Source organism: Micromonospora sp. NPDC005298, assembly GCF_040607375.1.
GTDB lineage: Bacteria > Actinomycetota > Actinomycetes > Mycobacteriales > Micromonosporaceae > Micromonospora.
The window spans coordinates 57672-115342 of the sequence record NZ_JBEXGP010000010.1 but is presented as its reverse complement, the minus strand read 5'-3'; the positions used below and the strand labels follow the sequence as shown (position 1 = coordinate 115342).

Genomic DNA, 57671 nt, shown 5'->3' with positions numbered 1-57671 from the left:
GTCGTCGTCCACGCTGTGCCCGCCGGCCAGGTGGCAGCCGGCCTCCCGGGCCACGTCCTGACCGCCGCGCAGCACCTCGCGGGCCAGCTCCAGCGGAAGGACGTCACGCGGCCAGCAGAGCAGGTTGAGCGCCACCAGCGGGATGCCGCCCATCGCGTACACGTCGGAGAGGGCGTTGGCCGCGGCGATCCGACCCCAGTCGTACGCGTCGTCGACCACCGGGGTGAAGAAGTCGGCGGTGCTGACGATGCCGGTCCGCTCGTCCAGGCGCACCACCGCCGCGTCGTCACCGTGCTCCAGTCCGACCAGCAGCTCGGCGGTCCCGGTCGCCGGGCCGAGACCCGCCACCATGATCTCCAACTCGCCCGGTGGGATCTTGCAGGCGCACCCACCACCACGGGCGTACGCGGTCAGCCGTACCGGTTCGGTCATCCCCCCATGATCTCGGCAACAGGGACGTCCCGCCACCGTCGCGCGTCGCACTGTGTGCGGAATCGGACGACCGACAACGATCGTGACCGGTGTTACCGCTCCGTGACCCGCTGGGTTGCGTTCTGCCACATCACGCCGCCTACAGTGGCCGCACCGGGGGTCGACCGACCCCGCTGGGGGAGACGACAGGGACGGTGAACGACGTGACGACGGGCGAACCGCTCATCGTGCTGGACGCGGTCAACAAGTGGTTCGGGCCGCTGCACGTGCTGGACGACGTCTCACTGTCGGTGGGCCGGGGCGAGGTGGTCGTGGTGATCGGCCCGTCCGGCTCCGGCAAGTCGACGCTGTGCCGCGCCATCAACCGACTGGAACCGATCAACTCCGGCACCATCACCTTCGACGGGCAGCCCCTGCCGGCCGAGGGCAAGCCGCTCGCGAAGCTGCGCAGCGAGGTGGGCATGGTCTTCCAGTCCTTCAACCTCTTCGCGCACAAGACCATCCTGGAGAACGTCACCCTCGGTCCCGTGAAGGTCCGCAAGGAGAAGCCGGCCGCCGCCCGCGAACGCGGCCTGGCCCTGCTCGACCGGGTCGGCATCGCCAACCAGGCGGACAAGTTCCCCGCCCAGCTCTCCGGCGGCCAGCAGCAACGGGCGGCCATCGCCCGGGCCCTGGCCATGCAGCCCAAGGCCATGCTCTTCGACGAGCCCACCAGCGCCCTGGACCCGGAGATGGTCGGCGAGGTGCTTGACGTGATGACCTCCCTGGCCCGCGACGGCATGACGATGGTCGTGGTCACCCACGAGATGGGCTTCGCCCGGCACGCCGCCAACCGGGTCATCTTCATGGCCGACGGCAAGCTCGTCGAGGACGCCTCCCCGGCGGAGTTCTTCGAGAACCCGCGCAGCGACCGGGCGAAGGACTTCCTCTCCAAGATCCTCACGCACTAGGCGTCCGTAGTGGAGCGCGCCGGCCACCGGCGGGCTCCGTTGAAGAAGGAGAAATGTATGCGTATGAAGCGCGTGGCGGCGGTCGCCATGATGGCCTCCCTCGCCCTGTCGGCCGCGGCCTGCGGCAAGGACGGCGAGCCGACCCCGAGCGCGGGCGGCAGCGCCCCCGGCGCCGCCCAGTCCGACACCTGCAAGAGCTCCGGCGCGACCTTCACCCCGAAGACGGACGCGGCCATCGCCGGCAGCCCGACCTTCGAGAAGATCAAGTCGGCCGGCAAGGTCTCCGTCGGGGTCAAGTTCGACCAGCCGAACCTCGGCTACAAGGACGCCCAGGGCAAGCGGTGCGGCTTCGACATCGAGATCGCCCAGTACGTCGCCAGCACGCTCGGCATCGACCCGGCGAAGATCGAGTACAAGGAGATCGCGTCGGCCAACCGGGAGACCGCGATCAAGGGTGGTGAGGTCGACTACTACGTCGGCACCTACTCGATCACCGACAAGCGCAAGAACGACATCTCCTTCGCCGGCCCGTACTTCGTCGCCGGCCAAGACCTGCTGGTCCGCAAGGACGAGACGTCGATCACCGGCAAGGACACCCTCAAGGGCAAGAAGGTCTGCTCGGCCACCGGCTCGACGCCGATCCAGAAGATCCGCGACGAGGGCCTGACCGAGGCGAACAACATCGTCGAGTTCAAGACCTACTCCGAGTGCGTCTCGCAGCTGCTCGACAAGAAGGTCGACGCCGTCACCACCGACGACGCCATCCTCAAGGGCTACGCGGCGCAGAGCCCGACCGAGCTCAAGGTGGTCGGCCAGCCGTTCAGCACCGAGAAGTACGGCATCGGCCTGCCCAAGGACGACAAGGCGCTGCGCGACTACGTCAACAACCAGATCGAGGCGTCCTTCGGCGACGGCACCTGGCAGAAGATCTACGACGGCACGCTCGGCCTGTCCGGCTCGGCGGGCACCCCGCCCACCCTCGAGCGGTACTGACTGACCGGCTCGACACGAGTTGCTGCGCCGGGCGGGGCATGTCCCCGTCCGGCGCCGTGCAGAGGACTGAGAGCGAGGCATGGGCGAGTTCTTCCGCGTACTGACGGACAACGGGCAACTGTTCGTCGACGGGTTCACCAACACCGTCAAACTTTTCCTGATCGCCGCGGTCGGCAGCCTCGTCCTCGGCACGCTGCTCGGCGCGATGCGGGTCTCCCCCGTGCCGGCGCTGCGGGCGTTCGGCGCCACGTACGTCAACCTGGTGCGCAACACCCCCCTGACGTTGGTCTTCGCGTTCCTCGTGTTCGCGGTGCCGAAGCTCGACGTCAACATCGACTACTTCGCCAGCGCCGCCATCGCACTGACGGTCTACACCTCGGCCTTCGTGTGCGAGGTGATCCGCTCCGGCGTCAACACGGTCGCCGCGGGTCAGGCCGAGGCGGCCCGCGCGCTGGGCATGACCTTCGGTCAGGTGCTCACGCTCATCGTGCTGCCGCAGGCGCTGCGGGCGATGGTCCCGCCGATGATGAGCGTGTTCATCGCGATGCTGAAGAACACCACGATCGCCGCCGGTTTCTCGGTGCTGGAGGCCGGCGCGATCCCCGCGTACATGGCCGAGCGGGGCGAGCCGCAGTTCGCCGTCCTGCTCTGGATCACCATCGGCTTCCTGATCCTCATCCTGCCGCTGGTGGCGTTGCAGCGGTTCCTGGAGCGCAAGTGGAGAGTGGCCCGATGAGCGAGCTGGCGAGCCGCACCGCCGCGAACGAAGGGTGGCTGAGTTGAGTCAGGCGTCCATCCTCTACGACCTGCCCGGTCCCCGCGCCAAACGGCGCAACGCGATCCTGGGTGTCGTCTCCACCGCCGGCATCATCGCCCTGCTCGCCTACATCGGCTACAAGTTCGCCGACACCGGGCAGTTCGAGGCCCGCAAGTGGGAACAGTTCCAGTACTCCTCCGTGCAACGCGAACTGCTCGGCGGCCTCTGGGCGACGCTGAAGGCCGCCGGCATCGCCGCGGTCCTGGCGCTGCTGTTCGGCGCCGTGTTCGCCAGCGCCCGGCTGAGCGACAAGTGGATCCTGCGGACCCCGGCGACGTTCGTGGTCGAACTGTTCCGGGCCATCCCCCTGCTGATCCTGATCTTCTTCGGCTACTACGTGCCGTTGCAGTACGGCTGGTCGATCGACAAGCTGTGGGCGCTCGTCATCGGGCTGACGCTCTACAACGGCTCGGTGCTCGCGGAGATCTTCCGGGCCGGCATCAACGCGGTGCCGTACGGGCAGACCGAGGGCGGGTACGCGATCGGCCTGCGCAAGAACCAGGTGCTGCGGCTGATCCTGCTGCCGCAGGCGGTGCGCTCGATGCTCCCGGCGATCGTCAGCCAGCTCGTCGTGCTGCTCAAGGACACCGCGCTGGGCTTCATCATCACGTACCCCGAGCTGCTGTTCGTCGGGAAGCAGATCGGCGGCCGGTTGCCGTTCGGGCTGCCGTACGTGCCGACGTACCTGATCGTGGCGGCGATCTACATCGCCATCTGCGGGGCGCTGTCGGCGCTGGCCTGGTGGTTGCAGAAGCGGATGGGCCGCACCCCGCGCACCGCCGCGAAGGTGCTTCCCGCCCAGGACGCCGGCGAGGACGCCGCGCGGATGATCTGACCGGAACGAGCGACGGGCGGGTGGCCATGCCACCCGCCCGTCTTCTGTTCGTGGGTCAGCGGGCGATCTCGGTGACCCGGGACTCGCGGACCACCGTCACGCGGATCTGACCCGGGTACGTCAGCTCCTCCTCGATCTGCTTGGCCACGTCGCGGGCCAGCACAGCCGCCCCGATGTCGTCCACGTCGTCCGGCTTGACCATCACCCGGATCTCCCGGCCGGCCTGCATGGCGAAGACCTTGTCCACGCCGAGCTTGCCGGCCGCGATCTCCTCGATCCGCTCCAGCCGCTTGACGTACGCCTCCAGGCTCTCGCGCCGCGCGCCCGGCCGACCGCCGGAGCAGGCGTCCGAGGCCTGGGTGAGCACGGCCTCGATGGTCTGCGGCGGCACCTCGTTGTGGTGCGCCTCGATGGCGTGCACCACGTCCTCGTGCTCGCCGTACTTGCGGGCCAGGTCGGCGCCGATGATGGCGTGGCTGCCCTCCACCTCGTGGGTGAGCGCCTTGCCGATGTCGTGCAGGAACGCCGACCGCTTGATGATCGGCACGTCCAGCCGCAGCTCGGCGGCCATGATGCCGGCGATGTGCGCGGTCTCCACGAGGTGTTTGAGCACGTTCTGCCCGTACGACGTGCGGTAGCGCAGCCGGCCCAGCAGGGTGATCAGCTCCGGGTGGATCTCGGTGATGCCGACCTCGACCAGGGCGTCCTCGGCGGCCCGCAGGCAGAGCTGCTCGACCTCCTGGCGGGCCAGGTCGTAGACCTCCTCGATGCGGTGCGGGTGGATCCGACCGTCCAGCACCAGCTTCTCCAGCGTGAGCCGACCCACCTCGCGGCGGACCGGGTCGAAGCAGGAGAGCAGCACCGCCTCCGGGGTGTCGTCAATGATCAGGTTGACGCCGGTCACCGACTCGAAGGCGCGGATGTTGCGGCCCTCCCGGCCGATGATCCGCCCCTTCATCTCGTCACCGGGCAGGTGCAGGACGCTGACCACGCTCTCCGCGGTCTGCTCACTGGCCACCCGCTGGATGGCGTCCACCACGATGTGCCGGGCCCTCTGCTCGGCGGTGCCCCGCGCGTCGGCCTCGATGTCGCGCACCAGCAGCGCGGCCTCCCGCTTGGCCTGCGTCTCGATCGCCTCGACCAGCTCCAGCCGGGCCGCGTCGGCGGTGAGGCCGGCGACCCGCTCCAGCTCCCGCCGGCGCAGCTCCTCCACCTCGGCCAGCTCGGCCTCCCGCTGGGCGAGCGCGGACTCCCGTGCGGCGAGCGCAGCCCTTGCCTCGGTGAGCTGCCGCTCCCGCTCGGCGAAACGCTCCACCTCCTCGGTGTGCAGCCGCTCCCGCTCATCCATCCGGGCGGCGCGACGCTCCACCTCGGCCGCCTGCTCCCGGGTGGTGGCGGCGAGCACCGCGACCTCCCGCTCGCCGCTACGCCGCGCCGTGGCGCGCAGCTGCTCGGCGTCGGCCTCAGCCTGCTTGTGGGCGCGTTCGAGAACCGTGTCCGCCTCGGCGCGGGCATCGTCGAGCACCCGCCGGGCCTCGGCCCGCGCCGCCTTCGCCTCGGCCTTCGCCGCAGCCGCCTCGGCACGCGCCGCGGCCGCCGCGGACTTCGCCACGTCGATGGTGCTGTTCGCCTGGTCGGCCGCGTTCCGCAGGGCGGCCAGGGACTGCTCCTGACGGTCCTTCTCGGCGATGAACGCCGGGTCCTCCGGAGCCGGCGCGGAACCCATCCGGCGCAGCGTCCGGACGCCCACCAGCACGGCCCCGATCACCACCGCCGCGAGGATGAGGACGGCCGCGAGGAGCGCGACGTCGAAGGCGTTCATGCCGGGACCCCGTGGGATCTACCGGTGAACCTGTGCCGCCGCCCCGCCATGGCCGCCTCCCCTGAACGTTCGCCGCCGCAGCGACCGTGCCCGGCGGGCACACTCCTGCGGCTGTGGACGCCCGACCGGAGCGGCTGGCCGTGGGTAGCTCTCTCCGCCGGCGGTGCCCTCGGGCATCGTCGGCGACCGGGTGCAGTTGTCGCGGAGTACCGGACCGGCCTGTCCGGACTGCCGCCAAAGGCCGTGGAGTCGGCCAAAGTGATGCTGTTCTGTTACGCGATCTATGTTGTGCGCTTAGCCTGCGCTGGTCGGGCAATGTGAGCCTGTATGGCGAGGCTAGGTCGCCGGGGGTGCTCAGGTCAAGGACTCATGATCAAACCCCCCGGACGGAGCGAAGTTGCGACGTCACTCCGCGGTGATGCCGGGTCGGACACGGATGGACAAACACGGCGAGGCGACGGCCTCGACCAGGATGTCGTGCCTGTTCAGCGCCGAAGCGAGCCTCGCGGAGAACGGACGGTGTGACACCAACGACCCCTTCGCGCCTTTCCGACCCCCTCGTCGGCCTGCGCTCTCGGGCCGCGCCCCCGGGCGGCGCTCGGCCGCACCGCGCTCGGCCGCGCTTGGCCCGCGCCCGATCCGCGCTCACCGGCGGTTGGCCCGCGCTCGATCCGCGACTGGCCCGCACTCGATCCGCCAAGATCGTGCTCGTTCCTGGAAGTAGTGGCCTCGCGGCTCGGGGACACCACTCGATCCTGGATCGAGCACGATCTTGGCGCCGGGCCGTTCAGCGCGGGCCGGTCGCCCAGCGCGACGCCGACCGCGCCGGACGCTCAGCTGCGCCGGGCGCTCAGCGGGCTCCCGCCGCCAGCGCCGCGGCGACAAGTGCGGCATTGTGCGGCGCGGGTGTGCCGTCGGGCAGCAGGAGCGTGTCCTCCAGGCCGATCCGGGTGTGCAGGCCGCGGCTGACCGCCTCGGCGAGTACCGCCCAGGTGGCCGGCCCTTCGGCGTGCAGGAGCACCGGTGGAAGCCCCGGCGACGGCAGGGCGGCGAGGATCCGCGCCGCGTCGGCCAACGCGACGGGCACCTCCTCGGCCATGCACTCGACGAGGATCCGTCCGACCGGCACCCGCCAGCGCCGGTACGCCTCGACGGCGTCGAGCGTCCAGAGCCCCACCTCGACGAGCACACCACGGGCGTGCAGGGCCACGGCGACCGCCTCGGCACCTGGCTCGTGGGCGTTGACGGAGGCGAAGTCGGGCAGCACCGTCCAGGCCTGGACGGCGGTCACCCGGGCGGCGGCGTCTGGTTCGATCCAGGCGCCGGTGCTCACCCCGACCGGCAGGCCCGGTCGGGCGGTGCGGACCGCGGTGAGCGCGTCGGCGATCACCGTCGGGTGCAGCGACTCGGCGCCCGACGCGTCCCGGGGATGGACGTGCACGGCTGCGACGCCGAGTTCCGCGCAGCGGGCCGCGTCAGCGGCCAACTCCGCCGGAGTGACCGGCACCGCCGGGTGGGCGTCACGGCCGCGCCCACCGTTCAGACACGCCTTCACCATCGGAGCACCCCACAGCACCCAGCGCGACTCTCAGTCGACCGGACGGTTGTCGCGGTCCAGGTCGCCCTCGGCGTCGGCGAGCGCGTCGGCGTCGATCTGCTCGGCGAACTCGGCCGCCTCCGCGCTCTGCGCCGCCAGGGCGTCCTTCACCGCCCGGATCGCCACGCCGGGTGGGTAGCCCTTGCGGGCCAGCATGCCCACCAGCCGGCGGAAGACCGCGTCCGGCTCACCTCGGGCGGTACGCAGTTTGCGCTCGATGAGGGCACGGGCGGTCTCCGCCTCGGTCTCCTCGTCCAGTTCGCCGAGCGCCTCGGTGGCCACCTCGCCGTCGACGCCCTTACGGCGCAGCTCGTTGGCGAGCGCCCGGCGGGCCAGGCCACGCCCGGAGTGCCGGCTGGACACCCAGGCGCGGGCGAACGCGGCGTCGTCGATGATGCCGACCTCGTCGTACCGGTCGAGCACCTCGGCCGACACCTGCTCGGAGATGCCCCGCTTGGCCAGCGCGCCGGCCAGCTCGGCACGGGTACGCGGACGGACGGCGAGCTGACGCAGGCAGATCTCGCGGGCCACCTCCGACTCGTCGCGCGGGGTGGGCGCCGGTTCGTCAGTCTGCTGCTCGGCCCGACGACCCCGGCGGGGGCGCGGCGGATCGGTGGCGTCGCCCGTACGGGGTGGACTGGCATCCCAGCCCCGCCCCGTACGGGCGCGTCGTCCTGCCATCGGTCAGCGACCGGTCAGAAGTCGACCGGCGGCAACTCGGGGCCACCGGCGGCGTCACCCGCGCCGACACCGACGCCGAGCTTCTCCAGGATCTTCTTCTCGATCTCGGCGGCCACGTCCGGGTTCTCCTTCAGGAACTCCCGGGCCTTCTCCTTGCCCTGGCCGAGCTGGTCGCCGTCGTACGTGTACCACGCTCCGGACTTGCGGATGATCGCCTGCTCCACGCCGACGTCGATCAGCGAGCCCTCACGCGAGATGCCCTTGCCGTACATGATGTCGAACTCGGCCTGCTTGAACGGCGCGGCCACCTTGTTCTTCACGACCTTGACCCGGGTGCGGTTACCGACGACGTCGGTGCCGTCCTTGAGGCTCTCGATGCGTCGCACGTCGAGCCGGACCGAGGCGTAGAACTTCAACGCCCGACCACCGGTGGTGGTCTCCGGGCTGCCGAACATCACGCCGATCTTTTCCCGCAGCTGGTTGATGAAGATCGCCGTGGTGCCGGTATTGCTGAGCACACCGGTGATCTTCCGCAGCGCCTGGCTCATCAGCCGGGCCTGGAGACCCACGTGGCTGTCGCCCATCTCGCCCTCGATCTCGGCGCGCGGCACCAGGGCCGCCACCGAGTCGATCACGATGATGTCCAGGGCACCGGAGCGGATCAGCATGTCCGCGATCTCCAGTGCCTGCTCGCCGGTGTCCGGCTGGGAGACCAGCATCGCGTCGGTGTCGACGCCGAGAGCCTTCGCGTACTCCGGGTCGAGCGCGTGCTCGGCGTCGATGAAGGCGGCGATGCCGCCGTTGCGCTGGGCGTTGGCCACCGCGTGCAGAGCCACAGTGGTCTTACCGCTGGACTCGGGACCGTAGATCTCGACCACCCGGCCGCGGGGCAGGCCGCCGATGCCGAGGGCAACGTCGAGCGCGATGGAGCCGGTCGGAATGATCGCGGTCTGGACGACCGGCCGGTCGCCCAGCCGCATCACCGAGCCCTTGCCGAATTGCTTGTCAATCTGAGCGAGAGCAAGGTCGAGTGCCTTCTCCCGGTCAGGCCCTGCTGCCATGGTTGCCACCCCTGCCTTCGCCGGCGTCTTTGCTGAGCTTCGCGTCACGCGGACACGCTAGGCGCTTGGTCCGACAGAAAACCAGCCGACGGGCCGCGAGCTGTGGACGAGCACCCAGCTGTGGACAATAGCCGAACAGGTGTACGACTCGACAAGCGACACGCGGAAGCGCCGAAAAGGCTGCTCAGCGTAGTCGCGCGGGCACCCGGTCGGGGTACGCGGCACAGACCGCCCGCCACACCACGTGCGTCTGCTCACCCGACGCCAGCGCCTGCTCGACGGTCCGCCCACCGAGCTGGGACAGCACCTGGTCGCGGGCGATGCTGGCCGCGTAGCCCGGCCCGAACGCCTCCTCCAACCGCGCCCAGAAGTCGGTCAACCGCACGTGATCAGCCCTCCTCACCCGGTGCCCCGGTCGACACCGGGCGCAACGCTAGCGCCACCAGGGGCGCGGTCGCGACCGCCGCGAGCAGAGCGAGCACCGGATAACCGGCGATCTGCATGACAAACCCGCCGAGCACCGCGGCAACGGCCCCCGCCAACCCCATGACCAGGTCCGAGAATCCCTGGACGCTCGGCCGCACACCGGCCGGCACCGACTCGGAGAGCAGCGTCGAGCCGGCCACCATGGTCCCCGACCAGCCCAGCCCGAGCAGGACCAGGCCGACCGAGAGCCGGGGCGTGTGGTGCCCGGCGGTACCGGCGACCGCGCAGGCGGCCAGCAGCATCCCGACCCCACCGAGGATCACCGCCCGCCGGCCGAGCCGGTCGGTGAGCCAGCCCACCACCGGAGAGAACGCGTACATGCCGGCGATGTGCAGACTCAGCACGATGCCGACCAGCCGCAGCACGTCGGCGTCGGCGTGCGACTCACCGAGCCGGACCGGCGTCATCGACATCACCGCCACCATCACCAGGTGCCCGACCGCCACCGCGGCGATGCCGAGCCGGGCGGCGGGCTGCCCGCGTACCACCGACCAGGCCAGCCGCATCCCGGCGGCGCGCGGCCGGCGCACGCCGACCGGCGCGGCGGCCGGCGCCTCCGCCGCCACAGCTGTCGACAGCGGGTCACCGGCCGGCTGCGCGGGCGCGTCGGCCGCCGCGAGCCGGCGCGCGGTGAGCAGCGGGTCGGGCCGGAGCAACCCGAGGAGTACGACGGCAGCCAGCACGAAGGCGGCCGCGCTGAACGCGAACGGGCCGGCCAGCGGCGGCAGCCCCCAGCCGGTGGTGATCCGGTCGGCCAGCGCGGCGAAGTTCGGCGCGGCCACCGCACCGATGGTGGTGGCCCAGACGATCAGGGAGAGTTGCCGGCCACGGCGGGCCGGCTCGGCGAGGTCCACCGCCGTGTAGCGGGCCTGGAGGTTCGCGGCGGAGCCCCCACCGAACAGCAGCATGCCGAGGAAGAGCAGTGGCACCGATCGGACGGCCGCCGCCAGCACCACCAGGACGCCACCGACGGCACCGACGGTGTACGCCAGCACCAGACCGGGCCGGCGACCGTGCCGCGCCATGATCCGGGTGACCGGGACGGCGAGCAGCGCCGCGCCGACCACCCCGGCGCTCTGCACGACGCCTGCCACCGCGGTGCCGGCGACCCGGGCGGCGAGCAACGCGCCGACGGAGATGCCGATGGTGACACCGATGCCGCCGATGATCTGGGTGCTGAAGAGCAGCCGCATGGTGTGCCGCTGGATCGACGCCACGTCGGGCCGGGGCGGCGCCGACACGGTCAGGTCAGTCGCCATGCGCACTCCTCGCGGGTAAGTGGTGCCGAGGGCTCCCATCCTTGCGCACATGGCCCGACCGGCGGGGGCCCCGTCGCCCGCGGCGCGCTCCCGGCGAGGACGGGGACCGTGCCGCTCCGCTATCCGGCGAGCGCGCGGGCGGCGACGGTGAGGTCGGCGACCAGCCCCTGGTACGCCTTGTCCTGGTCGTCGGCGCGCAGCACCGCCGAGGGATGGATGGTGGCCAGCAGCCGGGTCGCGGGAGCGTCCGCCACGTCTCCGGCGTTGTCCACGGGCACCCGCTGGAAGTCCTGCGGGTGCTGGGCCGACGCGGGCCAGGGCAGCAGTTCGCCGCGCTGACGGGTGACCCGAAAGGACGGGCCGAGCAGCGCCTTGGCGGCGGTCGCGCCGAGCACCACCACGACATCCGGGCGCAGCCGGGCGAACTCGGCCACCAGCCAGGGCCGGCACGCGGTGATGTGCACCTGGTCCGGGGTCTGGTGGATCCGCCGCCTGCCACGCAGCTCGAAGCGGAAGTGCTTCACGGCGTTGGTGAGGTAGAGCTGCTGCGGGTCCAGCGCGGCGTCGTCGACCGCCCGGCGCAGCAGCCGACCGGCGGGGCCGACGAAGGGCAGGCCCTTCTGGTCCTCCATGTCGCCGGGCTGCTCGCCGACGAGCACCACGCGGGCGCTCTCGTCGCCCCGGCCGAAGACCGTCTGCGAGGCGTCCCGGTACAGCTCGCACCCCCGGCAGCCGCCGGCCGCGGTGCGCAGCTCGTCGATGGTGTCCGCGTCCGGAGGGATGAACCGCTGGGCGCCCGGCGCGGTCTGTTCGGCCATGCCGACTGTTATATACCCGTTTCGGGCCTGCTGCCGGATCCGGGGTCAGTACCCGTTGCCGCCTCCGTCCCCACCGGACGCCACCGCGATCAGCACGATGACGATGATGACGATCGCCGCCGCCACCCCGATCCAGATCCCCTTACGAGTGCCACCATTGGCCATGTCCCCACACCTCCGGGCGCCGGCATACCCGTCCCGACCCGTCCGAATCGCGGCAACGAACCGCACGATCGCGTGGGCCGGGCCGGGCTCAGACGGCGAAGCCCGGTGGCGGGGTCGGCCGGGTCGCGTCGGCCAGCGCGGCGGCCAGGGCGGGTAGATCGGCGCTGGTCAGGGAGCTGACGGTGATGCGGACGGCGGACGGGGCGGCGATCCGGTAGAGCGCGCCGGGTGCCACCGCCCAGCCGCCGTCGCGCAGCGCGGTCACGACGCTCGTCTCGTCCGCCACCGGCAGCCAGACGTTGATGCCGCTGCTGCCGTGGGCGGTCAGACCGTGCTCCGCAAGCGCCGCCAGCAGCCCCTCGCGTCGCTGTTCGTAGCTCTCCCCCGCCCGTCGCACCAGCTCGGCGACCGCCGGGTCGCGCCAGAGGGCGAGGACCAGCCGTTGCAGCACGGTGGACACCCAGCCGGCGCCGACTCGCGTCCGGCCGGCCACCCGGGCCACGGTGGTCTCGTCACCGACCAGGACGGCCAGCCGCAGATCCGGGCCGAACGGCTTGCTCACCGAGCGCAGGAAGGCCCAGCTCCGCGTCGCACCGGCGAGGGGATGCAGGGGTACGCGGGCCAGTTCGGCGGCGTGGTCGTCCTCGATCAGCAGCAGGTCCGGCCGGTCGGCGAGCAGCGTCCGCAGCGCCTCGGCACGGGCTGCGGACACGGCCGCGCCTGTCGGGTTCTGCGCCCGGCTGGTGACCACGAGCGCCCGCGCCCCCGCGGCGAGCGCGGACGCCACACCGGCCACCAGCGGCCCCTCGTCGTCGACCGGTACGCCGATCGGGCGCAGGCCGAGCGCGGCCACCAGGTCCAGCAGGTTGGCCCAGCCCGGGTCCTCCACGGCGACCGCGTCGCCGGGGCGCAGGTGGGCGCCGAGCAGCCGTTCGATGCCGTCCAGCGCGCCACCGGTGAGGGTCAGGTCACCGGCGGGTACGCCGTCGGCGGCGAGTCGGGCGCGGGCCGCCTCGGCCAGTTCGGGTAGCACTCCGGCGTGGGAGTAGTCGACCGGGGCGCCCAGGTCGGCGGCGAGCGCCGCCAGGTGCGGGCCGAGCGGGGGCAGCAGTCGGGGGTCGGGTTCGCCCCGGGACAGGTCCCGGGAACCGGGCAGCGGGGGCGGGCGCAACGCGGAGCGGCGGGCGGCCACCGGAGGGCGGGGACGGACCCGGGTGCCGTGCCGGCCGGCGGTGGCGAGCAGGCCGCGCTGGCGCAGCTCCTGGTAGGCGCGGGCGACGGTGGCGGGGCTGACGCCCAGCTCGGTGGCGAGGGCCCGCACCGGCGGCAGCGCGGTGCCGGGCGGCAGGGCGTCGGTACGGATGCCCGACTCGATGCTGGCCGAAATCGCGACGGCCGTGGACCCGGTGAACTGATAGCGTGCTGACACAAATCAGAGATTGTACTAGCACGAAAGGGCGCGCGATGTACCCACCCACCGCCCGCACGATCCCCCACCGCTCCCGGGACCGGATGAGCTACGACCGCGAGGCGGCCCACGCCGTCCTCGACGAGGCGTACCACTGCGCGCTCGGCTTCACCGTCGACGGCCAGCCGCGGGTGCTGCCCACCCTGCACGTCCGCATCGGCGACACGCTCTACCTGCACGGCTCCACCGGCAGCCGCCCCCTGCTCGCCGCCCGGGGCGACGACGGGCTGCCGGTCTGCGTCGCGGTGACGGTGCTCGACGGGCTGGTCTACGCCCGCTCCCAGTTCCACCACAGCGCCAACTACCGCTCGGTCGTCGCGCACGGCACCGCCCACCTCGTCACCGACGAACGGGAGAAGAGCGCCATGCTCACCGCGCTGGTCGAGAAGGTCGGCGCGGGCCGCAGCACGGCCTCCCGCCCGCCCAACCGGCGGGAGCTGGCCGAGACCGCCGTGCTGGCGCTGCCCCTGCGCGAGGTGTCCGTCCGGTCCCGCACCGGCGGCGTCCGCGAGGACGACGACGACCTGCACCTGCCGCACTGGGCGGGCGTCCTGCCGCTGCGCCTCACCCCCGGCCGGCCGGAGCCGGACGCCGGGGTCACCGCGCCGCTGCCGGCGTACCTCCGGACCGCCCGCACACCGTGGCACGAGCCGGCGCCGCTGCACGGCGAGCACGTACGGCTGGAGCCGCTGGACCTGGCGCACGCCGACGACCTGCACACCGCCACCGCCGACGACGAGGTGTGGCGGCACCTGGGCGTCCGGCGCCCCACCACACCGACCGGCACCGCAGAGGTGATCGCCGCGGCACTGGACGCCCAGCACCGCGGCGAACGGGTGCCCTGGGTGCAGCGCTGCGCGACGACAGGCGCGGTGGTCGGCACCACGTCGTACTACGAGATCGACCCGGAACGGCGGTCGGTGGCGATCGGGTACACCTTCCTGGGGCGGCCCTGGTGGCGTACCGGCATCAACACCGAGGCGAAGCTGCTGCTGCTCGGCCGGGCCTTCGACGACCTGGGCGCGGTGCGGGTCGCCTGGCACACCGACATCCGCAACGAACGCTCGCAGGCGGCGATCGAACGGCTCGGCGCCACCAGGGAAGGCGTGCTGCGGATGCACCGGCAGCGCCCGGACGGCTCCTGGCGGGACACCGTGCAGTACGCGATGACGGTCGATGAGTGGCCGAACGCACAGCTCAGGCTGCGGGAAAGACTTCGACGGACGACACCGGCGGCGTGATGATGGCGGGCGTGCTGGGGATCACCGACATCTGGACGTACGTGCTGGGCACCGTGGCCATCATCCTGCTGCCCGGACCGAACTCGCTCTTCGTGCTCTCCACCGCCGCCAAACGTGGTGTGGGGGCTGGCTACCGGGCCGCGGGCGGGGTCTTCGTCGGCGACTGGGTGCTGATGTTCCTCTCCGCCGCCGGGGTGGCGTCGCTGCTCAAGGCGTACCCGCCGGTGTTCCTGGTGATCAAGTACGCCGGTGCCGCGTACCTCGGTTATGTCGGGGTGACCATGCTGCGCGGGGCCTGGCGGCGCTGGCGCGACCGCAACGACCCGACCACGCCGCGGCTCATCGACGCCGCGGAGCCGGCGGAGATGCGCAGCCCGTTCCGCAAGGCGCTGGTGATCAGCCTGCTGAACCCGAAGGCGATCCTGTTCTTCATCTCGTTCTTCATCCAGTTCGTCGACCCCGGCTACGCCTGGCCGGCGCTGTCGTTCCTGCTGCTCGGCCTGATCGCACAGGTGACCAGCGCGATCTACCTGACCGCGTTGATCTTCGCGGGCACCTTCCTGGCGGCCCAGTTCCGCCAACGCCGCCGCCTGGCGGTCAGCGGCACCACAGCCGTGGCGGCCCTGTTCCTGGCCTTCAGCCTCAAGCTGGCCACCGCCAGCGCGGGCTGACCCCCTCAGGTGCCGTCGCCGCCGGAGGAGCCGCCCCCTCCCACGCCGGCGCCTCCGGCGGTGCCGCCCAGGCCGTAGCCGGGCTTGATCGGCTCGTCGGGGTGGCGGCTGACATGGGCGGACCCCCCGATCTGCGCGGACCAGTCGGCGTGCGCGGCCGCTGCGGCGTGCCTGTTGATCGCCTGACGCAGCCAGCCGTCCACGGTGGCGACCCAGTCCCGGCGCCCGGCGTCCTCGTGCCAGATCCGGAACCGGCTGATGCTCTGGTGGGTGATCCCGGCCAGCGCCAGCCGGCGATCCATCCAGAGGATCGCCTCCAGGCCCGCCGAGTTCGTCACGAAGATCACCTCCAGCTCGGTGATCGGGCCGGCGTAGAGCGGCCCCACCCAGTAGCCCCAGCGCTGGTGCAGGGGCAGGGTGTGCTCCACCCCGGGCAGCCCACCCTGGATCAACCCGGACTGACGGATCATGAAACCGAGGGTGTCGAGCGCCGCCAGGATGTGCTGCTGCGTCGGGACCGGGTGCACGAAGACCGGCACCATGGCCCCCTGGTCCAGATCCGGGTCGACCGACACCTCGGTCCGCAGGCCCATCCGCAGACTCAGCAGCGGCACCCCGCCGAACGTGGTCACCGGGGTCTCCCACGGCAGCGGCATGGCGAAGTCGACCGCCCGCCGGCGACCCGCCGGTACGACGAACCGGCCGGCGATGGGCACCTGGTGGAACTGCATCAGCCGCCGCGGTGAAGCCGGGTCGTCCGGCTCGACCGTGGTGACCAGGCCGAGCCGGATGTGCCGGATGAGCACGTCCTCGGGACCGGCGGCCACGGTCACCCGCCCCGGCAGGCGCAGACCCGGCCGGGTACTCGGGTTTTCGAGCGTGGTCCGCACGGACAGCCCGGTCCAACCGGACTCCCGCGACACCCCGGTCAGCCGCACGGCGCGCCCCCTCCGAGGGCGGGGCCCCGGTGGCCCCGCACCAGCCGCGCCTACCCGGTGGGGGTCACCTCACGCCGGCCGACCCGGCCGTGCCGTACGGCACGGCCGGGTCGCACATCAGCGCAGTCGGCGCCCGCGCGGGACCGTGTCGGTCTCGTCGTCGAACTCGCCGATGACCTCCTCGAGCAGGTCCTCCAGCGCGACGAACCCGATCGGCCGGGCCGGGCCGCCGCCGTTGCGCACCAGCGCGAGCTGCGACTGCCGGGCGCGCATGGCGGCCACCGCCTCGGTGACCGACGACGTCGCCGGCAGCGTGAACGCGGGGGTCATCAACTCGGCTGCGGTGGCGGCGCGACCGGTGGTGACCACCCGCACCGCCTCCCGCACGTGCACCAGGCCGCACACGTCACCCGCCTCGTCCAGCACCGCCAGACGGGAACGGCCGCTGTCGCGGCTGACCTCCTCGATCCGCTGAGCCGGGTCGTCGCGGTGGACCGTGACCATGGTGGCGAACGGTTCCATCACCTGGGCCACCGACGTGCCCTGCAACTCCAGCATGCTGGTCAGCAACTGGTGCTGCTCGGCGCCGAGCAGCCCGTGCTCACGGGACTGCTCCAGCAGCATCCGCAGCTCGTCCGGGCCGTGCACCTGGGCGAGCTGATCCTGCTGGTTGACCCCGAACAGCCGCAGGATCGCGTTGGCCAGGGCGTTGAGCGCGGAGAGCACCGGCCGGGACACCCGGGCGAAGGCGCGGAACGGCAGGGCGAGCAGCGTCGCGGAGCGCTCCGCGTCGGTGATCGCCCACGACTTCGGTGCCATCTCCCCCACCACCAGGTGCAGGAACGTCACCACCCCGAGGGCGAAGACCAGGGCGATCACGTGGCTGGCCGCGTCCGGCAGGCCCACCGCGTGCAGCAGCGGGCTGAGCAGGTGCTCGATCGCCGGTTCGGCGAGCGCGCCGAGACCCAGGGTGCACAGGGTGATGCCGAGTTGCGCGCCGGCCAGCATCAGCGACAGCTCGCGGACGCCGTCCAACGCCGCCCGCGCCGCCCGACCGCCGTTGGCCGCCGCCTGTTCCAGGCGGTACCGCTTGCTGGCCACCAGGGCGAACTCGGCGGCCACGAAGAACCCGTTCAGCGCCAGCAGGATCACCGAACTGAACAGCGCGATTCCGGGGCTCACGCGGACACCCCCGGTGTGGTCAGCTGAAGGCGTACCGAGTCGGCCACGTGCCGGTCCACGGCCAGCACCTCGACCAGCGCCCGCGGCTCCGCGTCGCCGTCCTCGCCGTCGGCGCCCTCGGGCACCAGGCTGATCTCCAGCCGGTCACCGACCTCCGGCACCCGGCCCAGCTCCCGCATCACCAACCCGGAGAGCGTGTCGTACTCGGGGGCCTCGGGCAGGGCGATTCCGGTGCTGTCGGCGACCTCGTCGATCCGCCAGCGGGCCGGCACCACCCAGGACCCGTCGTCCTGCCGGGCCGGTGCCCGCTCCGGCGGGTCGTCCTCGTCCCGGATCGGGCCGACCAGCTCCTCGGCGATGTCCTCCAGCGTGATCACGCCGGCGAAACCGCCGTACTCGTCGACCACGCAGGCCATCTGCCGGTGCCCGGACCGCAGCCGGTCCAGCACCGTGGGCAGCGGCAACGTCTCCGGCACCAGCAGCGGCGGACCCGCCACCGCGCTCACCGGGGTGGTCGCCCGCCGCGCCGGGGGTACGCCGAGCACGTCGGCGATGCCGACGATGCCGATGAGGTCGTCCACGCCCTCCGCCCCGCGTACCGGGAAGCGGGAGTGACCGGTGTCCAGCAACTCGACAACCCGGCTCACCGGTTCGTGTCCCCGTACGGTGTGCACGTCGACGCGGGGCACCATGGCCTCCCCGGCGGTGAGTTCGCGGAAGTCCAGACCCCTGTCGAGCAGCGTGGACATCTCGGCGTCGAGGCTGCCCTCCTCGCGGGACTCGGCGATGATCTGCTCCAGGTCCGCCGGGGTGGCGCCGCTGGGCAGCTCCTCGATCGGCTCGATGCCGATGCGGCGCAGCAGGCGGATCGACGCCCGGTCGAAGAGCCGGATCAGCGGCCCGGCGACGGCCAGGTAGATGAGGGTGGACCGGCTCAACGCCCGGGCGAGTTGCTCGGCCCGCGCGATGGCCAGGTTCTTCGGGGCCAGCTCACCGAGGACCATCTGCACGATGGTGGCGATGACCAGGGCCAGCGCGACCGACAGCGGCAGGCTGACCGCCTCGCTGACGCCGGCCACACCGAACAGCTCGGCGAGACCACCGCCCAGGTACGGCTCGGCGACGTAACCGACGAGCAGGGCGGTGACGGTGATGCCGAGCTGCGCGCCGGACAGCATGAAGGAGAGCCGGCTGGTGACGGTCAGCGCGCGGGCGGCTGCCTGGTCGCCGTCGTCGGCGAGCTGGCGCAGCTTGCCCCGGTCGACGGCGACGTAGCCGAACTCCTGCGCCACGAAGTAACCGGTGGCGGCGGTGAGCACGATGATCAGAAGGAGACCGACGACGATCAACACGGGTCGCTCAGGGCTCCCGGGGTCGTCGGAACGGGAATATGCCGGGCACGACCCGGCTGGCTACTGCTGCCCTCCTGGGCAGAAGAGTCGATCATGCCGTCATTTTATCGGCCCTGGCTGGGACTCCGCTGAGGGTGGGCCGAAGGTATCCGATCGTCCGTTTCACCCGCGCTCGCGCCGTCAGGCCGGCCCCGTCGAACCCCCGCCGGAGCCCCGCCCGGCCAGGTCGTCGGCGTCGAGCAGATCCCGGTCCAGCCGGCCGGACCGGTACGCGGCCCGGCCGATCATCTGCGCCGCGACCGGGGCGGTGGCCAGCTGGAAGACGGCCACCAGCACGATCATGCCGACGTCCGCCATCGACCGCAGCCGCAGGGCGATGCCGAGCAGCAGCAGGAGCACGCCGAGCACCTGCGGCTTCGTGGCCGCGTGCATCCGGGACAGCGCGTCCGGGAAGCGCAGCACGCCGATCGCGGCGGCCAGGCCGAGCAGCCCGCCGGCGACCAGGCAGGCGGCCCCGAGCCAGTCCGCGACCGCGGTGATCACGCCGGCTCCCGTACGGCGAAGCGGACCAGCGACACCGAGCCGACGAACCCCAGCAGGGAGAGCACCACGAGCACCGGCAACGTGGTGGCGTGCCGGTTGATCGCCGCCTCCGCGCCCACCGCGGCGATCATGGTGGCGAGCAGCATGTCCGCGGCGATCACCCGGTCCAGCAGCGACGGGCCCCGGTAGAGCCGGGCGAGCGCCAGCAGCGCGGTCACCGACAGCAGCGCGGTGAGGACGACGGCCAGGACTGTGATCACGGGGAGGTTCCCTTCTCGGCGGGGCGGTTCTCGACGCGGCGCAGTTCGGCGGCGGAGCCGATCGCCCGGACGATCCGCCGCTCGAGGTCGAGGGTGCGTTCCCGGGCGGTGACCAGGTCGGCCGGCCCGTGGGTGTCCAGCACGTGCAGGTAGAGCGTCGCGGACGCCCGGTCCACGTCGATGATCAGCGTGCCGGGCACCAGCGAGACCGCCTCCGCGGTGAGCGCCATGTTCAGGTCCGTACACACCCGCAGCTGGACCGCGATGATCGCGCCGCGCGGACGGTAGCCGGGTTGCACGGCGATCCGGGCGATGTGCAGGCTCGCGCTGACCAGCTCGACGACGAAGCGGCCGGCGAACACCAGCAGCGCCCGGAGCCGCAGCCGGCCGCCGAAGGTGACCGCCGGCAGCGGGAAGAACACCAGCACCGCGCTGCCCACCAGCAGGCCGCTCACCAGGTTCGCCCAGCTGATCCGACCCCACAGCAGGTTCCAGACCAGCACCAGCCAGCCGAGCGCCACCGCCTGGTCCCGCCACCGCCCGAACCGTCCCCGCCGGGACGCGGACTGCTCGCCGGCGGCCTCCCGTTCGCCGTCCCCCCGCGGCCCGGTCACGGCACACCGTCCGGTAGGACCGCCCGCACGTACGGCGTACGCGACAGCAGGTCGGTGGCGGCGTCGGTGGTGACGTCGAACAGCGGTCCGGCCAGCACGGTCAGCGCCAGACCGAACGCGACCAGGGCGACGGTGGCCCCGATCATCAGTCCGGGCAGGTGGACGACGGGTTCGCCGGTGGCCAGCCGGGGTGACCGCCAGAAGGCGATGTTCCACACCCGGGAGGCGACGTAGAGGGTGAGCAGGCTGGTCACCGTGCCGGCGCCGACCAGCGCGAGGGGCAGCGCGCCGCCGGCCGCCACACCGGCCTGGAGCAGCCCGAGCTTGCCGAGGAAGCCGGAGAACGGGGGCACCCCCGCGAGGTTCATCGCCGGGACGAAGAACAGCACGCCGAGCAGCGGCGCCATCCGGGCCAGTCCACCGATGCGACGCAGGTCGGTGCTGCCGGCCCGCTCCTCGACCAGCCCGGCGACCAGGAACAGCGTGGTCTGGATGGTGATGTGGTGCACCACGTAGAAGATCGCGCCGGAGAGCCCGGCGGCGGTGCTCAACGCCACCCCGAAGATCATGTAGCCGATGTGGCTGACCAGGGTGAACGAGAACAGTCGCTTCAGATCCGACTGGGCCACCGCGCCGAGGATGCCGACCAGCATGGTCAACCCCGCGACCACCATCAGCAGACCGTCGACCTGCCCGCCCGGGAAGAGCAGCGTCTCGGTGCGGATGATCGCGTAGACGCCCACCTTGGTGAGCAGCCCGGCGAACACGGCGGTGACCGGGGCCGGCGCGGTCGGGTAGCTGTCCGGCAGCCAGGCCGACAGCGGGAAGACCGCAGCCTTGATCGCGAACGCGAGCAGCAGCATCAGTTGCAGGGTCAGCCGCACGCTGTCCGGCAGCGCGTCCAGGCGCTGGGCGAGCTGCGCCAGGTTGAGCGTGCCGGTGGCCGCGTACACCAGCCCCACGGCGGTCAGGAAGATCATCGAGGAGAGGATGCTGACCACCACGTACGTCGACCCGGTCCGGATCCGGGTCTCCGTACCGCCCAGCGTGATCAGCACGAAGCTGGCCACCAGCAGGATCTCGAACCCGACGAACAGGTTGAACAGGTCCCCGGCGAGGAACGCGGTGGTGACGCCGGCGGTGAGCACCAGGTACGTCGGGTGGAAGATGACCACCGGCGTGGTCTCGCTGGTCTCGCTGCGGCCCTGGCCGATCGAGTACAGCAGCACGCAGAGGGTGACCGCCGAGGAGACCACCAGCATCAGCGCCGCGAGCTGATCGGCGACCAGCACGATGCCCACCGGCGCCGGCCACCCGCCGATCACCATCACCACCGGCCCGTACCGGTACGCCTGCACGAGCAGCACCACCGCGACGACGAACGTGCCGGCCAGGCAGAGCACGCTGACCCCGCGCTGGATCCGGGGTCGGGTGGACAGCAGCAGGGTCAGCGCCGCGCCGAGCAACGGCACCACCACCGGTAGCGGCAGGAGCGTACCCATCAGGCCTCCTCCCCACGCCGCAGCCGGCGGCGGGCGGGTTCGGGATCCACCTGCTCCGGGTCGTCGTCCGGGCCCTCCCCGCCGAGGTCGGCGGCGCCCACCTCGTTACGCCCGGCCCGGCGGATGATCTGCCGGTCCTCCAGGTCGTCGGGCACCTCGTCGTCACCGGTCAGATACCAGCTGCGGTACGCGACGGCGAGCAGGAACGCGGTCAATCCGAACGTGATCACGATCGCGGTCAGCACCATGGCCTGCGGCAACGGGTCGCTCATGTCGTCCACCGGGCCGGTGCCGACGATCGGGGCCCCACCGGCCCGTCCGCCCAGCAGGATCAGCAGGTTGACCCCGTTGCCGAGCAGGATCACGCCGAGCAGGATCCGGGTCATGCTGCGTTCCAGCAGCAGGATCACCCCGCAGCCGACCAGCACGGCGACCACGAGCACGAGCATCAGCGTGGGGCCAGCGCCTTCGTCGGTCATCCGCGCTCCCCCTTGTCGACGGCCAGCCCGCCCGAGGCGGTCCCGCTCGCCTCGATGTGCCGGTCCACCTCGGCACCGAGGCTGCGCAGGATGTCCAGCACCAGCCCGACCACGACCAGGTACACGCCGATGTCGAAGAAGAGCGACGTGACCAGGTGCGCCTCGCCGATCAGCGGCAACGACTGGTTGATCTCGGCGCTCTCCAGCACCTGCCCGCCGACCAGCAGGGCCACCACCCCGGAGCCCACCGACACGGCCAGCCCCGCGCCGAGGACCAGGCCGGCGCCGATCGGGGCCGCCTCGGTCAGCTCGTACCGGCCGCCGGCGAGGTACCGCACCACCAGGGCGAGACCGGCCACCAGGCCACCGGCGAAACCGCCGCCCGGCGCGTTGTGCCCGGAGAAGAGCAGGAAGAGCGAGAACAGCACCACGGTGTGGAAGATCAGCCGGATGACCACCTCCAGCACGATCGAGCGGCGCTCCTCGTACAGGGTCGGCCCGCCGCGCAGCCACACCGGACGGCCGGGTCTGTTGACCCGCCGGTCCGACTCCGGCCGACGCGGTCGCGGGCCGGTACGGGACCGCTCGAAGATCAGGCTGGCGACCCCGGTCGCGGCCACCACCAGCACCGCGATCTCACCCATGGTGTCCCAGGCCCGGATGTCGACAAGGGTCACGTTCACCACGTTGCGGCCGTACCCGTGCGTCACCGCCAGGTCCGGGAAGGCCGCGGAGATGTCCGGCGCGCGGCGGGAGCTGGCCGCGACGAGGGCCAGCCCGGCCGCCACCACGCCCACCGCCACCCCGACCACCCGGCGGGTCCACCGGCTGCGGCGCAGTGGCCGGGCCGAGAACCGCTCCGGCAGACGTCGCAGCACCAGCACGAAGACGGCGATCGTCGCGGTCTCCACCAGGAACTGGGTGAGCGCCAGGTCGGGCGCGCCGTGCAGGACGAACAGCATGGCCGTGCCGTAGCCGGTCATCCCCACCAGCAGCATCGCGGTGAGCCGGCGGCGGGCGCCGACCGCGAGCACCGCCGCCACCGCGATCACCACGACGACCACCGGTTGCAGCGGGGTGTCCCAGAGCGGGATCCGCGTCCGCCACGGGCTGGCGGCGACCATCGCCCCACCGGGCAGCAGCACCAGGGTGACCAGGATGATGCCCAGGTACTGCGGCAGGGAGCCGCGCTGCGTCGCCCCGGTCACCTCGATGGCCAGCCGGTCGAACCGGCCCACGATCCACTCGTACCCCTGGTTGCCGCTCATCGGCGAGCGGAGCCGGGCCAGCACCGGGGCCAGCGGCCCCCGCACGGCGAAGAGCAGGCCGCCGCCGACGAGGGCGAGCACGGACAGGCCGAGCGCCGGGGTCACGCCGGGCCAGAGCGCCAGGTGCGCGTCGACCCCGCCGAGCAGATCGGCGTACGGGCGCAGCAGTTCGTCGAGCACGCCGGCGGCGGGGCCGGCGAGCAGCCCGACGCCGGCCAGCACGGCCGGCGGCGCCAGCATCGGGCCGGCGATCCGCCGGTCCGGCGCGACCGGGTCCACGCCGGGGCGGTCGCTGAACGCGCCCCACACGAAACGGATGCTGTACGCCACGGTGAGCGCCGTCCCGGCCACGAAGCCGGCGAGCAGGAGCGGCTGGTGCGGGAATGCCGCGAACACCGCCTCCTTGGCCACGAAGCCGACGAGTGGCGGCACACCGGCCATCGACGCGGCGGCCAGTACGGCGATCACGACAAGCGGCCGGGACCAGTGCCGCACGCCGGACAACTCGCGCAGGTCACGGGTGCCCGCGCCGTGGTCGATGATGCCGACCACCAGGAACAGCGACGCCTTGAACAGCGCGTGCGCCAACAGCATCGCCACGCCGGCCAGGGCGGCGTCCGGGGTGCCGGTGCCGGTAACGGCGACCAGCAGACCGAGCTGGCTGACGGTGCCGTACGCCAGCAACAGCTTCAGGTCGGTCTGCCGCAGCGCCGCCCAGCCGCCGAGCAGCATGGTGGCCAGCCCGGCGACCTGCACCACGGGCCGCCACGGCCCGACGGTGGCGAGCGCCGGCGCGAGCAGCCCGAGCAGGTAGACACCGGCCTTGACCATGGCGGCTGCGTGCAGGTACGCGCTGACCGGGGTGGGCGCCGCCATCGCCACCGGCAGCCAGGAGTTGAACGGCAGCACCGCCGACTTGGACAGCGCGCCGGCCAGGATCAGCAGCACCGCCGTGATCAGGTAACCGCCGCCGGGCAGCGGGTGGGTGGAGATCTCCGACCAACGGTAGGTGCCGGCGTGTTCACCCAGCAGGATGAACCCGACGAGCATGGCCAGCCCACCGAGCGTGGTGACGGTCAGCGCCTGTGCCGCCGCCCACCGGCTGGACCGCCGCTCGGTGCTGTGCCCGATCAGCAGGTACGAGAAGATCGTGGTCAGTTCCCAACCGACGAAGAGCAGCAGCAGGTCGTCGGCGAAGACCAGCAGGAGCATGGCGCCGGCGAACGCGACCAGCACGGCGGCGAACTGCGTCAGCCCGGCCGACCCGGACTCGAAGTAGCGGGCACTGTAGACCAGCACCAGCGCGCCGACGCCGCCGATCAGCAGGGTCATCAGCCAGGACAGCGTGGTGAGCCGCAGCGCGATGTCGAGGCCCAGCTGCCCGATCCACGGGTACGTCTCGACCACCGCCCCGCCGTGGTCGACGGCCGGGGTGCGGGCCACCGCCCAGCAGAACGCGGCGGCCGGCGCCAGTGCCAACGGGTAGCACGCGCGGGCACCCCACCATCGGACCAGCAGCGGCGCCGCGAGGGCCGCCACGAGGTGGAGGATGAGTAGTACCAGCACCCGTGCTCCCGGTCGAGGTGGCCGACGCCCGTACAGCGGTGAGGCCTAGCAGCGATCAGACGCCAGTTCCGCGCCCGTCGGGCCGTTTTGCCGGAATTCGTCCGCTGCTCACCCGAAGGTGCCTGGGGCGTGAGGTGGCCTCGACGTGCCGGATCAGCGCAGCAGCGCGTCGCCGACGGGCCGGGCGTCGTCCCGGGCGGGACGGCCTCGGTGCAGCTCGGCGAGCAGGTCGGCCCGGCCGAGCTGGCGGACGACCTTGTCGACAACCCGCTCGGCGGCGGTCAGCGACCGCACCGAGAGCAGCCGGCCGCGGCTCTCGCGGCGCAGCACGAAGTAGTGCACGGCGACGCGGACCTGACCCCGGTCGGCGGCGCTGGCCTGGGCGGTGGAGAGGACCAGCTCCCGCAGGCAGCGGGCGAGGCGCTCGGCGAGCTCCAGCTCCGGCCCGTGCAGACCGCCGCGGAGCGTGGCCAGGTGGCTGTCGACCTTGCGGATGAGCACGTCGGTGCCGGGTGCGACGGTGCGCTGCTCGCCGGCCATCCGATCCCTCCCCACCCGCTCGCGTTGCGAGTGAAGTTACTTTATGTTGCTCCTCACTAGCAAGCAGTTAAGTGAGACTTAACGTATTAAGCGCGCATCCCGCGTGTATGCCGTGCAGGCGGACACATCTCGCCCCGGACCGTTCGTGGTTGTCGTACCGGCGGGGCACGATGGAGCGGTGAGCGGGGCAGATGGAGATACGGGCGGGGCGCTCGACGGGTTCGGCCCGGCCACCCGCGCCTGGTTCGACGCCGCGTTCGCCGCGCCCACCGCCGCCCAGGCCGGCGCCTGGCGTTCCGTCGCCGCCGGCCGCAACGCCCTCGTCGTGGCACCCACCGGCTCCGGCAAGACGCTCGCGGCGTTCCTCTGGTCACTGGACAAGCTGTCCCGCGAGCCGGCTCCCGCCGAGGCCCGGCAGCGGTGCCGGGTGCTCTACGTCAGCCCGCTCAAGGCCCTCGCCGTCGACGTGGAACGCAACCTGCGCGCCCCGCTTGCCGGCATCCGGCAGGCGGCGACCCGGCTGGGCGTCACCCCGCCCGACATCACCGTCGGCATGCGCACCGGCGACACCCCGGCCGACGAGCGACGGGCCTTCGCCCGCACCCCACCGGACATCCTCATCACCACGCCCGAGTCGCTGTTCCTGCTGCTCACCTCCGCGGCCAGGGACTCGCTGCGCGGCGTCCAGACCGTGATCGTCGACGAGGTGCACGCGGTCGCCGGCAGCAAACGCGGCGCCCACCTCGCCCTCTCGCTGGAACGCCTCGACGAGCTGCTGCCCGCCCCGGCGCAGCGGATCGGGCTCTCCGCCACCGTCCGACCGATCGACGCCTGCGCCCGATTCCTCGGCGGCGCCCGCCCGGTCGACGTCGTGCAGCCGGCCACACCCAAGACCATCGAGGTCAGCGTCGAGGTGCCGGTGGAGGACATGACCCGCCTCGACGAGCAGGAGCAGCCACCCGAGGACGACCTCGGCGGCCCCGGGCCACGTCGGGCATCGATCTGGCCGGCCGTGGAGGAACGCGTCTTCACCCTCATCGGCCAGCACCGCTCCACGATCGTCTTCACCAACTCCCGGCGCAGCGCCGAGCGCCTCTGCGCGCGGCTCAACGAGCTGGCCGCCGAGGAGGTGGCCGCCGCCTCGGCCGGTGACGCTGCCGGCGTACCGGACGGGGTGCCGCCTGCCGACGACCCGGCGGGTGACGGCGGCCCGGCCTCCGACGCGCAGCGGTGGGGCGGCCCCGCCGGTCCGCTGCGCAACCGGCCGCCCGCCGAGGTGATGGCGCAGTCCGGCGCGGCGGCCGGCGCGGTGCCGGTGATCGCGCGCGCCCACCACGGCAGCGTGTCCCGCGAGGAGCGCAAGCACATCGAGGAGGCGCTCAAGTCCGGCCAGCTCCCGGCCGTGGTGGCCACGTCCAGCCTGGAGCTGGGCATCGACATGGGTGCGGTCGACCTGGTGGTGCAGATCGAGGCGCCGCCGAGCGTCGCCGCCGGGCTGCAACGCGTCGGCCGGGCCGGTCACCAGGTGGGCGCGGTCTCCCGAGGGGTGGTCTTCCCCAAGCACCGCGGCGACCTGCTGTCCTGCGCGGTGGTCGCCGAACGGATGACCGACGGCGCGATCGAGGAGCTGCACTACCCGCGCAACCCACTCGACGTGCTCGCCCAGCAGATCGTGGCCATGGTGGCGTTGGAGCCGTGGCGGGTCGGCGACGTGGCGGCGCTGGTCCGCCGGGCCGCGCCCTTCAACGAGCTGCCCGACTCGGCGCTGCACGCCGTGCTGGACATGCTCTCCGGCCGCTACCCGTCCACCGCGTTCGCCGAGCTGCGTCCCCGGCTGGTCTGGGACCGGGCCACCGACCTGCTCACCGGCCGCCCCGGCGCGCAGCGGCTCGCCGTGACCAGCGGCGGCACGATTCCCGACCGGGGCCTGTTCGGGGTGTTCCTGGCCGGAGCCGAGCGGGCCGCGCGGGTCGGCGAACTGGACGAGGAGATGGTCTACGAGTCGCGGGTCGGCGACGTCTTCCTGCTCGGCTCGTCGTCGTGGCGCATCGAGGAGATCACCCCCGACCGGGTGCTCGTGTCGCCGGCCCCCGGGCAGGCCGCGCGGATGCCGTTCTGGAAGGGCGACCAGCTGGGCCGCCCGGTGGAGCTGGGGCGGGCCATCGGCGCCCGGGTGCGCGGCCTGCTGCGGCAGAGCGACGAGGCGGCGCTTGCCGCGCTGCGCGCCGGCGGGCTGGACGACTGGGCCGCCGGCAACCTCATGGCGTACCTGCGCGACCAGCGGGAGGCCACCCGTTCGCTGCCCGACGACCGCACCGTCGTGGTCGAGCGGTTCCGTGACGAGCTGGGCGACTGGCGGCTCGCCGTGCACAGCGTCCTCGGCGCGCGGGTCAACGGCCCCTGGGCTCTCGCGGTGGGCCGCCGGCTCGCCGAGCGGTACGGGGTGGACGCCCAGGTGATGCCCTCCGACGACGGCATCGTGGTGCGCCTGCCGGACACCGCCGACGAGCCGCCCGGCGCCGACGTGGTGGTCTTCGAGCCCGACGAGATCACCCAGCTGGTGGAGGAGTCGGTGGGCACCTCCGCGCTGTTCGCCGCCCGTTTCCGCGAGTGCGCCGCCCGGTCACTGCTGCTGCCCCGCCGCGACCCGCGCCGCCGCCAGCCGCTGTGGCAGCAGCGCCAACGTGCCGCGCAACTGCTCGACGTGGCCCGGGAGTACGCGGACTTCCCGGTCACCCTGGAGGCCGCCCGGGAGTGCCTCCAGGACGTCTTCGACCAGCCGGCGCTGGCCGGGCTGATGCGCGACCTGGCCACCCGCAAGGTCCGGCTGGTCGAGGTGGAGACCAGCGCGCCGTCCCCGTTCGCGCGCTCACTGCTCTTCGGCTACGTGGGCGCGTTCCTCTACGAGGGCGACGCCCCGCTCGCCGAACGCCGCGCCGCCGCGCTGGCCCTGGACTCCACGCTCCTGGGCGAGCTGCTCGGTCGGGTCGACCTGCGCGAGCTGCTCGACCCGGCGGTGCTCACCGAGACCGACCGGCAGCTGCGCTGGCTGACCGAGCAGCGCCGTCCCCGCGACGCGGAGGACGTGGTCGAGCTGCTGCGGGTGCTCGGCGACCTGAGCGACGCCGAGCTGACCGAGCGGGGTGTGCCCGAGACCTGGCTGACCGAGCTGGAGGCCACCCGCCGGGCACTGCGGGTCCGGATCGCCGGCGAGCAGCGCTGGGTGGGCGTCGAGGACGCCGCCCGGCTGCGCGACGCGCTCGGCGTGGCACTGCCGGTCGGGGTGGCCGAGGCGTACCTCGCCCCGGTGGCCGACCCGCTGGGCGACCTGGTGGCCCGGTACGCCCGCACCCACGGCCCGTTCGCCGCGGCGAGCTGCGCGGCACGCTTCGGGCTCGGCGTGTTCGTCGTCGAGCAGGCGCTGCGCCGCCTCGCCGCCACCGGCCGGGTGGTCTCCGGTGAGTTCACCCCGGACTCGACAGGCGCCCAGTGGTGCGACGCCGAGGTGCTGCGGATGCTGCGCCGCCGTTCGCTCGCCGCGCTGCGCCGCGAGATCGAGCCGGTGCCACCCCGCGCGCTTGCCGCCTTCCTGCCCCGCTGGCAGCAGGTCGGCTCGTCCTCCCGGGGCGTGGAGGCGCTGGCCGCCACCGTGGAGCAGTTGCAGGGCGCGGCGGTGCCGGCGTCCGCCCTGGAACGGCTGGTGCTGCCCGGTCGGGTCGCCGACTACTCCCCCGCCCAACTCGACGAGCTGTGCGCCAGCGGGGAGGTGCTGTGGGCCGGGTCCGGGGCGATCTCCGGCGGGGACGGCTGGGTCACCCTGGCGTACGCCGACGCGGCGCCGCTGCTGCTCCCGCCACCCGACGACGCGCTGACCCGTACGCCACTCCACGACGCGGTGCTCGACGCGCTCGGCGACGGGCAGGCGCTGTTCTTCCGGCCGTTGGCCGACCGGGTCGGCTCGACCGACGACGCGGCGCTCACCGGCGTCATCTGGGACCTGGTCTGGGCCGGTCACCTCACCAACGACACTCTCGCCCCGCTGCGCGCGGTGCTCGGCGCGGGCGGCGCGCACCGGTCCCGACCATCGGCGCCACGTACCCGCTACCGCCGACCCGGTCGGGTGGCGCTGCCCACCCGGGGTGGCCCGCCGACGGTCGCCGGGCGCTGGTCGCGCCTGCCGGAGCGGGACGTCGACCCGACGCGCCGCGCCGCCGCCCTCGCCGACGTGCTGCTGGAACGGCACGGGGTGGTCACCCGTGGCGCGGTCATGGCCGAACAGGTGGTCGGCGGGTTCTCGGCGGTCTACCCGGTGCTGTCGGCGCTCGAGGAGCGCGGCGCGGCACGACGGGGGTACTTCGTCGAGGGGCTCGGCGCGGCGCAGTTCGCGGTGCCCGGCGCGGTGGACCGGCTGCGCGCCCTCGCCGAGCCGGCCGACGGTGGCCGGGGCCGGGGCACCCCGGCGACGGTGCTCGCCGCCACCGACCCGGCCAACCCGTACGGCGCGGCGCTGCCCTGGCCGGAGCGGGTGGTCGACTCCGGTGACGGGGCCGCACCGGCGACCGGGCACCGGGCCGGCCGCAAGGCGGGGGCTCTCGTGGTGCAGGTCGGCGGCGACCTGGTTCTCTACGTCGAACGCGGCGGCCGGACGCTGCTCTCGTTCACCGACGACGCGGACACGCTCGCGGCGGCCGGCAAGGCCCTCGCCGACGCCGTGCACTCAGGTGCGTTGGGGGCCATGTCGGTGGAGCGGGCAGACGGCGAGGGCGTGCACTCCTCGCCGCTGCGCGACGCGCTGACCGCCGCCGGTTTCCGGGCCACCCCGCGTGGCCTGCGCCTTCGGGGCTGACCGCCGCGCCACCCTTCCCGAGCGCCGCGCCGGGCGGTCACCGCACCCGACCGCCGCGCCCACCAATGACCGCCGCGCGGTCACCGCTCCCGACCCAGGCTGGCGCGCATGGTGGCGCCCGCTCGTATACCTCAGAGTCATAAATATTCCGCACAGGTATACGGCTCATCGGCGCGCATGCTCGGCCGGATCTCAGCCGAGGTTGTTGAGGACCTTCTCGTAGCGGGGCCGGTCGGCGGCCGGGGTCCTCGCCTCCAGGTAGTTGAGCACCACCGCACCGCGTCGGTACGACTGGCCGCCCCACGTCGCGGCGATGTCGCTGGCGCTCGTCTCGTCGGGGAACACGTACACCGTGACGGCGTCGGTGGCGACGATCTCGGAACAGCCCAGGCCGAGCCCGTCCGGTCCGCAGTCGACGGACCGGTCCCTCGGGTGCGGCACCGTGAGGCCGGCGGCCCGGAAAGCACTCACCACCTGGTTGGCGCCCGGGGCCCCGGCCGGCCGCTGCGGCAGCACCACAGGCGGCGGGCTGGCCGGCCGGCGCTGGGTGGGCCCCTGCGGAGGGACGGACGGCGGGACCGACCGCGGTGCAGGCGGTGGTGCGGCACCGGCGGGGCTGGACGGGACCGCCGAGGGAGTCGACGCGTCAGGTGAACCGGTGGCCGCCGGGGCCGAGACAGAGACGCCGGGGGCCGCGCTCGACGGGTCGGCGTCGTCGTCCCCGCCGCCGCAACCGGCGGCGACGGCGGCGACGACCAGCAGGACCCCGACGGCGGGCAGGCTCCGAAGTGTCACGGGCGCCAGTCTGCCCAACCGTGCCCGGCGGCGGGAGGGGCCTGTCGGTCACCACGCTGTCCCATATCCGCCAGCCGGCGGACGCAGCCGCTGGCCGCTACGCTCCAGGGCCGGTGGGCGGACGCGGGCGAGGGGGCGGGCGGGGCGTGGACGGGTTCGAGGTGCGGCCGGCGCGACCCGCCGACCGGGCGGCTGTCGACGCGTTGCACGCACGCGAGTGGGGCGGCCCGTACGTGGTCGCCCACGGCACCCGGCACGACGTGCGTACCCTGCCGACCCTGGTGGCGGTCGACGGCGAAGCGGCGGTGGCCGGCGCGTTGACCTACCACGTCGACGGGGACGGCCTGGAGGTTGTCACCGTCGTGGCGGCAGTCCCCGGCGCCGGGGCCGGCACCGCCCTGCTGGCGGCGGCGACGTCGATCGCGGCCGAGGCGGGCCTGGCCCGGGTGTGGCTGGTCACCTCGAACGACAACCTGGGGGCGCTGCGCTTCTACCAGCGGCGCGGCATGCGGCTGGTGCGCGTGGATCAGGGCGGGGTGGACCGCGCCCGCCAGCTCAAACCGGAGATCCCGCTGGTGGGCGAGCACGGCATACCGCTGCACGACGAACTGGTCCTGGAACGGCGCACCGGGTCCGGGCGCTAGCCTGCGGACATGTCCGTCTGGATCTCACTGACCACCGACTACGGCCTCTCCGACGGTTTCGTGGCCGCCTGCCACGGGGTGATCGCCCGGATCGCGCCGGTGGCCCGGGTCATCGACGTGACCCACCTGGTGCCACCGGCGGACGTGCGGCGGGGCGCGGCGGTGCTGGCGCAGACCGTGCCGTACCTGCCGGTGGGTGTGCACATGGCGGTGGTCGACCCGGGCGTGGGCACCGCCCGGCGGGGCGTCGCGCTGGCCACCCCGAACGGGCTGCTGGTCGGTCCGGACAACGGGCTGCTGCCGGACGCCGCCGCCGCGCTCGGCGGGGTCACCGCCGCGGTGGAGCTGACCGAGCCGCGCCGGCAGGCCGCCCGGGTGTCCAGCACCTTCCACGGGCGGGACGTCTTCGCGCCGGTGGCGGCCCGGCTGGCGCTCGGCGCGGCACTGGACGAGGTGGGTACGCCGATCGACCCGGCCGGCCTGGTCCGGCTGCCGGTGCCGACGCTGACCTCGGACGACGACGGGTTCACCGCCGAGGTGTCGACGGTGGACCACTTCGGCAACGTCCAGCTGGCCGCGCCGGCGCACCTGCTCGACCCCCTGCCGGCGGCGCTGCGCGTCGGCCCGCCGGGTCGGACGCCGGCCCACCGGGCCGTCCGGGGGCGCACCTTCGGCGACGCCCCGGCGGGCGGCCTGGTGGTGTACGTCGACTCGGCCGATCTGGTCGCCGTCGCCGTCAACGGCGGGCGGGCGGTGGACCTCCTGCGGGTGGCCCCGGGTGACGTCCTACGGGTTTCCCGCTGATATTCGACTGTGGAATGCTGCCCCGGTGGGTGAACACGTGGTTCCGGTGGGTTGTCCGTGCTGTGCGTCCCGAACCGGCGGGGGGACCTGCCCGGTCTGTTTCTGGACCGACGACGGTCAGACCGACGCCGACGCGGACGCCGTCCGGGGCGGCCCGAACGGCGACCTGAGCCTCTCGCACGCCCGGCTCAACTACGCCGTCTACGGTGCCAGCCACCCGCGCTACCAGGACATGGTGCGCCCCGCCCGCCCCGACGAGCGCCCCTGACGGCGCCCGACGGGGCTTGGCACCGGTCAGCAGACCGGCACGCTGCCGCCGTACACGCCTGAGATGTACGCGTGGCTGACGTACTGGCCGGTGGTCAGCCGGTTCCAGCGGGTGGTGGTGCGGTAGGGGCCGGCCACCGACTGGCCGGTGACGTAGCACTGGATCGGCACGTTGGCGAACCGGGCGGCGAGACCACGAACCGGGTACGACGTGCTGGCGCCGGTGCGGATGTTCAGGGGCCCGTCACCGACCACGCCGCGCGGTCCCCCACCGGTCCACAGGTAGGCGACGTCCACCCAGGCGTTCGTGGTCAGCTTCAGGCCGTCCCAGAAGGTGCCGTCGGCCAGGTCGATGCCGGCCGGGTTGAGCACGGTACGCCCGAACTGGTCCCGCCCGCCGTTGTAGCCGGACTGGTAGGCGGCCTGCGCCTCGGGTCGGCCCTGCGGCAGGTTCTTCCAGTTCTCCCGTACGGCCGACGGGTTCCAGTAGTCGTCGCGGGTGTTCCACGGCCCGACGTCCCAGACGGGGGCGTACTCGCAGCGCGAGCCCGTGGTGGTGCAGACCCGCACGGTGTAGTCCCCGGTGTTCAGGGGGGACAGGCCGCGCCGCGACGGCAGCGCCGCGAAGTGGTCCCGGGGCTGCACGGTGCGGCCGTTGGCGGTCAGCTCGCCGACCAGGCCGATGCGGGTGGCGTACACCCGGTAGGTGAGGCCGGGCGTGGCCGCCGAGGCGGCGGCGGTCGCGTCGGCGGTGAGGCGGACGGCGCGGACCGTCGCGGTGGTGCCACCGGCGGGCGCGGTGAGCACGACGCGGCTCTGCACCCGGCTCACCGGGCGGTCGAAGACCGCGCCGGTGGTGGCGGCCCGCCACTCGCTCCAGCCGTTGAGCCGCCATCCACGGACCTGGGCCTCGACTGTGGCGCCGGCCGGCACGTCGGCGGTGACCTGGGCACGGACCCGGGTGGCCGGCCGGGCCAGGGTGCGGGGAACGCTCAGCAGCATCCCTTCGGCGAGGGCGCTGTGCGCGCCGCGGGGGCCGCGTCCGGTGGGCCGGGCGTCGCGTAACCGCAGCCCGGCGGTGGTACGGCGGACGTTGACGTCGTCGCGGTCGACGACTGACAGGTCGGCGTCCCACCGTTCACCGCCGGATGCGGCGGCGGTGAGGGTGAGCGGGTTCCCGGTGGAGGGGGTTCGCGGGATTCCGCTGGTGGCGGGTAGGAGAGTGGCGGTGAGGGCGAGGGTGAGGGTGGCGACGAGGGCGAGAGGACGGATACGACATTGCGGCCGTGACATAGGCATTCTCCTCAGAACTCCCTGACCCTCGCATGTCGGGAGATCATGAGGAACCTGACTACAAATAGCGACACATGCGAATACTGCTCGAACGAGGGAGGATGGTGGGGTGCCCGAAGGCGACACCGTCTGGAACACCGCGCGCGTGCTGCACCGCGCGCTGGCCGACGCACGGCTCACCGGCAGCGACTTCCGGGTGCCGCAGCTGGCGACCACCGACCTCACCGGCTGGACGGTCCGCGAGTCGGCGAGCCGGGGCAAGCATCTGCTGCTGCGCCTCGCCGCCCCGGACGCGGCGCCCTGGACCCTGCACTCCCACCTGCGGATGGACGGCGCGTGGCGGGCGTACGCGCCAGGCGAACGGTGGAACGGCCGGCCGGCGCACCTGATCCGGGTGGTGCTGCGCAGCCCCGGCGCGGTGGCGGTCGGCTACCACCTGCACGAGCTGGCGCTGGTGCCGACCCCCGAGGAGGACGCCCTGGTGGGTCACCTCGGCCCGGACCTGCTCGGCCCGGACTGGGACCCGGCCGAGGCGGTCCGGCGGCTCGGCGCCGACCCGGACCGGACCATCGGCGAGGCCCTGCTCGACCAGCGCGCGCTGGCCGGCGTGGGCAACCTCTACAAGTGCGAGGTGCTGTTCCTGCGCGGCGTGTCCCCGTGGACGCCGGTCGGCGCGGTGCCCGACCTCACCGGCCTGGTGACCCTCGCGCAGCGACTCCTCGCCGCCAACCGGGGCCGGTGGACGCAGAGCAGCACCGGTTCGCTGCACCGGGGCCAGACCAGCTACGTGTACGGCCGCCGCGCGCAACCCTGCCGCCGCTGCGGCACCGCAATCCGCAAGCAGGAGCTGGGCGAACGCGTCACCTACTGGTGTCCGGTCTGCCAGCCGGAGCGGTCGGACGCCCCACCGGCCGGCTGACCACCCCCGCGTCGATCGAGGTCGGCCCAGATACGGACGATTGGGTAATTCCTATCTGGCCGTTCGCGTCGCATGCTGCGGTTGAGTGCTCACCGACCGTCAGCAGAGCATCGGGGTCGCCACGCCGGGGTGGCGGGCCTCGTGCCCCGACCCGGGGAGAGTCATGGCGATCTTCCGCAGACTCCGCTCCACCTTCTTCGAGCGCACCACCCGCGACGGCCACGTCAACGGCCGGACGGCGTCCGTGGTGCCGGCCGCGCGGGCCGCCGAGCGGGTCGCGGGGACGACCGACGAGGTCGCCCCGACCACCAGCCTGGACCCGGCCGCCGTGCCGCGCAGTTTCGGCCCGGTGCCGAACTTCGCGTACAGCCCCCGGCCGGCACGGGACGCCGACGGGCTTCTGGTGCCCGGCACCGGGCTGCGCAAGTTCGTCGACGCTCTCCCCACCCCCGGCCAGGTGGGCGGCAACGGGCTCGGCGCGTACCTGCCGGTGGCCGTCCCCGACACGATCAGCTATCCGGGCTGCGACTACTACGAGATCGGCCTCCAGGAGTACGCGCAACGCCTGCACCGGGACCTGCCCGCCACCCGGCTGCGTGGCTACCGGCAGCTCAACCTCGGCACCGACGCGTCGGGGCACAACACCGTCGCGCCACCGGAGCGACCCTGGCACCTCGGCCCGATGATCCTCGCCCGGCGGGGCCGGCCGGTCCGGGTGAAGTTCATCAACCAGCTCCCCAGCGGCCGGGCCGGCGAGTTGTTCCTCCCGGTCGACGACACGGTCGCCGGGGCCGGCCTCGGCCCGTTGGACGGTCCGGCGCCGTACCCGCAGAACCGGGCCGTGCTGCACCTCGCCGGCGCTCGGACCGGCTGGACCAGCGCCGGCAACCCCGGGCAGTGGATCACCCCGGCCGGGGAGATCACCCCGTACCCGACCGGCACCGGCCTGGCCCACGTGCCGGACATGCCCCCACCGGGGGCCGGCGCCACGACGCTCTACTACCCGAACGAGCAGAGCGGCCGGCTCCTGTGGTTCCACGACAACACCCACGGCCTGGCCCGCCTCACCGTCTACGGTGGACAGCTCGCGCTCTACCTGCTGACCGACCCGGCCGAGGACGAGCTGGTGGCCGACCAGGTGCTGCCGGCGGACCAACTGCCGCTGGTCATCGAGGACAAGACGTTCGTGCCGGACGACACCCAGCTCGCCGCAGAGGACCCGACCTGGGACCGGGAACGCTGGGGCGCCCGGGGCAGCCTCTGGCACCCCCACGTCTACCAGCCTCGACAGGACCCGTACCGCCCCGGTGGACGCAACCCGACCGGGCGGTGGGACTACGGACCGTGGTCCGGCGACCCGGCCCCGGGCGGCGTCGGGACCGCGGCGTCGTCGGCCGGGCCGGTGCCCAATCCGCACCACGACCCGGTGGGCGCGCCGGACGAGCCACCCCTCACTCCCGGCGTGCCGCACCCGTCCGCGGTGCCCGAGGCGTACGGCGACACCCCGCTGGTCAACGGCGTCGCCTACCCGTACCTGGAGGTGCGGCCCCGCGCGTACCGGTTCCGGATCCTCAACGCCTGCCTGGACCGCAGCCTCAACCTCCAGCTCTACCGGGCCTGCTCGGACGGGCCGATGTGGACGGCTGACGGCGTCCTGGCCGACGCCGAGGCGGGCGAGGTGCCGATGGTGCCCGCCCTGCGGGCGGCGGACCGCCCGGCGGGCTGGCCGACCGACGGGCGGGACGGCGGGGTGCCGGACCCCCGCGCCGCCGGGCCGGCGTTCGTCCAGATCGGCAACGAGGCCGGCCTGCTGCCCGCCCCTGTGGTGCTGGCGAACCGGCCGGTCGGCTACCGCTACGACCGGCTCGACCCGACCGTGCTGAACGTCGACGGGCACACCCTGCTGCTCGCGCCCGGCGAACGGGCCGACGTGCTCGTCGACTTCTCCGCCGTGCCGCCGGGCAGCACGCTGATCCTGTACAACGACGCGCCCGCACCGCTGCCCGGCTTCGACCCGCGCTACGACCAGCACGGCGACGCCCCCGACCGGACGGCCGAGGGTGGCCCGCCCCCCACCGAGCCCGGGTACGGCCCGAACACCCGCACCCTGCTCCAGTTCCGGGTCACCGGAGACGCGGAGCCGCCGTACGACCTGGCCCGGCTGCGCGACCGGCTCCCCGCGGCGTACGCGGCCAGCCAGCGCCCGCCGATCGTGCCGCAGCCCGCGTACGACGCGGCGTTCGGCACCCGGACGGCACGGGAGACGACGGTGCCGGTGCACGCCGGCACGGTGACCTTCACTCCGGCGGGCGGCGCCGGCCCGGTGACCCTGCCGGTCGAGGTCAAGGCCGCGCAGCAGGTCTTCGAGCCGGACCATGGTCGGCTGGCCGGCCGCCTCGGCGTCGGGCACCCGCACGCCGGGCCGTTGACCCCGGTGACCCTCCCCCTGGGCCCGACCGACCCGGTGACCGAGGTGCTGTTCGCCGCCGACCCGGCCGTGCCGCTGGGCTCGCCGACCGACGGCACCCAGATCTGGCGGATCACCGGCAACGTCCGACAGACCGAGCCGCTCTGCTTCGGCGGCTGCGACGTGCAGGTGGTCAACCGGGTCGGCTGGGACGGCACGCTGCGCGCTCCGCACGGCACCGAGCTGGGCTGGAAGGACATCGTGCGGGTCAACCCCCGCGAGGACGTGGTGGTGGCGCTGCGACCGGTCGCACCGACGCTGCCGTTCAAGCTGGGTGACAGCGTGCGGCTGCTCGACCCGGGCCGCCCGGCCGGTGCCCGGACCGGCGCGACACCTGTCAGCCCCGCCGACGGGCGACCCGCCGTGGTGGTGAACCAACTCGTCAACTTGGGGTGGGAGTACCGCTGGCACAGTCAGCGCGCCGCCCACCGCGACCTGGGGATGAGCCGGCCGTTGGTGCTGCGGGTCGCGCCGAGGTCGCCGACCGGGCTGACCGCCACACCGGTCCCCGGCTCGGCGACCGCGCTGCCGGCGATCGCGTTGGCCTGGACCGGCAACGGGGGCCGCCCGCCCGCCACCAGCCACGTACTGCAGCGGGCCACCGACGCGACCTTCGACGGCGAGGTCACCACCATCACCGTCGCGGCGACCGCCACCCGCTACACCGACGCGACTGTCACCCCCGGGGTGACGTACCACTACCGGATCCGGGCGGAGAACGCGGTCAGCTACTCGTCCTGGTCGAACAGCGTGCCCGCCTCGGTGCACCTGCCCGCCCCGGCCGGCGTGGTCGCCGCGATCCTTCCGGCCGCTCCGCTGCGGGTGGCGCTGCGCTGGACGAACCGGTCCTTCGCCACAGGCATCGACGTGCAACGCGCCACCAATCCGACGTTCAGCAGCGGCCCCGGTACCACGGCGATCGGGGTCGGCAACCACCACCTGGACGTCGCGGTCGCGCCGGACACCACCTACTACTACCGGGTCCGGACCACCTACCTGGGCGCCGCGTCGGCCTGGTCGACGGTCGCCACCGCGCGCACCCCACCCGCCCCGAGCACCCCGGGCGGGTTCAACGCCACCGTGAGCGCGCCGGACCCGGACACGGCGACCGTGGTACTGGGCTGGACGGCGGACACCAGCGTCGGCTCAGGATCCGGGTTCGTCGTGCAGCGGGCACTGGACCCGGCGTTCGACCGGGAGGTCGCGACCTTCACGGTGACCGGTCGCGGCTTCACCAACACGGGGCTGAGCCGGGGCGTGACCTACCACTACCGGGTCCGGTCGTTCACCGTCGTGGGCAGTTCGGCGTACACCGGCCCGGTCTCCGTGACGACGCCACCGTGACCGATCGGCGGGCGCGTCAGCGGGTTGGCGTGCGCAGCGGAATGGTCCGCAGCTCGGCGAGCGCCGAGGCCACGCCGTGCAGCAGGTCGGTGGCGTCGGAGAGCTGGTCGGCGGCCGGGTGGGCGGCCTGCGGCCGGGCGTCCTCGGCCAGGTAGCCGGCGGCAGCCACGACGAGCCGTTCGTATGCCGCCACACCGCTCTCCAGCTGGGCGGCGAGCGTGCCGTGCGCCTCGGCCAGCGGCGGGCGCGCGTCGGTCGGGGCGAGCCGCAGGGCGCGTTCGACGCTCGCCACCCGGGCGGCCAGGTCGCGCAGCGAACGGTCGGCGGCGGCGGCTTCCAGCACGGCCGGCTCGGCCAGCCCGGTGAGTCGCGGCGCCATCCCGGCCAGCGTGAGCGCCGCCCGGTCGAGGCGGGCCCACTGCGTCCCGGCGCTGGTGCCTCGCAACGCCACCCGGGAGCGGACCCGGCGGACCTCGGCCAGCACACCGTGGCCGACCGGCAGCCGCTCGACGGCCGCCACCAGTCGCGCCCGGGACCGGGCCGCGGCCTCGGCCGGGTCCAACGCCGGGGGCGCCGGCCGGGCGGCCAGCGCCCGCAGGTCGACCCACCGCCAGGCGGCGAGGGCCACCGCGCTGCCCGCCGCGCCGGCCCAGGCCGCGTCGGGCAGACCGAGGCCGGCGTACGGGGTCAGCACCGCGGCGGCGCCACCGAGCCCACCGGCCAGCACGCTCCACCGTCGGGCGGACCGGCGGAGCCGATCCAGCCGGCGGAAGTACCGGGTTCGGTCGTCTGCCACCTGACCTCCTCGGATGAGACGTTCAGCTGGCGGCGGTCGGGTCGCTGGTGCCGCGTTCGCGGGCCATGCTGGCGCGCAGCTCGTCCAGGCGGGCCGCGGCGGCGGGGTCGGTCGCCTTCTCGGCCTGCGGCACGGCGGGTCGCTGCGCCGCTCCGCCGAGCTGTTCCCCGGCCATGCTGGACCGGATCTGCTCCAGCCGGGCCGAGCCGGCCGAGTCGATGGTCGCCTTCTGGATCTCCAGCATGCGGCCCTCGACCGAGTTGCCGGCCAGTTCGGCGCGGCCCATCGCGTTGGCGTACCGACGTTCGATGCGGTCCCGTACCTCGTCCAGCGACGGGGTGTTGCCGGGCGCGGTGAGCGACGACATCGACTCCAGCGAACGGGCCACCGTCTCCTGCATCTTGGCCTGCTCCAGCTGGCTGAGCAGCTTGGTGCGCTCGGCGAGCTTCTGCTGGAGGATCATCGAGTTGTTCTCGACCGCCCGGCGGGCCTGCGCGGCGGCGCCCAACGCCTGGTCGTGCAGGGTCTTGAGATCCTCGGTGGCCTGCTCGGCGGAGACCAGCTGGGTGGCGAGGGTCTGCGCGGACTGCTCGAACCGCCCGGCCTCGGCCTCGTCACCCTTGGCCCGGGCCTGGTCGGCCAGCACGAGAGCCTGCCGGGCGTTGCCCTGGAGGCGCTCGACCTCGGACATCTGGCGGGAGAGCTTCATCTCCAGCTGGCGCTGGTTGCCGATCACGGCGGCGGCCTGCTGGACCAGCGCCTGGTGCTGACGCTGAGCGTCCTCGATGGCCTGCTGGATCTGCACCTTGGGATCGGCGTGTTCGTCGATCTTGGCACCGAAGAGTGCCATCAGATAGTTCCAACCCTTGACGAACGGGTTCGCCATCTCCGCGGTATCCCCTCAGTAGCGTCACTCCACCGCGGTCGGGACCGGACGGGCCGGCCGACCGCGACCCCGGCCGGTCTCCATCGTCCCAGCCGAACGCCAGTCCGGCATCCGTACCGGGCGGTCGACGGCACCGGCAGCTCCTGAGGGCAACCCTACGCGGCTCGGGCCGAGTCGCCCACGGTCAGCCGTGAGGACGGCTCAGGCGGCGCAGACCACGTCCCGATCGCGCTCGGTGGGGCGGACCCGGGTGCTGCGCAAGGTGGCCTTGAGCGGCGACTCGTGGCGGACCGAGACGGCGACCTTGCCGTCGGAGGTGACCTGACGCACACCCCGGTTGGTGCTCTTGCGGACGGCGGTCGCCGCGCCGACGGGCGCGGCCTCGGCCGGCTCGTCCTGCATGTCGACGAGCACCCCGGGCATCTGCTCGGCGAGCGCCACGGTGTCGCTCACCTCGCGCAGCAACTCGGACAGGCGGGCGCCGAGGGCGTCACAGATCGCGGCCAGCAGCTCGCTGGACGGCTCCTTGTGCCCCCGCTCGATCTCGGAGAGGTAGCCGAGGCTGACGTTCGCCGCGGTGGACACCTCGCGCAGGGTGCGGTGCTGCCCCTGCCGGCGCGCCCGCAGTGCGTCACCGATTACCCGGCGTAGCAGGACCATCGCACCTCCCCCTGAGGGATACTTCTCGCTCGGCGTCGGGCAGCCGGCCGCGGCGGACCGCGCCGGCTCCGAGCGCCGGAGCCTTCCCGCAACCGTACCCGCTGCGGGCCCGTGCGACATCCCGCCCCGCCCGTCGGATGAGCCGCGACGGCTCACCGGCTTCCGGCCCCGGCCGCGTCCCGGGTGGCCTCGGCGGCGTGGATCCGCTCGGTGAGCAGCCGCAACGCCTCGATCACCGCCGCCGACCGGATGCGGTCCCGTCCGCCGTCCAGATCGAGTTCGCGGACCTCACTCCCGTTCGGGCCGGCCACCGCGACGTAGACCAGGCCGACCGGCTTGTCGTCCTGCGGCTCCGGACCGGCCACCCCGGTGGTGGCGATCCCCCAGTCGGCGCCGCAGCGCTGCCGGCCGCCCTCGGCGAGCGCCGCTGCGACCTCCGGGTCCACCGGACCCCGCTCGTCGAGCAGCCCGGTCGGTACGCCGGCCAGCGTGGCCTTCAGCTCGGTGGCGTAGACGACCAGCCCGCCCCGGTAGATCCCGCTGACCCCGGCGATCTCCACGATCGACGCGGCCAGCAGCCCGCCCGTGAGCGACTCGACGGTGGCCAGCGTCTCGTGCCGTTGCGACAGGCTGTGCACGGCACCCGCCGCCGGGCTGCCCACCGGCCGCTCGGAATCCTGCTCCCTCTGCATCGAACCGTCCTTCCCCACTCGTCGCCGCCCAACCCTCCCGCTCCGACGCGTCGATCATGGGCCGACCGCCCGACGCGCCGCCCGCGCGGGTCAGCGGGGACGGCGCAGCCGGAGCGCCTGGACGATGTAGTCGAAGCCCGTCACGACCGTCACCAGCACGGCGGCGGCCATGATCCAGGGACCGACGACGGCGAGGGCCGCCGGCATCGGCCAGAGGTACCAGGCGATGGCGAGGATCTGGAGCGCAGTCTTGATCTTGCCGCCGCGGCTGGCGGCGATCACGCCGTGCCGGATCACCCAGAACCGCAGCCCGGTGATGCCCACCTCGCGGACGAGGATCAGCGCCGTCACCCACCACGGCAGGCGGTCGTACCAGGAGAGCAGCACCAGGGCCGCGCCGGTGAGCGCCTTGTCGGCGATCGGGTCGGCCACCTTGCCGACCGAGGTGACCAGCGCGAACCGGCGGGCGATCCAGCCGTCCACCAGATCCGTCGCCGAGGCCACCGCGAAGATCAGGCAGGCGGCCATCCGCCAGCCGGAATGGGTCATCCCCGACGCGATCACCGAAGCGGCGAAGACCGGCACCAGCACCAGCCGCAGGGCGGTCAGCGCGTTCGCCGCGTTGACGACGGGCACCACGGCCACCACCCGGCCCGGCGTCGACCCGGTCGCCCCCGTCACCGCCGCACTCCGCTCGGGCCGCCGTGGCGTTCCCGGCACCGCACCACCTGGCTCCCCCGCTCCGCTCGGACCCGCCGTCACCGTGTTGCGCCGGGCGCCGCCGAGATCATCTCATCCGGCACGGCGAGCAGGTCCACTCCTTCGGTGCCGGTCACCGTCGCACGGACCAGATCGCCGGGGCGCAGCGCGGCCAGGTCGACGCCACCCTCGGCCGGGGCGACCAGGGTGGTGGAGCCGTCCACCTCCGGCGCCTGGTGCGCCGCCCGGCCCTCCACCACACCGTCCTCGATCGAGTCGACGAGCACCTCGACCGTCGAGCCGAGCCGGTCCTCGGCCCGCTGCGAGCACAACTCGTCGGCGAGCGCGCTGAGCCTGTCGTACCGTCGCTTGATCGTCGCGGCGGAGACCTTGCCGGGCAGCCCGGCCGCCTCGGTGCCGTCCTCGTCGCTGTAGTCGAACATGCCGATCGCGTCGAGCCGGGCCTCGGTCAGGAAGCGGACCAGCTCGTCGACGTCACCACGGGTCTCGCCGGGGAACCCGACGATGAAGTTGCTCCGCGCACCCGCCTCCGGCGCCAACTCGCGGGCGCTGGCCAGCAACTCCAGGAACCGGTCGGTGGAGCCGAAACGGCGCATCCGGCGCAGCACCGGCTCGCTGGAGTGCTGGAACGACAGGTCGAAGTACGGTGCCACGCCCGGCGTGCCGGCGATCGCCGCGACCAGCCCCGGCCGGGTCTCGGCCGGCTGGAGGTAACTCACCCGCACCCGGACGATGCCGGACACCGCCGCGAGCTGCGGCAGCAGCTTCTCCAACGCCCGGGGGTCACCCAGGTCCTTGCCGTACGAGGTGGAGTTCTCGCTGACCAGCACCAGCTCCCGTACGCCGGTCTTGGCCAGCCACTCCGCCTCGGCGAGCAGCTCGTCCGGCGTACGCGACACGAACGCCCCACGGAACGCGGGGATCGCGCAGAACGCGCAGCGGCGGTCGCACCCGCTTGCCAACTTCAGCGAGGCGACCGGGCCGGTGTCCAGCCGGTGGCGCAGCACCTGGCGCAGGTGCGCCGGGGTGTGCTCGTCGGTGTCGACGGTGGTACGCGTCACGGTGCCGTGCCCGGGCAGCGACACGCCGGTGTCACGGCGCTGCACCGGGGTCAGCGGCAGCAGCTCCCGCCGGTCCCGGGGGGTGTGCGCGGTGACCTGCTCGCCGGCCACGACCGCGTTCAGGCGGGCGGCGATGTCCGGGTAGTCGTCGAAGCTCAGCACCGCCTGCGCCTCGGGCAGGCTGTCGGCCAGCTCCCGGCCGTACCGCTCGGCCATGCAGCCCGCGGCGACCACCTTGGCGCCGGTGCCGGCGGCGGCGAGCAGGGTCTGGATGGAGTCCTGCTTGGCCTTCTCCACGAAGCCGCAGGTGTTGACGACCACCACGTCGGCGCCCTCGCCGTCGGTGGTCACCTGCCAGCCGTCGGCGTGCAGCCGGGCGGCCAGCTCCTCCGAGTCGACCTCGTTGCGGGCACAGCCCAGGGTCAGCAGGGCGACACGACGGCCCTCGGCGTTGGCATCAGGGGAGGTGGCAGACACCATCCGAGGGTACCGGGCCGGCCGGGGAGGCCGACGCACGCGTGCCAGCGCCTCCCGGGTGGCGGTCACCGCGTCGCGGCGGCCACCCGCGTCAGCCGGTCGAGCAGGAAGACCTCGGTGCCGGACAGGCCGGTGGAGCAGAAGACGGAGATCTGGTCCGCGGTGCTCCGGCCGGGGACCGCGCCGGCCAGGATGCCGCCCAGGTCCCGCAACCGCCCGGCGTACGGGGGTGTGGCGGCGAGCATCGGCGGCCGGTAGTCCGCCGCCTGGGCGGGCGAGTCGGTGACCAGCAGGTCGGCGACGTCCAGCAGGTCGGTGCCGAACTCGCTGCGATCGTGCTGTTTGAAGCCGACCGCGTTGACGTGCGTGCCGGGGCTCAGGTCGGCGGCGCGGAGCACCGGGGTCGGGCTGGTGGTGGCGAGCACCACGATGTCCCGGCCGGTCACCGCCATGCCCGGGTCGGCCACCGGGCGGGCCGGTACGCCCAGTTCGGCGTGGACGCGGGCGGCGAAGGCGTTCCGTCGGGCGGCGGAGCGGCTGTGGACCACGACCTCGCGCAGGGGTCGGACCGCGGCGGTGGCCCAGACCTGACTCCACGCCTGCCGGCCGGACCCGATCACCGCGAGGGTCGCCGCGTCGGGCCGGGCCAGCGCGTCGACGGCGACCGCGCCGAGCCCTCCGGTACGCCGGGAGCCCAGCTCCTCGCCCACGGCGACCGCCCGGATCGCCCCGGTGCCGGCGTCGTGCAGGACGACCAGTTGCTCGGCCTGCGGGTGGCCGAAGGTGTCGTACGAGCGGAAGCCGTACCACTCGTCGACGAGGTGCCCGGCGGTGAGCACCATCCGCCCGCCGGCCAGCGGGGCGGCGGCCCGGGGTGGGGCGACCAGCCGGCCGTCGTACGCGGCCAGCAGGGCGTCCCGCATGGCGTCGACCGTGGTGGCGGCGTCCAGTACGGCGGCGACCTCGGGGTCGGCGTAGAGGAGGGTCATGATTGCCATAGTGCAAGTTGAAGCGAGGTAGAGGTCAACGTGAGGTGGCGGGAGTCACCGCACCCGACGCCGGCCCGGTGCTAGCGTCGGCTCCGGTGGCCTCGGACGCTCGCGGCCGCCCCGGACGAGTGGTGGGCGTACCCGGTCAGGCCAAGACGCCCCACGTGATGTGTCGACTCGTCCCGGTGCGGGCAGCCCCGGGCACCGATCCGTGAGGTGGACATGGCCTGGCTCGTACTGGTGATCTCCGGAATGCTCGAGACGGCGTGGGCGACGGCCCTGGACCGCAGCGCCGGCCTCAGCAGACTGGTACCGACGGTGGTGTTCGTGGTGACCCTGGTGCTGAGCATGGCGGGTCTGGCGTACGCGCTGCGGGAGATCCCCGTCGGCACCGGGTACGCGGTCTGGGTGGGGATCGGCGCGGTCGGCACCGCCCTGGTCGGGATGCTGGCGCTCGGCGAGTCGGCGAGCGTGCCCCGGATCCTGTGCCTGCTGCTCGTGGTCGCGGGCGTTGTCGGCCTCAAGGTCTTCCACTGAGGAAGTACGCGTGACAGGTCCCCACGGTGGGTATTGATCGATCCGTCACGACAGGCTCTCAAACGGAGGACGACATGGCCAACATGTCCAGCACCGCCCGCCCGCGCAGCAACGCCGCCCGCATCCTCACCATCGTGGGCTTCGTCTTCGCGGTCCTCGCCCTGCTGCTCAACCCGATCATCTTCGGCGTGCTCGGCGTCATCGCGGGCATCGTCGGCGCGGTGCTCGGCGACAAGCCCCTGGGCTGGTACGCCGCCGCGGCCAGCGTCCTCGCCGCGATCATCAGCCTGGTGATCATCGGCGCGCTGATCAACAACTGACCGCACCTCGACACGGGCCCGCCGGCTGCCGGCGGGCCCGTCGCGTGTCCACGGTCGGCCGACGTGTCAGTCCACGTCGCCGCGCAGGCCGCTCAGCACGTCCTCCAGCTCGTCCGGCTTGACCAGCACGTCCCGCGCCTTGGACCCCTCCGACGGCCCCACCACGCCCCGGGTCTCCATCAGGTCCATCAGACGACCCGCCTTGGCGAAACCGACCCGCAGCTTGCGCTGGAGCATCGAGGTCGAGCCGAACTGCGAGGTGACCACCAGTTCCACCGCCTGCACCAGCAGATCCAGGTCGTCGCCGATGTCCTCGTCGATCTTCTTCTGGCTGTCCTTCGCGGGAGCCAGCACGTCCGGGCGGAACTCCGGCTCCCGCTGGTCCTTGCAGAACTTGACGACGTCGGCGATCTCCCGCTCGGTGACCCAGGCGCCCTGGATCCGCACCGGCTTCGACGCGCCCATCGGCAGGAAGAGCCCGTCACCCCGGCCGAGCAGCTTCTCCGCGCCCGGCTGGTCCAGGATGACCCGCGAGTCGGCGAGGGACGAGGTCGCGAACGCCAACCGGGACGGCACGTTCGCCTTGATCAGACCGGTCACCACGTCGACCGAGGGACGCTGCGTGGCCAGCACCAGGTGGATGCCCGCCGCCCGGGCCAGCTGGGTGATCCGGACGACCGAATCCTCCACGTCGCGGGGCGCCACCATCATCAGGTCGGCCAACTCGTCCACGATCACCAGCAGGTACGGGTACGGGCGCATCTCCCGTTCGCTGCCCGGCGGGGCCTTGATCTCGCCGTTGCGCACCTTGCGGTTGAAGTCGTCAATGTGCCGTACGCCGTTCGCGGCGAGGTCGTCGTAGCGCATGTCCATCTCGCGGACCACCCAGTCCAGCGAGTCGGCAGCCTTCTTGGCGTTCGTCACGATCGGCGTGACCAGGTGCGGGATGCCCTCGTAGCCGGTCATCTCGACCCGCTTCGGGTCGATCAGCAGCAACCGCACCTCGTCCGGAGTGGCACGGGTGAGAATGGACACCAGCAGGGTGTTGAGGCAGCTCGACTTGCCCGCGCCGGTGGCGCCGGCGATCAGGATGTGCGGCATCTTCGCCAGGTTGGCCACCACGTAGCCACCCTCGATGTCCTTGCCGAGCGCCACCACCATCGGATGGTGGTCGCTGGTCGCCGCCCGCGAACGCAGCACGTCGCCGAGCGCCACGTTCTCCGGGTCGGCGTTGGGGATCTCCACGCCGACCGCGCTCTTGCCCGGGATCGGGCTGAGGATCCGGACGTCCGGCGACTTCACGGCGTACGCGATGTTGCGGGACAACTGCGTGATCCGTTCGACCTTGACGCCGTGCCCCAGCTCCACCTCGTACCGGGTGACCGTGGGGCCACGGGTGAAGCCGGTGACCGCGGCGTCCACGTCGAACTGGTCGAACACGCCGGTGAGCGCGGCGATCACCTCGTCGTTGGCCTTGCTGCGGGTCTTCGCGGCGGCACCGGCGCTGAGCATGTTGGCCGGCGGCAGCGTGTAGTCACCGGCGAGCCCGGTCAGCGCCAACTGCTCGGCCCGCGTCGGCGGCGGCGAGTGCTCCGGCGGCTCGACCGGCTTGCGGCTGGCCGGCACCTTCGACGGCGCCTTGCGCGGCAGGACCATGGTCTCCTGGAGGTCGGCGCCCTCCAGGTCCTCGAAGTCGTCCGGGTCCACCGGAGGCGGCATCCGCTTGGCCGGTCGCTTGCGCGCCGGCCGGGCGGCCGGCTCGTCCGACTCCTCGTCGGTCTCCGGCGGCGCCACCAGCCCGCTGGCGAGCAGGCCCAGCCGCTCGGGGATCTTGTTGATGGGTGTCGCGGTGACCACGAGCAGACCGAAGAGGAGCAGCAGAACCAGCAGCGGTACGGCCACCCACGCGGTGACGGCCCGCTCCAGCAGCCCGCCCACGCCCGCCCCGACCAGGCCACCGGCGTAGTCACGCTGCACCGTGTCCGTCGGGTCCTGGCCGATCTGCAGCAGCGCGGCGGTCGACACCAGCAGCGAACCCCAGCCGATCAACCCGCGGCCCCGGTGCGCCGGGTCCGCCGGCTGACGCATCAGCCGCCACGCCCCGATCATCAACAGCACGGGTACGACAACCGAGATCGCACCCAGGAACAAGCGGATCGTGTCGGCCAGCCGCGCACCCACCGGACCCGCACCCGACAACCAGAGCGCCACGGCGCTGAGCAGGGCCAACCCGAACAGGAGCAGCCCCGCGCCGTCGCGGCGGTGCTCCGGGTCGAGGTCACGGGCCGAGGCGGCCTGCCGGCCCGCGGCGCGCACCGCCCAGCCCATCCCGTGCGCCACGCCCATCCACAGTGCACCCACGGCCCGGCCGACGTAGACCGCCGGACCCGGCCGGGCGGCCGTGGTGCGGCGACGGACCGGAGCCCTGGTCTTCTTCGCCGGTTGACGGGCACGGCTGTTGGTGCCACCGCGCGGCGACGCGCCGCGTCGCCGGCTCGCCTGAGAGGTACGGCCCGCCATAGAGTCACGGTAACGGCGGGACCCGGCAGATCGCCGCTTTTCCGGGTCGTGTCCGCGCGTCGCAGCACGGACCGCGCCGCCGGTCGTGATATCCGCCTCAGAAGGGATGCCCGATGGCGTCGCCGGGACTCGAGGACGGTCCGGACAATCCGCTTGCCGGGCACCCCGATGTGTTGCGCCCGCTGACCGACGAACTGGTCGCCGCGGTGCTCGCCGCGCGCGGTCGAGCGGTCGGGCGGGCGGTGGACGGCGACCTGGTGGGCCGCTTCGACGACAACCTGATCTGGTTCCTGCGCCTGGGCGCCGACGGCGAACTGCTCCAGGTCCGCACGATGGTCACGCCCACCTTCGGGATCGAACGGGTGCCGGAGCTGTACGCCTTCTGCAACTCGTGGAACCACGACCGGCTCTGGCCCAAGGCGTTCGTGCACGTCGACGACGCCGGCCGGGCGCGGGTCTACGGCGAGGTGATCACCGACCTGGAGCGTGGGGTGACCCCGCACCAGCTCGACCAACTGCTCGACTGTGGCATCTCGGCCGGCTGCCAACTCGCCGTCGCCGTCGCGCGGCTGCCGGGCGCGGTGCCGGCGTGACCATCCACCGCGACCCGGCGCTGGCGAGCGCGCTCGCCGACGCGAGGGACCTGCCCGACGGACCGGACCGGCTGCTCGCCCTCGAACGGCTCGCCGAGCGGGCCGACGCCGCCGGGGACCTCCGGTCCGCTCTGGACGCCCGGTTCGCGCTCGTCGAGGCGTACCTGCTGCACGGCGAACGGTGGCGGCTGGTCGAGCCGGTACGCCGGTGCCGGGCCGCCGCCGACTACCGGCCCGAACTGCTCACCGACGACGAGGGCCGGCTGCTGCTACGCCTTCAGCGGTACGCCGTGGAGGCGCTGCTCGGCACCCCCCGGGTGGGACTGGACCAGACCCGGTCCCTCCTGGACGACCTGGCCCACCGGGTCGGTGCGGACGGTCCCGACGCGCCCACAGTCGCGGAGCTGCGCTGCCGGATCGCCGACCACCTCGGCGACGAGCCCACCGCCCGCCACTGGTACCAGCGGTGGGCCGGCACGGTCGGCGGGCCGTCCGGCGGATGCCCGGGCTGCGCGCCGGCCCGCCGCGCGGAGCTGCTCGCCGGCTGGGGAGAGTGGCGGGCCGCGCTGGCCGAGCTGACCGAGCCCACCGGCGACGCGGTCGACTGCACGGACCAGCCCGAGCGGGCGCTGGTGGCCGGACTGCTGCCCGAGCTGCGCGTCGGGGAACCGGAGCGGGCCGCCGTGGCGCACGTGCGGGCGTACCGGCGGCACCGGCGCGAACGGACGGCGTTCCCGTACCTCGCCGCGCACCTGCGGTTCTGTGCCCTGGGCGGGCACCTGGAACGCGGACTGGCCATCCTGGCCGAGCAGCTGCCCCGACTGGACCGGCCCACCGACGACCTCGCCGCGATGGAGTTCGCCGCCGCCGGCGCGCTGGTCTGCGCGGTGGCCGTCGAGGCCGGTCTCGGCGTACGCACGGTGCCCCGACCGGCGTACGGCGGGCGCCCGGCCACCGACCTCGACGTCGCCACCCTCGGTGCCCTGCTGCTGGCGATCGCCAACGAGCTGGCCGGCAGCTTCGACGCCCGCAACGGCACCGGCCACCACTCCGGCCGGATGGCCGCCTGGCTGGCCGAGCGTCCCACCGCGGCTGCGGTGCCCCTGCCCGCCGCCGACGCCGAGCCCGCCGCCGACGCCGAGCCCGCCGCCGAGGACGCACGCGAACTGGCGACGCTGTCCATCGACATGATCACCGCCGCGCTGGACCGACGCGGGGACCGATACGTCGTGGACGAGGGCGCCACGGTGGTCGGCCGCTGGGGCGCCGTCACGATCCAGTTCCGGCGGGCCGGCGAACGCGGCGAGGTGCTGCACGCCCGCGCCATGGCCGCCCGCCGGCTGCCCGCGACCCGCCGCGCCGAGGCGTACGCCTTCTGCAACGCCTGGAACCACGACCGGCTGCTGCCCAAGGCGTACGCGCACGACCTCGGTGAGGAGCTGGTGCTGGCCGGGGACGTGGCCACCGACCTGGCGCACGGGGTGGCCCCGGAGCAGCTCACGGTGCTGGTGGACGCCGCCATCGCCACCGGCGTGGCCTACGCCGAGGCGGTCGCCGCGCTGCCCTGACGCCTACGAACGGGTACTGCCGGCCCACCCCGTCGGGGTGGACCGGCAGTGGCGGGACCTGCTCAGACCTCGACGACGGTGGGGACGATCATCGGGCGGCGACGGTACGCGTCGTTCACCCACCGCCCCACGGTGCGCCGGACGATCTGCTGGAGCTGGTGCGGGTCGGTGATGCCGTCCGCCGCCGCCCGGTTCAGCGCCTCGGTGACCAGCGGGATCACCGGGTTGAACGCCTCCGGGTCCTCGGAGAAGCCCTTCGCGGACAGCGTCGGACCGGCGACCACCTTGCCGGTGACCGAGTCGACGACCACGGTGGTGGCGATGAAGCCGCCGTCGCCGAGGATCCGCCGCTCGGTGAGCAGCGACTCGCTGACGTCGCCCACGGCGAGGCCGTCGACGTAGACGTACCGGCTCTTCACGTGCCCCACCAGGCTGGCGCGGCCCTCGACCAGGTCGATCACGTCGCCGTCCTCGCAGATCACCACCCGGTCGGGGGCCACCCCCGACTCGATGCCGAGGCGGGCGTGCGCGCGCAGGTGCCGCCACTCGCCGTGCACCGGCATCAGGTTGCTGGGCCGGACCACGTTGAGCAGGTAGAGCAGCTCGCCGGCCGGGGCGTGCCCGGAGACGTGGACCTTGGCCACGTCCTTGTGCACGACCACCGCGCCGGCCCGGGCCAGCCGGTTGATCACCCGGTAGACCGAGGTCTCGTTACCGGGCACCAGCGAGGACGCCAGCACGACCGTGTCGCCGGGGGCGATGGTGATGTGCCGGTGGTCGCCGCTGGCCATCCGGCCCAGCGCGCTCATCGGCTCACCCTGGGAACCGGTGGACATCAGCACGATCTGGTCCGGCGGCAGCGTGGTCGCCTCGTCGATGCTGATGACCAGGCCGGCCGGGATGTTGAGCAGGCCCAGGTCCCGGGCGATGCCCATGTTGCGGACCATGGACCGGCCGATCAGCGCGACCTTGCGGCCGTGCTCGGCCGCCGAGTCGAAGACCTGCTGCACCCGGTGCACGTGCGACGCGAAGGACGCCACGATGATCCGGCCCTTGGCCTTCGCGAAGATCGAGTCGAGCACCGGCCCGATCTCCCGCTCCGGGGTGACGAAGCCGGGGATCTCCGCGTTCGTGGAGTCGGACAGCAGCAGGTCGACACCTTCGGCGCCGAGCCGGGCGAACCCGGCCAGGTCGGTGATCCGGCCGTCCAGCGGAAGCTGGTCCATCTTGAAGTCGCCGGTGTGCAGCACCAGACCGGCCGGGGTGCGGATGGCGACCGCGAGCGCGTCCGGGATGGAGTGGTTGACCGCGAAGAACTCGCACTCGAACGGGCCCAGCCGCTCCCGGCCGCCCTCGCGAACGGTGAGCGTGTACGGCTGGATGCGCCGCTCGGCGAGCTTCGCCTCGACCAGGGCGAGGGTGAACTGTGAGCCGACCAGGGGGATGTCGGGCTTGTGGGCGAGCAGGTACGGCACCGCGCCGATGTGGTCCTCGTGGCCGTGGGTCAGCACGATCGCCTGGACGTCGGCCAGCCGGTCCAGGATCGGACCGAAGTCGGGCAGGATCAGGTCCACGCCCGGCTGCTCGACGTCGGGGAAGAGCACCCCGCAGTCGACGATCAGCAGCTTGCCGTCGTACTCGAAGACGGTCATGTTCCGACCGATGGCGCCGAGCCCGCCGAGCGGGATGATCCGCAAACCACCTTCCGGCAGCGGCGGGGGCAGTTCCGCCTCGATGTGCGCCTCGGTCACGCGTCCACCTCATTCTGCGACGCCGTCACTCGGCGCCCATCGTGTCGTTCGTTCATTCGGGCAGCTCCAGGCCCGCTGCCGCGAAGTCCGCGCGCAGCTGGGCGATCTCGTCGTCGGTGGCGTCCACGAGCGGGGGTCGCACCGGGCCGGCCGGCAGGCCCAGTGACGCCAGGCCCGCCTTCACCAGGATGGTGCCCTGGGTACGGAAGATGCCGGTGAACAGCGGCAGCAGCCGCCGGTGCAGCGCCAGCGCGGCAGGCATGTCCCCCGCGTCGTACGCCTCGATCATCTGTGCGGTCAGCGCCCCGGTGAAGTGCGTCGAGGTGCCGACCACGCCCACACAGCCGACGGCCAGCGCCGGCAGGGTGAGGGCGTCATCGCCGCTGTAGAAGGCGAGAGCGGTGCGGCTGGTGACCCAGCTGGTCGCGGTCAGGTCGTTCTTGGCGTCCTTGACCGCGACGATCCGGCCGTGCTCGGCGAGCCGGACCAGCGTCTCGGTGTCGATCGGCACGCCGGAGCGGTGCGGGATGTCGTACAGCATCACCGGCAGGCCGGTGGCGTCGGCCACCGCGGTGAAGTGTCGCAGCAACCCGCTCTGCGGCGGCTTGTTGTAGTACGGGGTGACCACCAGCAGGCCGTGCGCGCCCGCCTTCTCGGCGGCGGCGGCCAGCTCGATGGTGTGCCGGGTGTCGTTGGTGCCGACCCCGGCGACCACCTTGGCGCGGTCGCCGACGGCCTCCACCACGGCCCGGATCAGGCGTTCCTTCTCCGCGTCGGTGGTGGTCGGCGACTCACCGGTGGTGCCGTTGACCACCAGCGCGTCGTTGCCCTGCTCGTCGACCAGGTGGTTCGCCAGTCGGGCGACGCCGTCGAGGTCGAGGGAGCCGTCGGGGGTGAACGGGGTCACCATGGCGGTGATCAGCCGGCCGAAGGGACGGGACGCCGGTCGGGCCGAAGCGTCAGGGTGGTCGTGCGTCATACCCTCCAACCTAGCGGACGACCAGCCGGGGCCCGCCGGGGAAGGGCTCAGGACGCCTCGTGCGGGCTGGCCGCCACTTCGGTGCCGTCCGGCAGCGTGGAGATCACGAAGTCGGCGAACACGTTCGGGGCGACCCCCTGGAGCTGGCGCAGGCACTCCACGGCCAGCTCACGGATCTCCACGTCGGCGTGCTCGGTGGCCCGCATGGCGACGAAGTGCCGCCAGGCCCGGTAGTTGCCGGTGACCACGATCCGGGTCTCGGTGGCGTTGGGCAGCACCGCGCGGGCCGCCTGCCGGGCCTGCTTGCGGCGCAGGGTCGGGTTGGGCTCGTCGGAGAACCGCTGCTCCAGGCCCTCCAGCAGCTCGGTGTACGCCCGCACGCTCGCCTCGGCGGCCTCGGTGAACTTCTTGTGCAGCTCCGGGTCGTCGGCGATGACCGCCGGCTCGACCATGGCCGCGTCCCGCTCGGGCACGTACCGCTGCGAGAGCTGGGAGTACGAGAAGTGCCGGTGCCGGATCAGCTCGTGGGTGAACGAGCGGGACACGCCGGTGAAGTAGAAGGTGACCGACCCGTGCTCCAGCACGCTGAGGTGGCCGACCTCGAGGATGTGCGCCAGGTAGCCGGCGTTGGTGGCGGTCGCCGGGTTCGGCTTCTTCCACGACTGGTAGCAGGCCCGGCCGGCGAACTCGGCGAGCGCCTGGCCACCCTCCGCGTCGGTCGACCACGGCACGTCGTCCGGGGCCGCGAACTGGGTCCACGCGATCAACTTGACCTGGGGCTGCACCATCTCCGGCATTCCTGGGACTGTAGTGGCGCGGCACCTCCCGGCCCAACTCAGGCACGCCCGCTGCAATGTCGATCACTCGGTCCGGAGGCGCTCCCCAGCCTCGGTGCCGGGTGGGGCGGACGAGCGGCGGGTGTGGAGGGCTCAGACGTAGAGCGACGTGAACGGCGCCCAGGGCAGGTTGCGCAGCACCGAGAAGGCGAGCCACGCGGCCAGGAAACCGCCGATGACCCTGGAGCTGATCCGCAGCTCCGGCATCCGCCAACCGAACGCCTGGTTTCCCGCCCACGCCACGAAGAGGTACGCGAGGAACGGCAGCGCGAAGACGAACAGGAAGTGGTGTCGGGCGGCCGCCGGCAGGTCGCCGTGCAGCACGTACCAGAGCGCGCGGGTGCCACCGCAGCCCGGGCAGTCCAGGCCGGTGGTCAGCTTGAGCAGGCAGGTCGGCGCGGCGTCCGGATCGGCGTACGTCGGGTTGCTGAGCAGCGCGTAGCCCATGCCGGCGGCGACGCAGCCGACTGCCGCCAGGGGCACCGCCCACCGGGGCGAACGCTCGTAGAGCCGCAACACGAAACGGGTGAGCCGGTCCGGTTCGGGTGCCGGGTAACCACCCGGCGGGGGCGTCGGCCAACCCGTCGGGCCGGCCGCCTCGGGGTCTGCGGCACCGACCGGCACCGTGTGGACCGCACCCGGTGCGGGCTGCGGCTGGTCGACCGGTCCCGGAACGCTCGTCACGCGCTCACGGTACACCCGACACGCCGGCCAACGCGGCGGCCAGCGGACCGGCCAGGTCACCGGCGGCGGGCGGCGCCACCGCGTCCAGGCCGAGCCAGCCGGCGAGCCGGTACAGCTCGGCGGCGAGCGCCACAGCGGTCTCCCCCGCGTCCGCGCCCGGTTCGAGCCAGGCGGCCGGGACCAGCAGCACCCCGGCCCGGCGGTCGGCCTTCAGGTCGACCCGGGCGGTGAACCGGTCCCCCTGGAGGAACGGCAGCACGTAGTAGCCGTAGACCCGCTGCGGCGCCGGAACGTAGATCTCGATCCGGTAGCTGAAGTCGAAGAGCCGTTCCGTGCGGGCCCGTTCCCAGATCAGCGGGTCGAACGGGCTGACCAGCGTGTTGGCCCGGATCCAGCGGGGCAGCCGCGCGGACGCGTGCAGCCACGCCGGATGCCGCCAGCCCGCCACGGTGACCGGCACCAGCTCACCGACCTCGGCGAGCTCCGCGACGGCCTGCCGGGCGCCGGCCAGTGGCAGCCGGAAGTAGTCGCGCAGCTCCGGCTCGGCGGCCACCCCCAGCGACCGCGCGGCGAGGGCGACGAGCGTGCGGTACGCCTCGGCGTCGGTCGGGGTCGGCGCGTCGAGCACGGCGGCCGGCAGCACCCGCTCGGGCAGGTCGTACCGGCGGGCGAACGAGGTGCTGCGCTCGGCGGCGGTCACCTCGCCGGCCCAGAACAGGAACTCCAGCGCCCGCTTGACCGCCGACCAGTTCCAGCCCCAGTTGCCGGTCTCGCGGGGCGCGTCGTGCTCGATCTCGGCGGCGGTCAGCGGACCCCGGGCGGCCACCTCGTCCCGCACCCAGGCGACCAGCTCCGGCTGCTCCTGGGCGATGCGCCGCATGCCGCCCCAGGATTCGCTGTGCGCCCGGGCCATCCGCCAGCGCAGCATCGGATGCAGCCCGACCGGGACGAGTGACGCCTCGTGGCCCCAGTATTCGAACAGCTCCCGGGGGCGGCGGTAGGCGGCCTGGTCGAGCAGCGTCGTCGGGTAGGGGCCGAGCCGGCTGTACAGCGGCAGGTAGTGCGCGCGTTGCAGCACGTTCACCGAATCCATCTGGATGAGCGCGACCCGGTCGAGCACCCGGCGCAGATGGCGGCGGGTGGGCACGCCGGTCGGCGCCGGGTCGGCGAAGCCCTGGGCGGCCAGCGCCACCCGGCGGGCCTGGGCGAGCGAGAGTGATTCCGGAGCGGCCATCGTCGGCGACCTTAATTCATGGGTACGACGCCGGTGCGGGAAGCTGGACTCGGACCGTCATCGGGGCATAGAACGGTGCAATGCTGACCATCCGCCGGGAGGAGCCGGACGACGCCGAGGCGGTCGCCCGGGTGCACGTGCACGGCTGGCAGGCGGGCTACGCCGGTTTCATGCCGGACGAGGTGCTCGGGCGACTCAACGTGGCGGCCTGGGCGCAGCGCCGCCGCGACGTGGGCACGGCCGATCCGGAACACCCCTTCACCACCCTGCTCGGTGAGGTGGACGGCCTGGTCGTCGGCTTCACCACCTTCGGGCCGTACCGCCGCGACCAGGACCGCGACGACCTGGACCCGACAGTCGGCGAGGTGCTGGCGCTCTACGTGGAGCCGGCGTTCTGGGGTGACGGGACGGCCACCGCGCTGCTCGACGCGGCCCGCGCCGCGCTCAGCGAGCGGAGCTGGACCGGCTACCGGGCGTGGGTGCTCGCGGACAACAGGCGGGCCCGCCGGTTCTGCGAACGGGCCGGCCTGTCACCGGACGGTGAGCGGTCGACCTACCAGGTGCCGCTCGCCGGCGGGCGCGGGCCGGTCGGGCTGGTCGAGCTGCGGTACGCCGGACGTCTCGACGACTGACCCGCCCGGCGTCAGCCAGCGGCGGATCGGCAGGAACGCCAGCAGCGCCAGGCTGATCCAGACGTAGGCGTTGCTGCCCAGGAAACCGTCGACGCCTGTGAAGTCCTTCTCCCAGACCCACACGGTCCGGCTGATCAGCAGCACGTACCCGATGGTCGCGGCGACCAGCAGGACGCGCCGGCGGCGGCCGGCGGGCGCGGCCATCGCGTTGTCGACGAGCAGGATCAGCGCGGGCAGCAGCCAGACCAGGTGGTGCACCCAGGTGACCGGGCTGACCAGGCACATCACCGCGCCGGTCAGCGCCAGGCCGGTCACCTCGTCACCGGCGGCGACGGCCGCCCGGGACCGCCACGCCCACAGCGCCAGGGTGCCGAGCACGAGCAGCAGCCACAGCAGGGTGCTCGGGTGTTGCGGGTCGAGCCGGGCGACCACCCCGCGCAGCGACTGGTTGGACACGAAGGCCAACTGCCCCACCCGGCCGGTGTTCCACAGCGCCTCGGTCCAGAACTCCCGGGACGCGTCCGGGAACAGCGCGGCGGCCAGCACCGTGACGCCGGCGGCCGTACCGCTGGCCGTCAGCGCCGCGCGCCACCGCCCGGTGACCAGCAGGTAGACGATGAAGATGCCGGGCGTCAGTTTGATCGCGGTGGCCAGACCGATGCCCACCCCCGCCCACCGGTTGCCCGTCGGCAGCAGCCGCAGCAGGTCCACCGCCACCAGGAACAGCAGCAGCGTGTTGACCTGCCCGAAGTTGATGGTCTCGCGCATCGGTTCGAACGCGGCGGCCAGGCAGAGCGCCACGGCGAGGGCGAACCAC

52 protein-coding genes and 1 riboswitch (2 of these 53 cut by a window edge) are annotated in these 57671 nt (G+C 73.3%); of the genes, 17 read left to right on the top strand and 35 right to left on the bottom strand.

Features of this window, described 5'->3' with window-relative positions; translation table 11 throughout:
* Positions 1-432, bottom strand: partial view of a selenide, water dikinase SelD gene (selD, locus tag ABZS77_RS17115; RefSeq protein ID WP_354823532.1) — the 5' end (the start) only. The gene continues 558 nt to the left of window position 1, outside the view; the window shows 432 of its 990 coding nt (coding positions 1-432); its start codon is at positions 430-432; its stop codon lies beyond the left edge, outside the window.
* A 194-nt stretch (positions 433-626) separates the two neighbouring features.
* Between selD and ABZS77_RS17110 the strand changes: the two genes are divergently transcribed.
* The 4 genes from ABZS77_RS17110 to ABZS77_RS17095 all read left to right on the top strand — a co-directional run bounded on the left by ABZS77_RS17110 (position 627) and on the right by ABZS77_RS17095 (position 4027).
* Positions 627-1382 (top strand): amino acid ABC transporter ATP-binding protein, encoded by a 756-nt coding sequence (locus ABZS77_RS17110; RefSeq protein WP_354823530.1) that lies wholly within the window; start codon positions 627-629, stop codon positions 1380-1382.
* A 57-nt stretch (positions 1383-1439) separates the two neighbouring features.
* On the top strand, positions 1440-2375 hold the full coding sequence (locus ABZS77_RS17105; protein WP_354823528.1) for a glutamate ABC transporter substrate-binding protein: 936 nt from the start codon (positions 1440-1442) through the stop codon (positions 2373-2375).
* Between the two features lie 79 nt (positions 2376-2454).
* Entirely contained in the window at positions 2455-3111 is a 657-nt protein-coding gene (locus ABZS77_RS17100; protein WP_354823526.1) for an amino acid ABC transporter permease, read from the top strand.
* Between the two features lie 43 nt (positions 3112-3154).
* Positions 3155-4027 carry an amino acid ABC transporter permease gene (locus tag ABZS77_RS17095; protein ID WP_354823524.1) on the top strand — a complete coding sequence of 291 codons (873 nt, stop codon included), beginning with the start codon at positions 3155-3157 and terminating at the stop codon, positions 4025-4027.
* Between the two features lie 55 nt (positions 4028-4082).
* Here ABZS77_RS17095 and rny read toward each other — a convergent pair whose 3' ends face one another.
* From rny to ABZS77_RS17055, 8 genes are all read right to left on the bottom strand, one after another.
* On the bottom strand, positions 4083-5849 hold the full coding sequence (gene rny / locus ABZS77_RS17090; protein ID WP_354823522.1) for a ribonuclease Y: 1767 nt from the start codon (positions 5847-5849) through the stop codon (positions 4083-4085).
* A gap of 850 nt (positions 5850-6699) precedes the next feature.
* Entirely contained in the window at positions 6700-7407 is a 708-nt protein-coding gene (locus tag ABZS77_RS17085; RefSeq protein ID WP_354823520.1) for a 3-keto-5-aminohexanoate cleavage protein, read from the bottom strand.
* Between the two features lie 30 nt (positions 7408-7437).
* Positions 7438-8127, bottom strand: a complete 690-nt coding sequence (locus tag ABZS77_RS17080; protein WP_354823518.1) for a regulatory protein RecX — start codon at positions 8125-8127, stop codon at positions 7438-7440.
* Between the two features lie 14 nt (positions 8128-8141).
* Positions 8142-9188: a recombinase RecA gene (recA, locus tag ABZS77_RS17075; protein WP_007456801.1), complete on the bottom strand. Its 1047-nt coding sequence runs from the start codon at positions 9186-9188 to the stop codon at positions 8142-8144.
* 184 nt (positions 9189-9372) lie between these two features.
* Positions 9373-9573 carry a DUF3046 domain-containing protein gene (locus ABZS77_RS17070; RefSeq protein ID WP_139583060.1) on the bottom strand — a complete coding sequence of 67 codons (201 nt, stop codon included), beginning with the start codon at positions 9571-9573 and terminating at the stop codon, positions 9373-9375.
* A gap of 4 nt (positions 9574-9577) precedes the next feature.
* Positions 9578-10933 (bottom strand): MFS transporter, encoded by a 1356-nt coding sequence (locus ABZS77_RS17065; RefSeq protein WP_354823516.1) that lies wholly within the window; start codon positions 10931-10933, stop codon positions 9578-9580.
* Positions 10934-11052: 119 nt separating this feature from the next.
* Positions 11053-11751: a UdgX family uracil-DNA binding protein gene (locus tag ABZS77_RS17060; protein WP_354823515.1), complete on the bottom strand. Its 699-nt coding sequence runs from the start codon at positions 11749-11751 to the stop codon at positions 11053-11055.
* 253 nt (positions 11752-12004) lie between these two features.
* Positions 12005-13345, bottom strand: a complete 1341-nt coding sequence (locus ABZS77_RS17055; protein ID WP_354823513.1) for an aminotransferase class I/II-fold pyridoxal phosphate-dependent enzyme — start codon at positions 13343-13345, stop codon at positions 12005-12007.
* Positions 13346-13380: 35 nt separating this feature from the next.
* On the opposite strand from ABZS77_RS17055, the gene ABZS77_RS17050 reads away from it, so the two are divergent.
* Positions 13381-14625, top strand: coding sequence for a bifunctional pyridoxamine 5'-phosphate oxidase family protein/GNAT family N-acetyltransferase (locus ABZS77_RS17050; protein ID WP_354823511.1), 1245 nt, complete (start codon positions 13381-13383; stop codon positions 14623-14625).
* Positions 14625-15296: a leucine efflux protein LeuE gene (leuE, locus tag ABZS77_RS17045; protein WP_354823619.1), complete on the top strand. Its 672-nt coding sequence runs from the start codon at positions 14625-14627 to the stop codon at positions 15294-15296. Before ABZS77_RS17050 ends, leuE begins: the two co-directional genes overlap by 1 nt.
* A 5-nt stretch (positions 15297-15301) precedes the next feature.
* Here the strand turns inward: leuE and ABZS77_RS17040 are convergent, their stop codons facing one another.
* From ABZS77_RS17040 to ABZS77_RS16995, 10 genes are all read right to left on the bottom strand, one after another.
* Positions 15302-16234 carry a sporulation protein gene (locus ABZS77_RS17040; protein WP_354823509.1) on the bottom strand — a complete coding sequence of 311 codons (933 nt, stop codon included), beginning with the start codon at positions 16232-16234 and terminating at the stop codon, positions 15302-15304.
* Positions 16235-16351: 117 nt separating this feature from the next.
* Positions 16352-17416, bottom strand: a complete 1065-nt coding sequence (locus ABZS77_RS17035; RefSeq protein ID WP_354823507.1) for a hemolysin family protein — start codon at positions 17414-17416, stop codon at positions 16352-16354.
* The gene (locus ABZS77_RS17030; RefSeq protein WP_354823505.1) at positions 17413-18768 is read right to left on the bottom strand and encodes a hemolysin family protein; all 1356 of its coding nucleotides are present in this window, start codon (positions 18766-18768) and stop codon (positions 17413-17415) included. Before ABZS77_RS17030 ends, ABZS77_RS17035 begins: the two co-directional genes overlap by 4 nt.
* 180 nt (positions 18769-18948) lie before the next feature.
* Positions 18949-19308: a monovalent cation/H(+) antiporter subunit G gene (gene mnhG, locus ABZS77_RS17025; RefSeq protein ID WP_354823617.1), complete on the bottom strand. Its 360-nt coding sequence runs from the start codon at positions 19306-19308 to the stop codon at positions 18949-18951.
* On the bottom strand, positions 19308-19571 hold the full coding sequence (locus ABZS77_RS17020) for a monovalent cation/H+ antiporter complex subunit F (RefSeq protein ID WP_354823503.1): 264 nt from the start codon (positions 19569-19571) through the stop codon (positions 19308-19310). Before ABZS77_RS17020 ends, mnhG begins: the two co-directional genes overlap by 1 nt.
* A complete protein-coding gene (locus ABZS77_RS17015; protein ID WP_354823501.1) occupies positions 19568-20185 on the bottom strand; it encodes a Na+/H+ antiporter subunit E in 618 nt (205 codons plus the stop codon). The genes ABZS77_RS17020 and ABZS77_RS17015 overlap by 4 nt, the downstream gene beginning before the upstream one ends.
* Entirely contained in the window at positions 20182-21687 is a 1506-nt protein-coding gene (locus tag ABZS77_RS17010; RefSeq protein WP_354823499.1) for a Na+/H+ antiporter subunit D, read from the bottom strand. Before ABZS77_RS17010 ends, ABZS77_RS17015 begins: the two co-directional genes overlap by 4 nt.
* Positions 21687-22166: a Na(+)/H(+) antiporter subunit C gene (locus tag ABZS77_RS17005; RefSeq protein WP_354823497.1), complete on the bottom strand. Its 480-nt coding sequence runs from the start codon at positions 22164-22166 to the stop codon at positions 21687-21689. The genes ABZS77_RS17010 and ABZS77_RS17005 overlap by 1 nt, the downstream gene beginning before the upstream one ends.
* Entirely contained in the window at positions 22163-25000 is a 2838-nt protein-coding gene (locus ABZS77_RS17000) for a Na+/H+ antiporter subunit A (protein ID WP_354823495.1), read from the bottom strand. The genes ABZS77_RS17005 and ABZS77_RS17000 overlap by 4 nt, the downstream gene beginning before the upstream one ends.
* 153 nt (positions 25001-25153) lie before the next feature.
* Positions 25154-25540 (bottom strand): hypothetical protein, encoded by a 387-nt coding sequence (locus ABZS77_RS16995; protein ID WP_354823493.1) that lies wholly within the window; start codon positions 25538-25540, stop codon positions 25154-25156.
* 178 nt (positions 25541-25718) lie between these two features.
* On the opposite strand from ABZS77_RS16995, the gene ABZS77_RS16990 reads away from it, so the two are divergent.
* Positions 25719-30386: an ATP-dependent helicase gene (locus tag ABZS77_RS16990; protein WP_354823491.1), complete on the top strand. Its 4668-nt coding sequence runs from the start codon at positions 25719-25721 to the stop codon at positions 30384-30386.
* A 192-nt stretch (positions 30387-30578) separates the two neighbouring features.
* On the opposite strand, the gene ABZS77_RS16985 is transcribed toward ABZS77_RS16990, so the two are convergent.
* The gene (locus tag ABZS77_RS16985) at positions 30579-31181 is read right to left on the bottom strand and encodes a hypothetical protein (RefSeq protein ID WP_354823489.1); all 603 of its coding nucleotides are present in this window, start codon (positions 31179-31181) and stop codon (positions 30579-30581) included.
* Between the two features lie 146 nt (positions 31182-31327).
* Here ABZS77_RS16985 and ABZS77_RS16980 point away from each other — a divergent pair, with 146 nt between their 5' ends.
* From ABZS77_RS16980 to ABZS77_RS16970, 3 genes are read left to right on the top strand one after another with little or no spacing between them, the layout of a single operon-like run.
* On the top strand, positions 31328-31825 hold the full coding sequence (locus tag ABZS77_RS16980) for a GNAT family N-acetyltransferase (RefSeq protein WP_354823487.1): 498 nt from the start codon (positions 31328-31330) through the stop codon (positions 31823-31825).
* Positions 31826-31834: 9 nt separating this feature from the next.
* Positions 31835-32629, top strand: a complete 795-nt coding sequence (locus tag ABZS77_RS16975) for an SAM-dependent chlorinase/fluorinase (RefSeq protein ID WP_354823485.1) — start codon at positions 31835-31837, stop codon at positions 32627-32629.
* A gap of 25 nt (positions 32630-32654) precedes the next feature.
* Positions 32655-32897, top strand: coding sequence for a CPCC family cysteine-rich protein (locus ABZS77_RS16970; RefSeq protein WP_225854764.1), 243 nt, complete (start codon positions 32655-32657; stop codon positions 32895-32897).
* 26 nt (positions 32898-32923) lie between these two features.
* Here the strand turns inward: ABZS77_RS16970 and ABZS77_RS16965 are convergent, their stop codons facing one another.
* Entirely contained in the window at positions 32924-34189 is a 1266-nt protein-coding gene (locus ABZS77_RS16965; RefSeq protein ID WP_354823483.1) for a hypothetical protein, read from the bottom strand.
* 109 nt (positions 34190-34298) lie between these two features.
* Here ABZS77_RS16965 and ABZS77_RS16960 point away from each other — a divergent pair, with 109 nt between their 5' ends.
* On the top strand, positions 34299-35108 hold the full coding sequence (locus tag ABZS77_RS16960; RefSeq protein ID WP_354823481.1) for a DNA-formamidopyrimidine glycosylase family protein: 810 nt from the start codon (positions 34299-34301) through the stop codon (positions 35106-35108).
* A 163-nt stretch (positions 35109-35271) separates the two neighbouring features.
* Positions 35272-38919 carry a hypothetical protein gene (locus ABZS77_RS16955; protein WP_354823479.1) on the top strand — a complete coding sequence of 1216 codons (3648 nt, stop codon included), beginning with the start codon at positions 35272-35274 and terminating at the stop codon, positions 38917-38919.
* Between the two features lie 16 nt (positions 38920-38935).
* On the opposite strand, the gene ABZS77_RS16950 is transcribed toward ABZS77_RS16955, so the two are convergent.
* From ABZS77_RS16950 to ABZS77_RS16920, 7 genes are all read right to left on the bottom strand, one after another.
* A complete protein-coding gene (locus tag ABZS77_RS16950; RefSeq protein WP_354823477.1) occupies positions 38936-39715 on the bottom strand; it encodes a hypothetical protein in 780 nt (259 codons plus the stop codon).
* 22 nt (positions 39716-39737) lie between these two features.
* Positions 39738-40601 carry a PspA/IM30 family protein gene (locus tag ABZS77_RS16945; RefSeq protein ID WP_354823475.1) on the bottom strand — a complete coding sequence of 288 codons (864 nt, stop codon included), beginning with the start codon at positions 40599-40601 and terminating at the stop codon, positions 39738-39740.
* 201 nt (positions 40602-40802) lie between these two features.
* Positions 40803-41261: a helix-turn-helix transcriptional regulator gene (locus ABZS77_RS16940; protein ID WP_354823473.1), complete on the bottom strand. Its 459-nt coding sequence runs from the start codon at positions 41259-41261 to the stop codon at positions 40803-40805.
* Between the two features lie 152 nt (positions 41262-41413).
* Positions 41414-41953 carry a CinA family protein gene (locus ABZS77_RS16935; protein ID WP_354823471.1) on the bottom strand — a complete coding sequence of 180 codons (540 nt, stop codon included), beginning with the start codon at positions 41951-41953 and terminating at the stop codon, positions 41414-41416.
* Between the two features lie 90 nt (positions 41954-42043).
* On the bottom strand, positions 42044-42634 hold the full coding sequence (gene pgsA / locus ABZS77_RS16930) for a CDP-diacylglycerol--glycerol-3-phosphate 3-phosphatidyltransferase (protein WP_354823469.1): 591 nt from the start codon (positions 42632-42634) through the stop codon (positions 42044-42046).
* Positions 42635-42711: 77 nt separating this feature from the next.
* Positions 42712-44214 carry a 30S ribosomal protein S12 methylthiotransferase RimO gene (gene rimO / locus ABZS77_RS16925; protein WP_354823467.1) on the bottom strand — a complete coding sequence of 501 codons (1503 nt, stop codon included), beginning with the start codon at positions 44212-44214 and terminating at the stop codon, positions 42712-42714.
* A 62-nt stretch (positions 44215-44276) separates the two neighbouring features.
* Positions 44277-45200, bottom strand: coding sequence for an ornithine cyclodeaminase family protein (locus tag ABZS77_RS16920; protein ID WP_354823465.1), 924 nt, complete (start codon positions 45198-45200; stop codon positions 44277-44279).
* A 98-nt stretch (positions 45201-45298) separates the two neighbouring features.
* A riboswitch (guanidine-III (ykkC-III) riboswitch) is annotated at positions 45299-45365 on the top strand.
* A gap of 57 nt (positions 45366-45422) precedes the next feature.
* Between ABZS77_RS16920 and ABZS77_RS16915 the strand changes: the two genes are divergently transcribed.
* Entirely contained in the window at positions 45423-45737 is a 315-nt protein-coding gene (locus tag ABZS77_RS16915) for an SMR family transporter (RefSeq protein WP_354823463.1), read from the top strand.
* A gap of 74 nt (positions 45738-45811) precedes the next feature.
* Entirely contained in the window at positions 45812-46057 is a 246-nt protein-coding gene (locus tag ABZS77_RS16910) for a hypothetical protein (protein ID WP_354823461.1), read from the top strand.
* Positions 46058-46123: 66 nt separating this feature from the next.
* Here ABZS77_RS16910 and ABZS77_RS16905 read toward each other — a convergent pair whose 3' ends face one another.
* Positions 46124-48577: a DNA translocase FtsK gene (locus ABZS77_RS16905; RefSeq protein WP_354823459.1), complete on the bottom strand. Its 2454-nt coding sequence runs from the start codon at positions 48575-48577 to the stop codon at positions 46124-46126.
* 113 nt (positions 48578-48690) lie between these two features.
* Between ABZS77_RS16905 and ABZS77_RS16900 the strand changes: the two genes are divergently transcribed.
* Both ABZS77_RS16900 and ABZS77_RS16895 read left to right on the top strand, forming a co-directional pair.
* Entirely contained in the window at positions 48691-49170 is a 480-nt protein-coding gene (locus ABZS77_RS16900; RefSeq protein WP_354823457.1) for a YbjN domain-containing protein, read from the top strand.
* Positions 49167-50738 (top strand): YbjN domain-containing protein, encoded by a 1572-nt coding sequence (locus ABZS77_RS16895; protein ID WP_354823455.1) that lies wholly within the window; start codon positions 49167-49169, stop codon positions 50736-50738. Before ABZS77_RS16900 ends, ABZS77_RS16895 begins: the two co-directional genes overlap by 4 nt.
* A 62-nt stretch (positions 50739-50800) precedes the next feature.
* Here the strand turns inward: ABZS77_RS16895 and ABZS77_RS16890 are convergent, their stop codons facing one another.
* The 5 genes from ABZS77_RS16890 to ABZS77_RS16870 all read right to left on the bottom strand — a co-directional run bounded on the left by ABZS77_RS16890 (position 50801) and on the right by ABZS77_RS16870 (position 56222).
* A complete protein-coding gene (locus ABZS77_RS16890) occupies positions 50801-52489 on the bottom strand; it encodes a ribonuclease J (protein WP_354823453.1) in 1689 nt (562 codons plus the stop codon).
* 52 nt (positions 52490-52541) lie between these two features.
* The gene (gene dapA, locus ABZS77_RS16885) at positions 52542-53468 is read right to left on the bottom strand and encodes a 4-hydroxy-tetrahydrodipicolinate synthase (RefSeq protein WP_354823451.1); all 927 of its coding nucleotides are present in this window, start codon (positions 53466-53468) and stop codon (positions 52542-52544) included.
* A 47-nt stretch (positions 53469-53515) separates the two neighbouring features.
* Entirely contained in the window at positions 53516-54256 is a 741-nt protein-coding gene (gene thyX, locus ABZS77_RS16880; protein ID WP_145785820.1) for an FAD-dependent thymidylate synthase, read from the bottom strand.
* A 141-nt stretch (positions 54257-54397) separates the two neighbouring features.
* Positions 54398-54988 carry a DUF2752 domain-containing protein gene (locus ABZS77_RS16875; RefSeq protein WP_354823449.1) on the bottom strand — a complete coding sequence of 197 codons (591 nt, stop codon included), beginning with the start codon at positions 54986-54988 and terminating at the stop codon, positions 54398-54400.
* A 4-nt stretch (positions 54989-54992) separates the two neighbouring features.
* Entirely contained in the window at positions 54993-56222 is a 1230-nt protein-coding gene (locus tag ABZS77_RS16870; RefSeq protein WP_354823447.1) for a crosslink repair DNA glycosylase YcaQ family protein, read from the bottom strand.
* An 80-nt stretch (positions 56223-56302) separates the two neighbouring features.
* Here ABZS77_RS16870 and ABZS77_RS16865 point away from each other — a divergent pair, with 80 nt between their 5' ends.
* Positions 56303-56854, top strand: coding sequence for a GNAT family N-acetyltransferase (locus tag ABZS77_RS16865; RefSeq protein WP_354823445.1), 552 nt, complete (start codon positions 56303-56305; stop codon positions 56852-56854).
* Here ABZS77_RS16865 and ABZS77_RS16860 read toward each other — a convergent pair.
* Positions 56753-57671, bottom strand: the 3' portion of a protein-coding gene (locus ABZS77_RS16860) for a glycosyltransferase 87 family protein (RefSeq protein WP_354823443.1). 356 nt of this gene lie beyond the right edge of the window; 919 of the gene's 1275 nt are visible here — the last part of the coding sequence; its start codon lies beyond the right edge, outside the window — the gene reads right to left on this strand; its stop codon occupies positions 56753-56755. The genes ABZS77_RS16865 and ABZS77_RS16860 overlap by 102 nt on opposite strands.

Bases quoted from the DNA above. Each gene is read 5' to 3' on its own strand.
- ABZS77_RS17105 (WP_354823528.1), top strand. From the start codon at position 1,440: ATGCGTATGAAGCGCGTGGCGGCGGTCGCCATGATGGCCTCCCTCGCC.
- ABZS77_RS17100 (WP_354823526.1), top strand. From the start codon at position 2,455: ATGGGCGAGTTCTTCCGCGTACTGACGGACAACGGGCAACTGTTCGTC.
- rny (WP_354823522.1), bottom strand. From the start codon at position 5,849: ATGAACGCCTTCGACGTCGCGCTCCTCGCGGCCGTCCTCATCCTCGCG.
- ABZS77_RS17085 (WP_354823520.1), bottom strand. From the start codon at position 7,407: ATGGTGAAGGCGTGTCTGAACGGTGGGCGCGGCCGTGACGCCCACCCG.
- ABZS77_RS17080 (WP_354823518.1), bottom strand. From the start codon at position 8,127: ATGGCAGGACGACGCGCCCGTACGGGGCGGGGCTGGGATGCCAGTCCA.
- recA (WP_007456801.1), bottom strand. From the start codon at position 9,188: ATGGCAGCAGGGCCTGACCGGGAGAAGGCACTCGACCTTGCTCTCGCT.
- ABZS77_RS17065 (WP_354823516.1), bottom strand. From the start codon at position 10,933: ATGGCGACTGACCTGACCGTGTCGGCGCCGCCCCGGCCCGACGTGGCG.
- ABZS77_RS17060 (WP_354823515.1), bottom strand. From the start codon at position 11,751: ATGGCCGAACAGACCGCGCCGGGCGCCCAGCGGTTCATCCCTCCGGAC.
- ABZS77_RS17050 (WP_354823511.1), top strand. From the start codon at position 13,381: ATGTACCCACCCACCGCCCGCACGATCCCCCACCGCTCCCGGGACCGG.
- leuE (WP_354823619.1), top strand. From the start codon at position 14,625: ATGATGGCGGGCGTGCTGGGGATCACCGACATCTGGACGTACGTGCTG.
- ABZS77_RS17010 (WP_354823499.1), bottom strand. From the start codon at position 21,687: ATGGGTACGCTCCTGCCGCTACCGGTGGTGGTGCCGTTGCTCGGCGCG.
- ABZS77_RS17005 (WP_354823497.1), bottom strand. From the start codon at position 22,166: ATGACCGACGAAGGCGCTGGCCCCACGCTGATGCTCGTGCTCGTGGTC.
- ABZS77_RS16995 (WP_354823493.1), bottom strand. From the start codon at position 25,540: ATGGCCGGCGAGCAGCGCACCGTCGCACCCGGCACCGACGTGCTCATC.
- ABZS77_RS16975 (WP_354823485.1), top strand. From the start codon at position 31,835: ATGTCCGTCTGGATCTCACTGACCACCGACTACGGCCTCTCCGACGGT.
- ABZS77_RS16965 (WP_354823483.1), bottom strand. From the start codon at position 34,189: ATGTCACGGCCGCAATGTCGTATCCGTCCTCTCGCCCTCGTCGCCACC.
- ABZS77_RS16955 (WP_354823479.1), top strand. From the start codon at position 35,272: ATGGCGATCTTCCGCAGACTCCGCTCCACCTTCTTCGAGCGCACCACC.
- ABZS77_RS16945 (WP_354823475.1), bottom strand. From the start codon at position 40,601: ATGGCGAACCCGTTCGTCAAGGGTTGGAACTATCTGATGGCACTCTTC.
- ABZS77_RS16940 (WP_354823473.1), bottom strand. From the start codon at position 41,261: ATGGTCCTGCTACGCCGGGTAATCGGTGACGCACTGCGGGCGCGCCGG.
- ABZS77_RS16935 (WP_354823471.1), bottom strand. From the start codon at position 41,953: ATGCAGAGGGAGCAGGATTCCGAGCGGCCGGTGGGCAGCCCGGCGGCG.
- rimO (WP_354823467.1), bottom strand. From the start codon at position 44,214: ATGGTGTCTGCCACCTCCCCTGATGCCAACGCCGAGGGCCGTCGTGTC.
- ABZS77_RS16920 (WP_354823465.1), bottom strand. From the start codon at position 45,200: ATGACCCTCCTCTACGCCGACCCCGAGGTCGCCGCCGTACTGGACGCC.
- ABZS77_RS16915 (WP_354823463.1), top strand. From the start codon at position 45,423: ATGGCCTGGCTCGTACTGGTGATCTCCGGAATGCTCGAGACGGCGTGG.
- ABZS77_RS16910 (WP_354823461.1), top strand. From the start codon at position 45,812: ATGGCCAACATGTCCAGCACCGCCCGCCCGCGCAGCAACGCCGCCCGC.
- ABZS77_RS16905 (WP_354823459.1), bottom strand. From the start codon at position 48,577: ATGGCGGGCCGTACCTCTCAGGCGAGCCGGCGACGCGGCGCGTCGCCG.
- ABZS77_RS16900 (WP_354823457.1), top strand. From the start codon at position 48,691: ATGGCGTCGCCGGGACTCGAGGACGGTCCGGACAATCCGCTTGCCGGG.
- dapA (WP_354823451.1), bottom strand. From the start codon at position 53,468: ATGACGCACGACCACCCTGACGCTTCGGCCCGACCGGCGTCCCGTCCC.
- thyX (WP_145785820.1), bottom strand. From the start codon at position 54,256: ATGGTGCAGCCCCAGGTCAAGTTGATCGCGTGGACCCAGTTCGCGGCC.
- ABZS77_RS16870 (WP_354823447.1), bottom strand. From the start codon at position 56,222: ATGGCCGCTCCGGAATCACTCTCGCTCGCCCAGGCCCGCCGGGTGGCG.
- ABZS77_RS16865 (WP_354823445.1), top strand. From the start codon at position 56,303: ATGCTGACCATCCGCCGGGAGGAGCCGGACGACGCCGAGGCGGTCGCC.